The organism is Bradyrhizobium arachidis (genome assembly GCF_024758505.1).
Lineage (GTDB): Bacteria > Pseudomonadota > Alphaproteobacteria > Rhizobiales > Xanthobacteraceae > Bradyrhizobium > Bradyrhizobium manausense_C.
Genome location: NZ_CP077970.1, coordinates 4,047,109 through 4,103,469 on the forward strand (window position 1 = coordinate 4,047,109; position 56,361 = coordinate 4,103,469).

Below are 56,361 nucleotides of genomic sequence, written 5' to 3' on the forward strand. Positions count from 1 at the left end.
TTTCATGAGAACCCCTAGACCTGGATGAGCACGCTCTTCGAGCGGCGGTTGGCGTGATAGGCTTCGCGGCCGAGATCCTTGCCGATGCCGGAGTGCTTGTAGCCTCCGGTCGGCAGGATGTGATCGCGCGATCGGCCGTAACGATTGACCCAGACGGTGCCCGCGGGAAGGGCGCGCGTGATCCGCATCACGCGCGAGACGTCGCGGGTGAAAAGCCCGGCGGCAAGACCGTAGGTCGGGTGGTCGGCGAGCGCCAAGGCTTCTTCCTCGGTCCTGAATGTCTGAAGCGTCAGCACTGGCCCGAAGATCTCCTCGGTAATGGCGGGAGACGATTGATCCATCTTTGCAAGCAGGGTCGGCGTATAGAAATAACCCTTGCCCTCCATCGGCTCGCCGCCGGTCAGGCACTCGGCGCCCTTTGCGCGGGCCGCTCGCACGGTCGTGTGCATCCGCGACCGCTGCGTCTCGGAGATGATCGGCGAGTAGGTGGTTGCGGCGTCCCAGGTGGGGCCAGCACGGACCGCCTGCATGCGGGCGATGATGGCTTCGACCAGCGGCTCGACCGCGGAGAAATGGGCGATGAGCCGCGATCCGGCGACACAGGCCTGGCCGGCATTTGCGAGGATGCTGCCGGAAATCGCGGCAGCGGCCTGATCGATGTCGGCATCGGCGAAGACGATCTGCGGGCTCTTGCCGCCAAGCTCGAGCGTCATCGGCTTGATGCCCGTGCGCGCGATGTTGGCCATGATGGCAGCGCCCGCACTGGTCGATCCGGTGAAGCTCACTTTCGCGATGTCGGGATGCCCGGTGATGGCGGCGCCGGTCGTCGGCCCGTCGCCGATCACGATGTTGATGAGCCCGGCAGGCATGCCCGCCTTCACCGCCAATTGGGCGAGAAGGATGGACGAGAACGGGGTCATTTCGGACGGCTTCAGCACGACGGCGTTGCCCGCAGCGAGGGCCGGCCCGAGTTTCCATCCCGCCATGTTCACCGGAAAATTCCAGGGTGTGATGGCCCCGACGACCCCGTAAGGCTCGGTCATGATCATGCCGAGGTGCGCATCATCGGTGGGCACGAGGTCGCCGCCCTCCTTGTCGGCGAATTCGGCGAAGAAGCGGATCTGCTCCGCGGTGATCGCGATGTCTCCCGCAACGAGTTGACTGATCGGGCGCGTGGATGAAATCGCCTCGACCTTGGCGAGCGCCTGGGCTTCATGCTCGATGAGATCGGCCCAGCGCTTAAGGACGCTGGCTCGTTCGCGCGGTCGCACGCCACCCCAGTTGCTGGTCTTCAGAGCCTTCCTGGCGGTTTGAACGGCCTCGTCCACCGTCTCCGTCGAGGCGACCGGACACTTGGCGTAGAACGCGCCGTCCGAAGGCCGGTGCAGCGGAAGCAGACCGGGAGACTCCAGCAGCCGATCGCCGATGAAGTGGCCGATCGGCAGCGGAATCTGATCGGGATCGAAGCTCAGGCTCATGACACCGTGACGTAGATCTTGCGAACGGTCTCGATCGTCTTCCAAACGCCGGTGAAGCCGGGCTTCATGACGAAGCTGTCGCCGGCTCTGAACGTGATCGGATCGCCGCCATCCGGCGTAATCTCGATCATGCCGGCGAGGATATGACAGAACTCGAACGTTTCCCCTTTGATCGAGCGCGTCTCGCCCGGCGTGGCTTCCCACACGCCGGTGTGCACGAGCTCTCCTTTGGCCTCGTCCTGTGCCCAGGTCTTGAAGTGGGGCGCGCCGGCAATGAGCCGCTCCGGCATCGGGCTGGATTCCTTCGGGGCGAAAGTCGGGTGGGGGTCGATCCGTTTCAGCAGCAAGTTGAGCTCCTCTCAGTAACCACGGGTCCGATCGACGACCCCGACAAGGTCGAGGCCCGCTTCATATCGCTTGATGTTGTCGATGACCGCGCGAGCGGCAGTGTCCGCCTGGGTTACACTCGCCACATGCGGGGTCAGCAGCACTTTCGGGTGGGCCCACAGGGCATGATCGCCGGGCAGCGGCTCCGGTTCAGTCACGTCGATGACGGCACCGGCGAGCTGACCCGCATCGAGAGCCGTGAGGAGCGCATGGGAATCGAGCTGGGCGCCGCGCCCCGCGTGGACGAGGGCCGCGCCTTTCGGCAACTGCGCAAAAAGTTCGCGATTCAGGAGCCCGCGCGTGGCCTCGGTGAGGGGCAGCAGGCAGACGAGGATGTCAGTTTCGCCGAGCATCTGGCTGAGGCCGGCATCGCCGCTGTATGTTGCGACGCCTTCGATCGTCTTGCCCGACCGGCTCCAGCCGCCCAAGCGGAAGCCGAAAGGCCTCAGGCTCTCCAGCACGGCGCGGCCGAGTACGCCAAGTCCGAGGACCCCGACCTGTCGGTCGGTCGCCTGCTTCTGCGGCAGAGCCCGCCATTCGCGGCGCCGCTGCAAATCAAGATAGGTCGGGATGTTGCGGTGAAGCGCCAGCACCGCGAGGGTGACATATTCCTGCATCATCCGGATGATGCCGTCTTCCACCATCCGGACCACCTTGACCCCGGGCGGGATCGCTGCCAGCGGAAATTGATCGATGCCCGCCCCAACCGAGAACAGGATTTCAAGGTTACGGTATTGTTCGAGCGCCTCCGGGACGGACCAGGTGATGATATAACGTATATCGGCTGGAGAGACCGTGGCCGGAGCAATTGTGAAGGGCAGGCGAGGGAGCTCGCGCGCGAAGGCCTCACGGAAAACAGCCCCACGCTGTGCGTCGGAATTGAAGAGAAAGGTCATTGTCGAATTCGGACGCGCAGAGAATGGTAAACTTGCCGGATTGAACCATGCTATCGGACCCGCAATTTCAGTCGGTGCCGAATGCGGTTGCGATTTGGTGGAATGTTTCGTTGGACGGCTGTTCCAGAACGCAATCTGCGGCGGGGCTCGGTGTAAGCTGAGCCTGACCGAGCTCGGAGCCGCCGACTTCGACCGATGTCGAGCCGATCAGGGGGCGACATGAAATCCCGCACGACCAGTTCGCTGACGATCGACGCATTCGACGCGCGTGCGGTCGACATCGATACGGTGGAGCTCGATCAGCTTTATACGCTCTCGATCGGCGTCGGCTGGCCGCACCGTCCGGAGGACTGGCAGTTTCTGCGTGACACCGGCCACGGCATCGTCGTTCACGATGAAATCGGACGGGTACTGGGATCCGCCATGTGGTTCCCCCACGGGGCGGATTTTGCCACTGTCGGCATGGTCATCACCTCGCCGCGCCTTCAGGCACTTGGCACGGCTCAATGGCTCATGAAGCGCGTTCTATCCGCAGCCCGCGGACGCAATCTCCGCCTCAATGCCACGCATGCAGCGCGTAAGCTCTATCTTTCGCTCGGCTTCCGCCGCGAACGAACGGTGTTCCAGCGCCAAGCAGAGGTGCAGCGGTTCGGTGAGATGCCGCGCCTTCCCGAAGGAGTCGAGCTGCGGGAGCTGGATCGTAAGGACCTGCCGGCCATCGCTGAACTCGATGCACAGGCGTTTGGCGCCTCGCGCCTTGATCTGCTCGCGGCCCTCCTGGAGCAATCCACCGGGTTCGGGCTCTCTCGGCATGGTCGCCTCGAAGCGTTCGCGCTGTGCCGCCCGTTTGGGCGAGGGCACGTCGTGGGTCCTGTGGTCGCGTCAAACGACGAGGACGCGATCGTGGTGGCTGCGCCGCATGTCGAGGCCCATGAAGGACGATTCCTAAGGGTCGACACGCACCTCGCCGACGGTGAGTTCTGTGCCTTCCTCGCCCGATCCGGCCTTGCTTTTTTCGACACTGTCACAACGATGTCGCTCGGGGGTGAGTTTCGCGATCCGAATGAGTGCTCCGGAAAGCAACCCGTAACTTACGCGCTCGCAAGTCAAGCGCTCGGTTAAGCTCAAATCTTTGGACGCCCGCCATGCGGGCGTTTTGCAGTTGAAATTCCTTAGGCCGATCAAAGCCACAGCTGGAAAGGATCCACGCTAGTCCATTCCGGGCGGATCGAGTCAAGGAGTGCGTCGGATTCTGGCGCAAAGCGGACCTTCTTCGCTGAATGTCGCTCTTCCTTGCTTCAGTTGGCTCAAACTGGCCCATGATTCAAAGACTTAGCGAGAGGGGGCGGATTTCATTCTGACAAGTGGGCTGCTTTACGCGTCCTCATGCTCGCTTTCCCATCGATTGTTTCATCTCATAGCTTTCGCCGTGCGACCGGTTGAAGCGATGCCAATTGGCCCGCGCCAGGCCCAACGCTTGAAAGCCCAGGTCGCCCAGAACTGTGCTCGCCGCCACGATGCTTGCGTTGCCACCTCCGTAGAGCGCTGTAGGGCCTTGGGGTCGCGCCGTCCGGGAATTTTTTTTCTGACCTGGCCAAGGATTCCGGCGCCTCGTTCGTCTCAATCCGTGAATGCCCGGAAATCTCCTCCCGGGCACCCCCCGGGCCTATGGCTGGAGTTCCTATGGTAGTGATAAAGCGCATGCGCTCGCAGTCCTGGACGGGACCGTCGCAGGGACCGGGTAACGTTCCTGATGCTCAATCCCGTCGGCCTTGAGGAGAGGGCATGGGGGGCACCATTCAGCTTATGACCGCAGAGGTGACTGAGCCGCCGGATGGCGGCGCCACGGATGACGACCTCGTCAGTCTGGCCACGCAGGGCAACCGTGCCGCATTCGAAGCCTTGTTGCGGCGTCACTACGACCTCATGCACCGCGTTGCGTGGCGCATGACTGGCTCCCAGACCGACGCGCAGGACATTTGCCAGGATGTCTGCTGCGCGCTGGTGGAACGGATCGCTTCTTTCAGGGGGGAGGCGAAGTTCACAACCTGGCTGGTCGGCATCGTGCGTAACGCCTGCCATGACCACCATCGGCGCCATTCGACGTTGACGCGCCTGAAAGGCCATCTCGCCGTTCTTGCCGACATGGCGGCGCCGCCCGATGGCCGGGATCTCTTTCGCCGCAGCTGGCTCGCGAGCGAGCTGGCGCGGCTTTCGCCGCTGCTGCGGGAGACGGTCGTGCTTGTGGTCGGCGAAGGCATGACGCACGCGGAGGCGGCCACGGCGCTCGGCGTCTCCGAGTCGACCATTTCCGGCCGCATGCATGAGGTGAGGCGACAGGCAGGTCTTGCGAAGGACATTGGCGATGAGTTCTGATCACGACATCATGCGTTTGCCCGACCCTCCGCCGCCTGCGCCGGACGCGCGTGCCGCGGCCGTGCAACAGGCGCTGCTGCGCTTCGATCAAAAAAGCGCCGGCCAAAAAAATCCTGAGAACATCCAAGGAATGATGACTGACATCCGTCTCATCGAGCGAACCGCTGCGCCTTTGCGCCGGTCACGCGAGAGGATTGTCATGAATCGTACGCGATATCTCCTGGCCGCCAGCCTGGCCTGCCTTGTTGCCGGATCGGGCGCATATCTCCATCTCGTGCGGTCGCCGCAGTTGCAGAACGGCTTTGTGGCCGTCGAACAGAAGGTGGCGAGCAACGACGTCGCTCAAGCTCCTTCGACTGTGCAAGCAAAGGAGAAAGGCGAAAGCCAGGCGCAGTCGCAAACGCAAATCCAAACCGCCCCTCCGGTCGCAAAGCCCGACCAGGGATCGGCCACGCCGCCGCTTGCTGCGGCGCCGCCTCCCGCCAAGCTGCAGACGGAAGATCGGGTCGCCAGCATGTTTTCGCAGCCGTCTTCCTCGCCGGCGGCCGCCGGAAAGATACTGCCGCTCCCGTCCGGTCGTGGCCGATTTGCGGAGCCGACTGATCAGAGCCCCATGCGTGCGCCGCCGTCAGCACCCGCGCTGAAAATGGCGCAGGCCGAAGACTCGCGGGCTAACGCCCCGCGCGAGCACGCTCCTGGCGTGCCCGAGCCTGTCGGCCGCGACAAGTTTGCCAATGCACCGGAAAATGCCTTCAAGGTCGCGCGCGATGCGCCCGTCTCGACATTCTCCATCGATGTCGATACGGCGTCGTACGCGTTCGTCCGTGCACAGCTCAATCGCAATGTCCTACCGCCGCCCGCGTCCGTCCGGACCGAGGAGCTGATCAATTACTTTCCCTATGCCTATGAAGCGCCGGCATCGGCGAACGAACCGTTCCGGGCCAACGTCGCCGTGTTTCCGAACCCCTGGGCGGAAGGCCGCAAGCTCATTCGCGTCGGTGTCAAAGGCTATGCGCTGCAGCAGACAAACAGGCCGCGCGCAAATCTCGTGTTCCTGATCGATACGTCGGGCTCGATGCAGCCGCAAAACCGGTTGCCGCTCGTGAAGCAGTCGCTCGCCATGCTCGTTACACAGTTGCAGCCCGAGGACCGCATCGCGATCGTGACCTATGCGGGGAATGCTGGCACGGCGCTTGAACCCACTTCCGTGTCCGAGAAGGCGAAAATCCTGGCGACGATCGACCGGCTCGAGGCCGGCGGCAGCACGGCGGGCGCCGAGGGCATCCGGCAAGCCTATAGGCTTGCGGAGCAGAATTTTGACGCCGGCGGCGTCAACCGCGTCATCCTCGCTACCGACGGCGACTTCAATGTCGGGATCACGAACAAGGATGAATTGAAAGGTTTCGTCGAGCGTCAGCGCGAAAAGGGCGTTTTCCTGTCCGTGCTCGGCGTCGGTATGGGCAATTACAACGACGCGATGGCGCAGGCGCTTGCGCAGAACGGCAACGGCGTCGCCGCCTACATCGATACGATCAACGAAGCGCGCAAGGTGCTGGTCGAAGAGGCAAGTTCGACGCTGTTTCCGATCGGCAAGGATGTGAAGATCCAGGTCGAGTTCAATCCCGCGGCTGTCGCCGAGTATCGGCTCATCGGCTACGAGACGCGACTTCTCAATCGCGACGACTTCGCCAACGACAAGGTCGACGCCGGCGATGTCGGCTCGGGGCAAACCGTGACGGCGCTCTACGACATCGTGCCTGTCGGCGGACCTCGCGTGGTCGACGATCTCAGATACGGTGCGCAAGCCTCGGCGGGCGGCTCGCCGTCGCCGGCCGAATATGCCTTCGTCAAGATTCGCTACAAGCTGCCGCGGTCCAATCAAAGTGTGCTGACCAGCACACCCGTCGATCGCGCATCGGAGGTTGGCCGTTTCGAGGACGCCCCGCTCGATGCCCGCTTTGCAACAAGTGTGGCCGCGTTCGGCGAGATTCTACGTGGCGGAAAGCACACCGGCCGGTTCGGCTATGACGACGTGCTGCGTATCGCCTCGGCAGCGCGCGGCGACGATCCTTACGGCTATCGCTCCGAGTTCCTTCAGTTGGTGCGCGCGGCGAAAACTGCGAGTGCAATGCAGCCGCTGCGCCCGTGATCAATTTTCGATTTAGGCCAGCGCGCCCATTCTGGCATGGCCAGGAAGCGGAGGAAAAGTTGCCCCCGCTTCCGGCCCTGCGAACCCGGTGCGAAGCCATCAAAGCGGAAAATTCGTGCCGCCACTGGTTGGCCCAGGCGCCGCCAAACTAGGGCTGCGGCAATGTTCGTAGCGTACCCTGGAAATTGACCAGCGGGCCGCCATCGCCGGCGCGCGCTGCCACGATCCGGCCGATGAAAATGCCGTGGGTGCCGACCGCCTGATGCTGGTAAAGTTCGCACTCGACTGCGCCGATCGCGTCCCGCAGCACGGGCACGTCGAGCTGGCCCTGGTCCCATGGCGCCGTCACAAAGCGCTGGGCGCCCTTGACACCATCGCGGCCGGCGAACCGCATCGCAAGATCCTGCTGGCCGCTGCCGAGCAGGCTGACGGCGAAACTGCCATAGGCGAGAATCGCGTCATGGGTCTCGGAGCTCGCATTGATTCCGACCAGCAGACAGGGCGGCTCCATGCAGAGCGAGGTCACGGAGCTGACCGTCAGCCCGCGCCGGCCGGTATCCACGCCGGTCGCAACTATAGCGACGCCTCCGGCCAGATTGCCCATGGCGCGGCGAAACTCCGCCGCGTCGACCGATCGGCGATCGGCCGCCTGAGGAAACATTTGGCAAGCCACGGCCAACACCTCCGGATTTGCTGACGTCAGGCAGACACGGCTTCGCCCGCGACCTTGCCTTCGTTGCGGCCGCTGCGCAGTTCCTTCCGGATCGCCGGGATGATCTTGCTGCCCCACAGCTCGATCTGCTTGAGCATCGTGCGTTGATCGAAGTCGCCGAGCTGGGTCTGGACTGCGATATGAGACGGCTTGAGGATACTGATCTCCTCGAGCATGCGATCGATCACCTGATTGACGCTGCCGACCGGCAGGTTCTTGCGCATGGTCTCCAGGCTCATGTCGTTGGGCCCGGCCTCTTCTTTGATGAGGTAGCCGTCGTCGCTCTGGGCGCGGCGGAACTTCAGGCTTTCGGAGAGTCGACGCTGGAAGCGGGCATTGTCGAGATAGGAAGTGACCTCGCTCTCATTGTCGCTGGCATAGGCGCAGCGCAGGAAGCCGAAGCGGGTGTTGTCGATCGCACGGCCTTCCTTAGCGGCGATGCCTTCGAGCCGCTCGCGAAGCGCCTTGATGGCGTCGGTGCCGTTGAGGAGCGCGGTCACGAACAAATTGTGGTTGTCGCGGATCGCCCGACCAAGCGTCTCGGGATGCCCCGACGTCACCCAGATCGGCGGCATCGGCTTCTGCGTGGTGCGTACCGCAATCGCGGTCGGCGGGATGTTCAGATGCTTGCCGGCGTAAGAGAAGATCCGCTCCTGCATGCCCGCGTGCAGCACCTCGTAGAACTCCGCGAACAACGAATGCGAATCCTTCAGATCGACGCCGAAGCGGTCGAATTCGAATTGCTGGTAGCCCGAGCCGATGCCGAGATCGAGGCGGCCGTTCGAGACCGTATCGGCAAAGCCGATCTCGCCGAGCAGGCGCGCGGGATGATAGAGCGGCAGCACGCAAACCGCGGTGCCGAGCCGGATACGCTTGGTGAGGCCGGCGCAATGCGCCACCATCATCAGCGGTGACGGGCACAGGCTGTAATTGTTGAAATGGTGCTCGGCGTACCAGGCCGTATCGAAACCGGCGGCTTCCGCGGCAACGGTCTGCTCGACCGCGTTCTTGATCACCTGCTGCGAGGTCTGATGATAGCCGCGCTGCTGCGCCAGAATGAAAACGCCGAATTCCATGGGATGTAGTCCTCCGCCACGTCTGGCCGCGTTTGCGGCCGTGTTGAAGCAGAAGCTACGGTCTTGAGGTTTTTCGAACAATTAGCATAATCTGAGCATGTCTTTTGCAGAATCTGAAAAGATCAATGAATCGCCTCCAGGCCATGGAATTGTTCGTCAGCACCGTCCGCGAGGGCAGTTTCTCCGCCGCCGGCAGGCGCGCCGGACTGTCGCCCGCATCGGTGTCGCGTTACGTCGGCGAACTCGAGACGCAGCTTGGCGTGCAGCTGTTCAACCGCAGCACCCGCCATCTCGGCTTGACCGAGGCCGGCAAGATCTTCTTCCAGCGCACCGAGCAAGTGCTGCACGGCATCGAGGACGCCGAGGCCGCCGCGCTCGCGCTGCAGAGCGCACCCCGTGGAACGCTGCGGGTCCATTCGCGGACGCTGTTCGGCATCAAGGTGCTGTCGCCGCTAATGCCGCGATTTCAGGAACTCTACCCCGAGCTCAAGGTCGAGCTGCGCCTGTCGGAGCGGCGCGCGCTGCTGCGCGAGGATGAGTTCGACGTCGATTTCCAGATTGCGGCGCCGAAGGATCCGGGCCTGATGCAGCGGCGCCTGCTGAGGAGCGAGCGCATTCTCGTGGCTTCGCCGGATTACGTCGCGCGGATGCCAAGGTTGCGAGAGCCGGACGATCTGACCGGCCATAACTGCCTGACCTACTGGATGGGTCCCGACGACGTCGTCTGGAAGTTCATGCGCAAGAACAAGCTGCGTGAGATCGTGGTGCCGTCGTCGTTCAGCAGCAACAACGGCATCATCTTGTGCGACCTGGCGGCCAAGGGCCACGGAATCGCGCTGCTCGACGATTACACCGTGGCGGACGAGATCGGCAGCGGCCGGCTGGTTCGGCTGATGCCGGGATTCCGCGTCACCAATTCGAGCTTCGATGAGGGAATCTACGCGACCTTCCTGCAGCGTAGCTACCTGCCGGAAAAGATCAGGGTATTCGTCGCCTACATGGCGGAGAACGTGCCACGTCAGATCAAGAGGTCGAAATAGCCTGCAGCAAGGCCGTCAGCCTGTCGTGCAAAGCTGGGCCGACAATCCGGTAACGCCGAGACCCTCGATCGCGAACAGCGCGCCGGCCTCCGGGCTGTCGTCGGCAAGGTGTGTGCTGCGCGAGATCGAGGTCACGTAGAGCACATCAAGATTCGGGCCACCGAAACATGCGCTGGTCGGATGGCGCACCGGCAGCTCGATCTTGCGCGCAAGCCTGCCGTCCGGTGTGAACTGCGCGATCGCGCCGACGCGGACCAGAACGGACCACAGACAACCATCCGCATCGACCGTGGCGCCGTCGGGGCCGGAGCCGAACGGCGTCGTGTCGACGAAGACGCGCTTGTTTGTCAGCGGACCTTCCTGGCCGTAGTCATAGGCCCAAATGATGCTTCTCGCGCTGTCGGCGAGATAGAACGTCCGCCCGTCGGGACTGAAGCACGGGCCGTTGCTGACACCAAGATCGGTCTCGAGCAGTTCGACGGCATCGGGGCCGTTCAGGCGATAGAGGCCGCCGAGCGGCGGCTCGTCCTTGCCGCGGCCACCGTGCATGGTGCCGGCGACGAACCGTCCGTAAGGATCGACCTTGCCGTCGTTGAGACGGACCATGGGATGATCGAGGCCGATCGAGGAGCCCGGCGTCAGTTGCCTTGTGTCGAAATCGTAAGTCCCAAAGCCATGGCGCAGCGCGGCGATCGCGCCGGCGCCTTTCCGCAGCGCCATGGAGCCGATCGGGGCGGCGACCTCGAACGCTTCGAGGGCCGAGCTCGCGGGCGACCATCTGCGAATCAATCCCGCCAGGGAATCGATCCAGTAGAGCAACTGTGCGCGATGGTCCCACACCGGGCTTTCGCCGAGCTGGTCCTTTGTTGCGCCGACGCGCGTGATGTGAGGGGCGCTCATTTGGCGCCCCGCGCCGAGGGCCGGATCGGGCCGGCTTGACCGATCGGTCGATGAAAAACTACCTTCATTTTGAGATCATGATCCATGTTGGTTGATCGAGCGGTTTCCCCGGAGCAGATTGCGGGTTCGATGGTTGAATTATCGACGACAAAGGACGGCGTGGCCAACCAGGCGGAGGCGTCCGACCGCGTCCTGCAGATCCTGACGGAAGCCGGGCGGCTGTTCGCCACCAAGGGCTACGATGGAACATCCATGCGCGACATCGCCGTCGCTTGCGGGATCTCGAAATCGCTGCTGTACCATCATTTCTCCAACAAGGACGAGATCTACGCACGGGTCGCGGTCGGCTCCACGCTGGAACTCTATTTGTTCGTGCGTGATCGGATTCCCGACGGACCGCCGTCGCAGAAGATTCGTGCCTTCATGGTGGCCACCGCCGAATATTTCCGGCGCTATCGCTGGGCGTGGATCGCATCCACCACCGCGTTTTGGAATGATCCCGATCGGCACCGGCAGAAGGAACGGATGACGCGCCGCGATCGGTTCGAGAATTTTCTGCGCGGGCTGATTCAGGAAGCGGTCGATGCCGGCGAAATCCGGAAAGTGGATGTTCCCATGACCGGGCGTTTGATCCTGTCGTCGCTGAACTGGATGCATCGCTGGTACAATCCCAACAAGTCGGCAACGCCCGAGCAGATCGCCGACATCTTCTTCGACATGGTGTTCAACGGGCTTCGAAACGACGGTCCTGCGAACCCGCCGACCGCCGAGCCGTCGAAGTCGTCCCGGCGAAAGGCACGTTAGGCACTTCGGTCTCAGTCGAGCGCGATGTTTTGCGCCGTGATCACCGGTCCCCACAGGGCTGCGTCCTTGCTCAGCTGCGAGTCGAGCAGTTGCGGCGGCCCGAGGTCCGCCTGCAAGCAGTCGATCTCGAGCTGTTTGGCGATCTCGGGCTTTTTCATCGCGGCGTTGGCGGCGGCATTCAACCGATCAATTACCTCGCGCGGCGTGCCGGCGGGTGCGTGCAGCGCGGTCCAGAACGATGCCGACAACTCTGGATAGCCTGATTCGGCCAACGTGGGGACATCGGGCAGGTTCGGCAGGCGCTTGTCGGAGGAAACGGCAAGAAGGCGCAATTGACCGGCCTTGACGTGCTCGACGACGGCGGCAGGCGTTGCGAAGTTGAGGTCGCACTCGCCCGACAGCAGTTCCATGATCGACGCCGGATTGTTGCGATAAGCGACGTCAGTCACCGCAAAGCCCATTGATTTACCCATCATGATTCCGAACAGATGGGTCACGCTGCCGGGGCCGAGGGTGGCGTAGAACAGCGGCTTGTCGCGACCCTTGGCGTAGGCGACGAAGCTCTTCATGTCGGCCGCCGGCATCTTCGCGTTCACGGTCAGCGACAGCGGGCCGTTGCAGAGCATGGCCACGGAGGCGAAGTCCGTCAGCTTGTAGGGCAGATTCTTGCGCAGCAGCACGTTGAGCGAGATCGGGCCGGTGCCGCCGGCGAGCAGCACCGAACCGTCCTTGGTCGCGCGCGCCACATATTGCGATCCAACGATGCCGTTCGCGCCCGGCTTGTTATCGACCAGGACGGGCTGGTCGAGCACTTCCGACATCCCCTTGGCGATCGAGCGCATCAGACTGTCGATCGAGCCGCCGCTCGCATAGGGCACGATGATGAAGACGGTCTGCGAGGAGCGCGCGCTCACGATCGCAGGTGCAGCAAACGGCGCGACGACGGCGCCGGCCATGAGCGCCGTCATTTGACGTCGGCTGATCCTGGTCATGGCAGCTCCTCCCGGAATTTGTTTGTCGAGTTGGACGAAATCTATGTCCCGACCGATCGGTCAGTCAACCGGTCAAACGTCGCAGGTATTGCAAGACGGAGGGCTTGGTGCTATCAGCGCGTCGACTGACCGATCGGTCAGGTGGCATTGATGCCGCCGTCCGCGGTCGAGGAATCAAGATCAAGCAAGAGCCAGGAGGAAGCCATGTCCGATGACATCGTGACGCTCGAAGTATCCGACCACATCGCAATCGTGACGCTGAATCGTCCTCCCGTGAATGCGCTCAATCGCGCGATGCGCGATCGTATCGTCGCCGTCTTCGACGAGATCTCCGAGCGCAGCGATGTTCGCGTGGCGATCCTGACCGGTAACGGCAAGGTGTTCTGCAGCGGCGCTGACCTGAAGGACCGTCCGGACCCGTCGAAGGTCGGCGCGTTCCACGACCACAACCGGATCACCCGCGAGACCGGCAACTGCATCCGCGAATGCGCCAAGCCGGTGATCGCGGCGATCAACGGCGTCGCGCTCGGCGCGGGCCTCGGCCTGATGGCGTCCTGCGACATCTTCTACGCGTCCGAAGAAGCTGTGTTCGGTATGCCCGAGATCAATGTCGGGCTCGCCGGCGGTGCGGCGATGCTCAACACGCTGTTCGGCCGCTCAATGGTGCGCCGCATGTTCTTCACTGGCTATCGCGTGCCGGCCGCCGAGCTCTATCGCCTCGGCATCATCGAGGCCTGCACTACCCGTGAAAACCTGATGCCCGAAGCGATGAAGATCGCGCGCGAGATCGCCGCCAAGAGCCCGATCGCGATGGAGTATGCCAAGAATGCGGCCAACATGGTCGAGCTGATGCCGCCGCGCGATGCCTATCGCTTCGAGCAGAACATCACCATGGCGCTGTCGAAGACCGAGGATGCCAAGGAGGCGCGCATGGCGTTCCTGGAGAAGCGGGCGCCGGTGTTCAAGGGGCGCTGACGATGCGGCCGGGAGAGGGGCTCGACGCGCTGATGGCGCCGCGCTCGATCGCCATCATCGGTGCATCGCAGGATGCGACCAAGATCGGCGGCCGGCCGGTCGATCTGCTGCGCCGCTACGGCTATGCGGGCAAGATCTATCCCGTGAACCCCAAATCCGACGTGGTTCAGGGACTTCAGGCCTACGCGTCGGTGGGGGCGCTGCCTGAAGCGCCCGATCTCGCGATCATCGCTGTCGATGCCGAACGGGCGCCCGAGGCGATCGAGCAGTGTGCCGATCGCGGCGTGCGCAGCGTCGTCGTGTTCTCCTCCGGCTTTGCCGAGCTCGGCGAGCAGGGCCGCGCGATGCAGGATCGGCTGCAAACGGCCGCGCGTCGTACCGGCATGCGGCTGCTCGGGCCGAATTGCCTCGGTGCGGTCAGCATTCCCGAACGGGCCATTGCCACCTTCTCGATCGTGCTCGAGCACAGCATGCCGGCCGCGGGCTCTCTCGGTATCGTGTCGCAAAGCGGCAATCTCGGCAGCTACACCATGCGCATGGCGAGCGATCGCGGCGCCGGCATCAGCCGTTTCATGACAACCGGCAACGAGTGCGACATCGACATTGCCGACGGCATTGCGTGGCTCGCCCGCGATCCCGCGACCAAAGTCATCCTGTGCTGCTTTGAGGCCTGCCGTGATGCCGGCCGGCTCATCGCCGCGCTGACCGAGGCGCGCGATGCCGGAAAGCCGGTTGTCGCACTGAAGGTCGGCACATCGGAGGCAGGGCAGGCCGCGGCGGCGTCCCATACCGGGGCCATGGCGGGATCGGATGCGGTCTTTGATGCGTTGCTGGCGCGGTACGGCGCGGTACGGGTGCGCAGCATCGAGGAGCTGATCGATCTCGGTCATGCCGCCTCCATCCTGTTGCCGGACCGGTTGCCGAAGGGGCCACGCCTTGCGGTCGTGACGGCATCGGGTGGATTCGGCGTGTTGCTCGCCGATGCCGCACAGGCCGTCGGTCTGTCGCTGCCGGAACTGAGCGAAGCGACGCAGCGGGCGATCCTCGAGCTGGTGCCGTTTGCGTCCGCGCGCAATCCGGTCGACGCCACCGCGCAGATGTCCAGCCGGCCTGACATGCTGCAGAAGATCCTGTCGGCGGTCGTGGCCGACGACCGCACCGATGCGATCGTGCTGCCGCTGCCGTTCTCGCTGCACATGCCGCGACTCCGCTCTGTCTATATGGAGACGTTGCGGTACATCCGTGCGCAGTATCCCGATCGTCCCGTCATTCTGTGCGTGGAAGGCCCGCCGGATGCGCTCGCCGAATTGCACGCGATGGGCTATCCCACGATCGCGAGCTTTGATGGTTGCTGCGCCATTGTCGCAGCGCTGGCGCGCTTGCAGGCGTTGGCGACGGCGCCAAGGGATGCAGGCCAACCTGCCATCGCGAAGGCCGCGCCGCTGGTGGCTGACGCTTTCCGGCATGAGCTCGGTGCCAAGGCCGTGCTTGCCGAGGCCGGCATTCCCGTGCTGGCCGAGCAACTGGTGCTGGATGCCGACGCCGCGGCGCGTGCCGCGCGCGAGATCGGCTTTCCGGTGGTGTTGAAGATCGCATCGCCCGATCTGCCGCACAAGACGGAGGTCGGCGGCGTCGCCGTCGGCCTTCGCTCCGAGGAAGAGGTGCGACAGGCCCATGCACGGATGCTGGCGCGTGTCGCAGACAAGGCGCCGCGCGCGGCGATCGACGGCGTGATCGTCGCTCCGATGGCGCAAGGCATGTCCGAACTCATCCTCGGCGGCCGGATCGATCCGGTGTTCGGGCCGGTCGTAATGGTCGGTCTCGGCGGCATCTTTGCGGAGATCGTCCAGGACACCGCGGTGCAGATGGCACCCGTGAGCGAGACGCAGGCGATGGCAATGCTGAGATCGCTCAAGGCATTCGCGGTCCTCGACGGAGCCCGGGGGCGGCGTCGCACCGATCTCGAGGCCGCGGCGAAGGCGATTGCCGCGCTGTCGCGCTTCGCCGTCGCGCACGTGGATGAGGTGTCGGAAATCGACATCAACCCGCTGTTGCTCAAGGCGGAAGGTGAGGGCGCGGTCGCACTCGATGCGCTGCTGATTCCGCACGACAGCAAGGCAACTCGACACCACTGAGGACATCGATCAACAAGAACCGCGAAGTCGGCTCAAATGATTGCAGGGAGGATCTTATGATGAAACTCAATACCCGTCTTCTCAACATCGCCGTCATGCTAGGAGCCGTGCTGCTCCTGGCAACGCCGCTGCGCGCGCAAGGCGTGTCCGGCGACGTGATCAAGATCGGCATCATGAACGACCAGAACGGTCCTTATGCCGACAATTGCGGCCCCGGCGCGGTGGCCTCGGCGAAACTCGCGATCGCTGACTTCGGCGGTGCCGTCAACGGCAAGAAGATCGAGCTTGTCGTTGCCGACGACCAGAACAAGCCCGATGTCGGTGTCGCGGTCGCGCTGCGCTGGGTGGACAATGAGGGTGTCGACGCCATCGTCGGCTGTTCGGCCTCGTCGATCGCACTTGCCGTGCAAGACATCATGAAGGCGCGGAAGAAGCCCTATATGCTGGCGGGGACGGCGGGTTCGTTCTTCACCAACGACAAATGCTCGCCGATGACCACGCAATGGATGGTCGACACCTATGCGCAGCCGAAGGCCACGGTGAAGGCGATGCTGGCCGAGGGCGTGGACACCTGGTTCTTCCTCACTGTCGACTACGCCTTCGGCAAGGTCTGGCAGGCCGACACCACCAACTTCATCAACGCGGGCGGCGGCAAAGTTCTGGGCTCGGTGCTACATCCGCTCAATTCGTCGGACTTTTCCTCGTTCCTGCTGACGGCGCAGGCGAGCGGCGCGAAGGCGATCGCGCTCGCCAATTCCGGTGCCGACTTCGGCAATGCCATCAAGCAAGCCCAGGAATTCGGCCTGTCGCAGAAGCAAAAGCTGGTGCCGCTTGGTTTGATGATCAACCAGACGCACGGAATCGGGCTTCGCGATCTGCAGAACGTGCGCCTGACCACACCGTTCTACTGGGACCTGACGCCCGAGACGCGCGCCTTCGCCAAGCGATTCTCCGAAGCGTCCAACGGCCAGATCCTGAACGAGGCCAAGTCTGCCACCCACAGCGCGCTCACGCATTACCTCAAGGCCGTGGCGGCCGTCGGCACCGACGATGGTGAGGCCGTGGTGCGGCAAATGAAGAAGACGCCGATCAACGATTTCGAGATGAAGGATGTCAGCATCCGCGCCGATGGACAGGTGATGCGTCCACTTTACGTGGCTCGTATCAAGACACCGGCAGAGTCCAAATATCCCTTTGACTATTACGAGATCACGGGAACCATCGCCGCCGAGGACGCATGGCGACCGGCCTCGGAGAGTGCGTGCGACCTGCTCAAGTCGCAGTGATCGGAGGGAGCGGGGCGACGCCGGTCGACACACGGCCGGCGCCGGCCCGAGTTTCAGCTAACTTGGAAAATCGACATGACGGTCATTGAAACGGAGTCGCCCGAAGCAGCCACGGCCGGCGAGTTGTCGGGCGAGCCCTATCGGGTGGCGATGCGTCGTTGGCTGCGTGCCAATCTGCCTGCGAGCTTCCGCAGCGACAGCCCGGCTTTCTCATCGCCGGGCCTGACGCAATCGAAGGAATGGGAAGCGGCGATGTATCGCGCCGGCCTTGCCGGCATCACCTGGCCGAAGGCCTATGGCGGCCATGGCCGGACCTTGCGCGAGCACCTGATCGCGAACCAGGAGATCGGTGCGCTCGCGATGCCCGAGAGCGTCAATTCGATCGGCAAGGAGCTGGCAGGTCCGATCATTCTCGCTGTCGGCACCGAGGAGCAGAAGCACCGCTTCCTGCCGGCGATCCTCGAGATGCGCGATATCTGGTGCCAGGGCTTTTCCGAGCCCGAAGCCGGCTCGGATCTGGCTGGCCTGCGGACCCGCGCCGCGCGGGATGGCGACATTTGGCGGATCAACGGCCAGAAGATCTGGACCAGCGGGGCCTATCGTGCGCAGCGCTGCCTGGTGCTGGCGCGAACCGGTCCGCTGGAGGACCGGCATCGCGGCCTGGCGATGTTTGCCGTGCGGCTCGATGCCAAGGGCGTGCGGGTGCGGCCGATCAAATCGATCGATGGGCGCGAGAGCTTTTGCGAGGTCTTCTTCGACGACGTCGAGGTCCTGCAATCCGATGCGCTTGGCGCGCCCGATGAAGGCTGGAACGCCGCGATCCGCGTGCTCGAGATCGAGCGGGCGACCAACCGGATGTATCGGGCCTGGCGCTTCGAGAACGAGCTGCGTCATCTGATCTCGGCCTGCAAGAGCGATCCCGCGCTGGCGCAACTGGTCGCGAACCGTCATTACGAGGCCAGGATCGGCGAGGTCGTCGTCGATATCGAGGTGCTGAAGGCGCATGTCGAGACCGCGGTGGACGCGCTCGTCAATGGCGACAGGATCGGCGCGCGCGGCAGCCTTGCCAAGTTGCATTGGAGCGAGGCGCACCAGCGTTTCGCAGCGCTCACGCTCGAACTGCTGGCGCAGGCCTCGCTGCCGCAGCTTCCGGCTGTGCAGGTGGCACGCCGCCGCTTCGAGGCGATCTACCTGCAGGCGCGCGCCGAGACCATCTACGCCGGTACCACTGAAATTCAGCTCGGCATCATCGCCGACAGGATCCTGCAGCTTTCGAAAGGCAAGTGATGACGACATTGACCGGCGAAGGATTGCAGCCGAGCGAGTTCGCGGTCACCGCGGCGCGGGCGGTGGCGGATTGCGCGGCGCTCGGTCCGCGGGAGCAGGCGAAGCACCTCGCCAATGACGGATTGCTCGGCGTGATCGCCTCGCAGGACGTCGGCGGGCTGGACTTGCCGTTGGCCTTTGCGGTTCCGGTGGTCGCCGCCGCGGGTTCGGGCCTACTCGGCTTTCCCCTGATGGAGTCGCTGCTGCTGTCGCGCGCGCTGCAGGACACGTTGCCGCGCGCGGCGGAGGCGGTCGTGTCCGGCGAGATGCTGGCAACCGTCGCCTGGCAGGGCAGCGTCAGTGCCGAGCGTGAAGGTGAATCGGTGGTGCTCAATGGCTGGGTTGCGCGCGCGGCCTGCGCTCGCGACGCCGACTGCGTGCTGGTTCGGATCGGCTCGGGGGCGGCGGCGCTGGTTCCCACCGACAGTGAGGGGGTCGTTGTCGAGGACGCGGCAGGGCTGGATTTGACTGTCCCGGAGCACACCGTCCGCTTGCAGGGCGTCACCATACCCGCGGTCAGCGTGTTGCCTGACAGCACCTGGACTCTCCTGGGTTCGGACGCCAATGTGTTGCGTGCCGCGGCCATCCTCGGCTCCGCCGAGACCTGCCTCGCAATGGCGCAGGAGCACGCCTCGACGCGCCGGCAGTTCGGTCGCGCGCTGTCCTATAACCAGGCGCTGCGGCATTCGCTGGCGCGACAGAAGCTCGCCCTCGAAGGCATCAGGCATGCGATCACGCGCAGCGTCGGCGAGACGGCCGGCTCGATCGAGCGCGACGCGGTGTTTCTTGCCGCAGCCGCCTATGGCTGCGCGATCAGCGAAGGCGCGTTGCAGGTTCACGGCGGCATGGGATTCACCTGGGATGTGCCGGTGCACCGGCATTTGCGTCGCGTCCGCGCCTTGCAGGCGCAAGGCGACGCCAGCGGAAGCCTGGCCGCGCTCGGCCGCCGCACCATCGCCGCGATAGCTCCGGCGTCCGATGTCGCCGTGTCAGGATAGAGAGGAGGAAAACCGCAATGACTGATGCCAAGGACAAGCCGCTCGCAGGCCGTGTTGCGCTGGTGACCGGCGCCGGGAATGGAATCGGACGCGCGACCGCACTGCTGCTCGCTTCGCGCGGCGCCATCGTCGGTGTCAACGATCTCAAGCCCGAGTTCGTCGCCGGAACCGTCGATGCGATCAAGGCGGCCGGCGGCGAGGCCGTCGCGATCACGCAGGATGTCGCCAGCCGCGACGGCATGCGGTCGGCGGTGCTCGGTTTCGCGGAGCGGCAGGGCCGGCTCGATATCCTCGTCAACAACGCGGCCTGGGTCCGCTACCAGTCGGTGCCCGACATCGCGCCCGAAACCGTGGACCGCATGCTCAATATCGGATTCAAGGCGATCATATGGGGCATCCAGGCGGCGGCCGAGGCGATGGATGCCGAGCGCGGCGGCGCGATCGTCAATGTCGCGTCGGTGGCCGGTTTGATCTCGGCGAAGAACAGCATCGTCTATAGCGGCATCAAGGCCGGTGTGATGGGCATTACGCGCGCCGCGGCAGCCGAACTCGGCGAGCGCAAGATTCGCGTGAACGCGGTGGCGCCATCGGCCATTCCGACCGAAGGGACGATGCGCAACCGCAATGCCGAACTCGACGCACGCCGGATCGAGCGCACGCCGCTCGGGCGGCTCGGCACGGTAGACGATATCGCGAAGGCGATTGCGTTCCTCGCCGGCGACGACAGCGGTTTTATATCGGCGCAGGTGCTGACGGTCGACGGCGGGATCGCTCTCACCAACATCGCCTAAGTGCCTCGCGAGGACGGATTGTGACGCGCGCGGAACGGGAAGCTGAACTGAACGGACGTGTCGTCCTCATCACCGGGGCGGCTGCCGGGATCGGTTGGGCGGCCGCCCGGCGCTTTGCGGCTCAGGGCGCCCGGGTGCTGATCGCCGATATCGATGCCGACAAGGCGGCAGGCCGGGCCAGTGCGCTTGGTGCAGCGCATGCTTCCTTCGCTGTCGACATGGCGCAGCCGGAGCAGGTGGCCGAGATGGTGCGGACCTGCGTCAGCCGTCTCGGTGGTCTCGACGTGCTCGTCAACAATGCCGGCCGGACCGACACGGATGGGCTCGGTGTGGTGGATCAGCCCGTGTCCACCTTCGAAAACCTCGTGGCGGTCAATTTGCGCGGCAGCCTCGTCGCCGCTGAGCAGGCGGCCGCGGTGATGCGGCGCTCTCGTGGAGGTGCCATCGTCAACATCGCGTCCGGGGCGGCCTTGCGGCCGGTGCCGTTTCGAAATGGCTACAGCGCCTCCAAGGCGGGCGTGCTAGCGATGACGCGGCATCATGCCTGCGCCTGGGCGCGCGATGGAATCAGGGTCAACGCAGTCGCGCCCGGCTATACGCGCACCGAGCTCGTCGAAGCCTTGATCGCGCGCGGCCGCATCGATCCGGTTGCCGTGGCCCGACGCATCCCACTCGGTCGCATGGCGGCACCCGAGGAAATCGCCGCCGCCATCACATTTCTGGCGTCGCCTCGGGTATCGTCCATCACCGGCTCCACGTTTTTGGTCGATGGTGGATCGCTACTCGGCGGCCCTGGGCCCGCGGGAGAGACCAACAGCCGCGCGGCGCCACCCGGGCGGCAGACCTACGTTGTGATCGGCGCGTTAAATTCGCTCGGTTGGGCGATGACCCGGACATTCGTCGCGGACGATGTCACGGTCGTCGCGCTCGATGCCGACGGCAGGCAATTGGCGGCGCTTGCCGCCGAGGTGAGCGGATGCCACGCGCTTCCGGTCGATATTTCGGACGAGCCCGCCATGGCAGAGGCGATCGCCGGCATCTCGCGCCGCTTCGGTCGGATCGATGGTGTTGTGAATGCGATAGGTGCAGACGCCGTGATCACGGGCAATCCCGCCGATCTCGGCGGAGACGCACTGGCGGTCCATCTGACGGGAGCGCTCTGCGTCGCGAAAGCGGTCGGGCCCATCCTGCAGCAACAGGGCTTTGGCACGCTGCTCAATTTGACATCGATCGGCGGGGACGTCGCCTTTGGCGACCACGTCGAGGCCGCAGCCAGCGCGGGGGCGGTCGCGATGCTCACGCGCACATTGGCATGCGAATGGAGCGGGCACGGCATTCGCGTCAATGCGATCGCCGCGGGACCGATCGAGGGAGCGGCCTCGAGCGCGGTTCGCCGATTGCCGGTGGGGCGCGCAATATCGGCGCAGGATATTGCCGAAACCGCGGCATTCCTGCTCAGCCCCGATGCCGGCTATGTCACCGGCAGCGTGATCGCAGTCGATGGTGGGCTCAGCGTCTATGCAGGTCCCGATCGTGCCGTTGCAGGATACCCGGCATGACTCTCACTCCCGAAGAGCAAACTCTCAAGGAAGCCTTCATTCGCGCTCGCGGCTACTGGCGTCCATGGACGGAGGGATTGCTGCGGATCGATCCGGCGTTTCTTGCCACCTACGCCCGCTATGGCGGCTATCCCGCCGAAACGGGCCCGCTGTCGCGCAAGATGTGCGAGTTGATCTATGTCGCGCTCGACGGATCGGCGACGCATCTGTTCCGCTCGGGACTCGCGCTGCACATGCAGCTGGCGCTCGAGCAGGGGGCAACCGCGCAGGAGATCGTCGACGTGCTGCGGCTCGCCACCGCGCAAGGGCTCGACGGCTGCAATCTCGGCGTCGGCATTCTCGCTGAGGAGCTTGCGCTGGCCGGAGTGGACTTGGAGCCGCCGGCGCTGTCACGCGAACAAACTGCACTTCGTGACGCCTATATCGCGCGCTTCGGAGATTGGCCGGACTTCTGCGATCTCTGGCTGCGCGCCGATCCCGGTTATTTCGCCGTGATGCTCGATCTGCTGACGGTGGGCGACAAGTCCGGCGGTCTCGATCAGCGGTCGCGCTGCCTGATCTCGCTGGCCCTGAACGGATGTTTCACCGCGCTCAATCCGCACGGCCTGCGCCTGCAGATCAGGCGGGCTTTGCGGCTTGGGATTGACAAGCGCGAAATCCTTCAGGTGCTGCAGATGACGGCGCATCTGGGCGTGCATGCCTGCGCGATCGGCGTGCCGCTTCTGATGGAAGCGATCGATCCGGCGGCAGACAAGTCGCCTGCAGCCGGCGCGTCGGGGTAGCGGGAGGTCGACGACGATGACGAGGCCGACCATTCGGGACCAACGCGCTTTCGCGTCGGGTGCATTGTTTCTCGCCTTTGCGATCTTCTTCTTCGTGACGGCACTGAACTATCCGGCCGGCACCGCGGCGCGGATGGGGCCGGGCTACTTCCCACGCCTGCTGGCGATTGCGTTGGCCGCCATCGGGCTCGCCGTGATGCTGGGTGCCGTGAGGCGGACGGCGCAGCGGCAGGCGTCGCAGAGTTGGGACATCAATGGCCTCGCCTGGGTCACGGGCTCGGTGGTCCTGTTTGCCTGTCTGCTGTTTCCGCTCGGCCTGGTCGGCGCGCTGTTCGTGCTGATCGTGGTGTCGAGCAGGGCAAGTCCCGAGTTCACCTGGACAGGCGCGCTGGCGAACGCGGCGGTTCTGATCGCGCTGTGCCTGTTGGTGTTCGTCTATGGCCTCGGCCTGAAGCTTCCGGTGTGGCCGGCGCTGCTTGATTGAAGGCCCGTGACGATGGATCTGTTTCACAATCTGGCGATCGGATTTTCCACCGCCGCCCAGCCGGCCAATCTACTCTACGCTTTCCTGGGCTGCCTGCTGGGCACCCTGATCGGCGTGCTCCCGGGGCTTGGCCCGCTGGCTACCATCGCAATGCTGCTGCCGATCACCTACGCGCTGCAGCCGGACTCGGCGCTGATCATGCTCGCCGGCATCTATTACGGCGCGCAGTATGGCGGATCGACCACGGCCATCGTGGTCAATCTGCCCGGCGAGTCCTCCTCCGTCGTCACCACGATCGACGGCTACCAGATGGCAAAGCAGGGTCGGGCAGGTGTTGCGCTGTCGACGGCCGCGATCGGATCGTTCTTCGCCGGTTGTGTCGCGACGCTGGCGCTGGCGGCGCTGGCCGGGCCGCTGACGGCGACGGCGTTGCTGTTCGGACCGAAGGAATTCTTTGCCCTGATGATCCTCGGCCTCATCCTCGCCTCGGTGCTATCCAGCGGGCCCTTCATCGAAGGCATCGGCATGGTCGTGGTCGGCATGCTCCTGAGCCTCGTCGGCACCGACCTCAGCACCGGAACGCAGCGCTTCGCTTTCGGCATCCCGCAACTGTTCGACGGCCTGGATTTCGTCCCGCTGGCGATGGGCATCTTTGGCTTTGCCGAGATCGTCAAGAATCTCGAGCAGGACGACAAGCTGTCGCTGGTGACGCAGAAGATCGCCAATCTGTTTCCGACGCGCGAGGATTTCCGCCGCATGATCCCGGCGATGCTGCGCGGAACCACGCTCGGCACGCTGCTCGGCGTGCTGCCGGGCGGCGGCGCGGTGCTGTCGTCCTTTGCGTCCTACACGCTGGAGAAGAAGCTGTCGAAGCATCCGGAGCAGTTCGGCAAGGGCGCGATCGAAGGCGTTGCCGGCCCGGAATCGGCCAACAATGCGGGCGCCCAGACGTCGTTCATTCCGCTGCTGACGCTCGGCGTGCCCTCCAATGTGGTGATGGCGCTGATGGTCGGCGCGATGAACATTCACAATATCCAGCCGGGTCCGGAGGTCATGACCAAGAATCCGACGCTGTTCTGGGGGCTGATTGCCTCGATGTGGGTCGGCAATCTGATGCTGCTGATCCTCAATCTGCCGCTGGTCGGATTGTGGGTAAAACTTCTCACCATTCCCTATCGTTATTTGTTTCCTGCAATCATGGTGTTCTGCTCGATCGGCGTCTATTCGATCAACGGCGGGACCTTCGAGGTGTATGAGGCGGCGGTCTTCTGCGTGTTCGGCTATGTGCTGATCAAGCTGCAACTGCCGGCCGCGCCGCTGCTGCTGGGCCTGGTGCTCGGGCCCGCGATCGAAGAGAATTTTCGCCGTGCGATGGTGCTGTCGCGCGGTGACGTCAGCGTGTTCCTGACCTCACCGTTGTCGGCCACGCTGCTCGCCGCAGCCGGCATTGCCGTGATCCTGATTATGCTGCCGACGATCCGATCGCGGCGAGAGGAGGCGTTGCAGGAGTAAAGGCCGCGAGCCCGCGCAGCATCAAACGTCTGTGCCGTTCGGTTGACCGCCGGTGTCGCCGGCTTTGACCGTCCTGGCAGCCTGGCGCAAAACGCTTAGGTAGCGGCTGGCGTTCTGCTTGATCCGCTCGGCGACGCCGCCAAGGCCGAGAGCGACGGGTTGATTCTGAATTGTGATCGGAAGCAGCACGCAGATCGTCGCACCGCCGAGCATCGGGACGTTTTCCGCCGAGCAATGTCCTTTGCCCCGGATCTCGCGAATCTTCCGGATCATGTCCAGAGGCTTGACCCTGTCTGCTGCGTTCGGCGTGGCGATATTCGCGCGACGCACGATGGTGTCGACCTTCTCGTCGGACATCGTCGACATCAACAGCCAGCCAAGGGCGGATTGCGTCAGCGGCCGCAGCGTGCCTTCGTCGACGTGGAAGCGCAGCGGGTGGATCGACTGGATGATCTTGACGTATTGCAGATACACATCGTTGGTCGTGCCGATCGAAACGGCTTCGCCCGTCGCGGCATGAACGTCGTGCATCGCCTCGAGCACGCGGCTGTCGCCGAACAGGGTCGTCGGAATCCAGTCGCCCAGCGACGTCACCTTCGGCGTCGGGAAATAGACCCGCGTTCTGCGGTCGAAATTCAGGTAGCCGAGGCCGACCAGCGTCTTGAGCAGGACCGTGGTGCTGGAGGCCGGATAGCCGAGCGCGGCGCCGATTTCGGACATCGCGCGCGGCTGCCGTTCGCGCATGAAGAATTCGAGGATCTCGATCGCGCGAAGTGCGGATTTGACTGTGGATCCGGCCGCCGAAATCGAGGCAGATGTCGTCAGCTGCGATCGCAATTGGCCCTCCCTTTGCCGTCTCCTGGCCGCAGCAAATTCACGGATGTGAAATTCGGCTTCACGTATGAAGTTTTGTTGGTTGCGTCCACTGCACATGAGATGCTCGCCCTCGTCAAGGGAGAGGCCGGTGCGCAATGCGGATCGCGCCTGCCTGAGAGGGGCTCTGAGATGACCATACCTCAAGGGAAGATCGCCGAGTTGCTCGACAGGGAAGCGATCCGCGACTGCATCTATCGCTATTGCCGTGGGGTCGATCGGGCCGACGAAGCCGTGCTCCGCAGTGCCTACTGGCCTGACGCTACCGACCAGCACGGGCCGTATTCGGGGCCAGTGGAAGGCTTTTTCGAATGGGCAAAGGGGATCTTTGAGAGCGGCGCGCGCAACGTTCATACGGTCGGCAATATCCTGATCGAATTCACCGGGCCCGAGGAAGCTGTCGTCGAAACCTATTTCGTCGCGTTGCAGCGCGGGCCGGCGAGGGACGGCAGTGTTCGGCAGTACCTGATCGCGGGCCGCTATTGCGACGTCTTTCAGAAGCGCGACGGCGAATGGCGCGTTGCGCGTCGCATCGTCGCCTACGACTGGGTGGACGAGCAGGTCGCTGCGGCCGAGTCAGAGACGATCCGCTTCGGCCCGCGGCTGCCGTTGGGCGCGCGATATCCCGATGATCCCATCTACGAACTTCTTCGCCGGAACTAGCGGAAGCGCTCTTCAACAAATCTAGCCACGAGGAAACGCCCGACATGAACAACGCTGATGCGAAGGGATCACGGCTGGACGTCGTCATCGTCGGCGCCGGCTTCGGCGGCCTCTATGCCGTCTACAAGTTTCGCGAATTGGGCCTCAAGATCGCGGCCTTCGAGGCCGGGGCCGATGTCGGCGGTGTCTGGTACTGGAATCGTTATCCCGGCGCGCGCGTCGACCTGCCGAGCATCGACTACAGCTATTCCTTTTCATCCGAGATCGAGCAGGAATGGACCTGGTCGGAAGAGTTCGCCTCGCAGCCGGAGCTCCTGGCTTACTTCAACTTCGTCGCCGACCGCCTCGACCTGCGCAAGCACTACCAGTTCAACACGCGCATCGTGAGCGCCGTCTGGGATGAGGCGCGGAAGCTCTGGAAGGTTACGACGGATCGCGGCGAGACGGTCGAGGCGACATATTGCGTGATGGCGACCGGCCCGCTCTCGGTGCCAAGGGATCCGGACATCCCCGGCATCGAGCGCTACACGGGCGAACTGCTGCGGGCAGGCCGATGGCCGCATCATCCCGTCAGCTTCAAGGACAAGCGCGTCGGGGTGATCGGTACCGGATCGACCGGCATCCAGATCGTGCAGGAGGTAGGCCGGCAGGCCGGCGAGCTCTTCGTGTTCCAGCGCACGCCGAGCTTCACGATGCCGATGCGCAACCAGAAGCTCGATCCCGACTACGTCGCGGAGGTCAAGCGCAACTACACCGGCATTCGGGAGGCGGCGCGCAACAGCCCGAATGGCGGCGTGCGGCCATGGACAACGCGCGCCTTCTTCAGCGTGACGCCGTCACGCCGCCGCGAATTGCTGGAAGATGCCTGGAAGTCCGGTGGGCTGGCGATGCTCGGCACCTTCACCGATCTCTTGAGCAACGAGGAGGCCAACGAGCACGTGGCCGAGTTCGTGCGCGACAAGATCAACGGCGTCGTCGCCGACCCCGTCACGGCGGACAGGCTGAAGCCGCGCGGCTACCCGATCTTTGCCCGACGTCCATGCCTGGACACCGGCTATTATGAGACGTTCAACCAGCCGAAGGTCCATCTGATCGATTGCGTCACTGATCCGATCGTCGAGATCACGGCGCAGGGCGTGCGCACGCAGAGCTGCGAGACCGCGCTCGACATGCTGATCTTCGCGACGGGCTATGACGGACTGACGGGAGCGTTGACGGCCTTCGACGTCGCCGGCCGCAACGGCCGCACGGTCAATGAGAAATGGAAGGCGGGAGCAAGGTCGTATCTCGGCCTCATGATGGAAGGGTTTCCGAACCTCTTCATGACCACCGGGCCCAACGGCCCCGCCGCGCTCGCCAACATCGTCAGGATCAGCGAAAACGATGTCGACTGGATCGCGCGCGCGATCACCCACATGGCCGACCATGGCCTCGACAGCATCGAGCCGACCAGGAAGGCGGAAGACGATTGGATGGAGCTCGTGTTCCAGCTCGCCCAGCGCTCGCTGTTGTCCAAGGCGAAGACCTGGTACGTCGGCACCAACGTCAAGGACAAGGCGCAGGGATTGACGCTCTTCACCGGCGGTTTTCCGAAATACCGGGAGTACTGTGCCGCCGCGATCCAGGCCGGGTACCGCGACTTCGTGTTCGAGCGCGGGCGAACGACGGTCGCAGCCTGACAGTCGCAACCGAGGAGACTGCATGCGCGCCATATTCAGGTTGTTCCCGCCTTAGATCACCAGCCGGCCCCGACGCTCGGCAACGCCAATTGCCACCTCCACGCCGGCGTTAAACTCCAACCGATCGGCCTCGATGCCGTCGCTAAAGATGACCCCGTTCTCGGGCATCAGCGAGCGCACGCGTAAAGCTTCCTCGGCGGTGAGGCGGCCGCAGACGAGGTTCGTTTGCGAGTAGCGGCTGGGGAAGGGCTCGCGGACGGCGAAGCGGAGCTCTGTCGCATCCCAGGGCAGGGCGTCGTAACCCGAGACCGGCGGGCCGCCAAACGCGCCCGCGATGGCGAGCGAGCCGGTGACGATGCTCTTGAACCAGGCGGTCGAGCCGAGGCCGGTCGAGACGATCAGCCCGCTCGACGATTGCCGCTCGGTCTGCCCGGCGGCGGCGATCTCGTAAGAAGCCGAGGTGTGGGTACGCGCGCCGATGAAGAGGTCGTTGACGGCGTAGAGCACCTGACCGTTGGTCAGCGCAGCCTTGGCCATGGTCACGGTTTTGAAGTCACGCTTCTCTGCGGCGACGTCTTCAAGCAGCGAGCCAAGATCGCGTGGGACGAAGGGCAGGAGGACGCCGTCGTAACGCGCGGCGTCCGGGTTGAGCCCGATCAGCGGCTGGCCCTCGAGATATTTCATGGTGTTGGCGACCACACCGTCCTGTCCGAGCGCGACCACGATGTCGGAGGGGCCGAAGATGAAGTTCGGCAGAAAACTCCGCTCGATGATCTGGTAACGGCCCCAGCGCTCGAGCGCGGCGACGGCAAGGCTGCGCTCGGCGAGGTAAACATCGTGCTCGCGCTGATAATCAGAGAAGTCAGCGCCGAGATGCTCGACATAGAAACGGGCCTGCGACGCCGTCAGATATCTTGCGATCAGCTCTTCGAGCCGCGTCTTGCGTGTGACCAGCACGACCTTGCGGTCATTGGCGGCGGGCATTGGCAGTCTCCGCAATCTTCGGCTTCTCCATGAGCTGGCTGAGCAGGTCCGGGGAGACGTTAAGCTGGCCGATCTTCTCGGCCTTCTCCGCGATGCCGCTGAAGGCCTGCGCGATGAGCTGGCCCGGCTGCATGCCGGCGGCCGCCAGCGCCTGGATGACGCGGGTGTCGACGCCCTCAAAAATCTTCATCAGCGCGCCGACACGGTAGGCCTCGGCGTCCGCCAGCGTCCGGGTGTTCTCGGCGTTGAGGCCGACAAAGTCCTTGCGCTTTCCTTCCAGGGCGATGTCGGCGACCATGCCGGCCTGGCGCAGCTCGTTGCGCTTGACGGCGACGCTGGCTTCGGCGTCCATCTGGGTCTCGCGGATCGAGCGCTTCTTCTGCTCGACCGCGATCTCGGTGTCGAGCTCGCTCTCGCGGATGGCGCGCTCCTGCTCGACCGCAAAATTGCGACGGGCGAAGATCGCTTCGTCGGCGTTCTTCAGGATCGCCTCACGCGCTTCCGCTTCCAGCGCCTTCGCGGTATCGGGCGTCGGCTTGATGCCGCGGATGGAGACGCCGAGGATTTCCAGGCCCAGGGAGGCGATGTCGGCGCGCCCCCGCAGGCCGCTCGCGATGATCCCGGCGATGCGGTCGGAGGCCTGCAGCGCGTCCTTCAGCGTCAATTCCTTGATCGCGGCCTGCGCGAGCACCTCCACCGTGCCGAGGATGCGCTGCGGCAGCTTTTCCGGATCGTCGCTCTCATAAGTCTTGCCGTCGGATTTCAGCGTGAAGTCCAGCATCGACGCGGCCTTCTTCGGCTCGCTGACGCGGTAGGTGACGTGGCCCTGCACGGTGAGGGTCTGAAAGTCCCGCGCTATCTGCTGGAAGATGAAGGAGGCGTCGCGGCTGCCGATCGGCACGGCCACCAGCGTCGTGACCGGCGCGTAGTAGAGCGCGGAGAGGCCGGCGCCTTCGGCCACGATCGCGCCGGCGCGGTATTTCAAGAGATAGGTGGTGGGCTGCGCCTTGATGAAGCGGAAGCCGAACATGACATTCTCCAATAAGTTGGTCTGGACAACTAAGTAAGTTGCACAGTACAACTAAGTCGGTTATTGTCAAGCGCAGCGAACGTGAGGGACGGGCGGTGGCGCAGAACCAGATGCAAGACAATGAAAAGGCGGGGAAATTCGACTTTCCCCGGCCGTTGACGACAGTCGATGTCGTCATCTTCACGATCCGTGGCGAGGCGCTGCAGGTTCTCCTGGTGCAGCGGCCGGCGGCTGAGGGCGAGCCGTTCCCGCAGACATGGGCGCTGCCGGGCGGCTTCGTCGATGTCGCAAAGGACCGCGATCTCGAAGCCTGCGCCGGGCGCAAGCTGAAGGACAAGACCGGGGTCACCAGTCCCTATCTCGAGCAGCTCGGAAGCTGGGGCAATGCTGTGCGCGACCCGCGCGGCTGGTCGGCAACCCACGCCTATTTCGCGCTGATGGCAGATGTCCCGGGTGCGGCCTCGCTCGCCACGGACGCGCAATGGTTTCCGATCGTCGGCGGCAAGATCAGGCAAAAGCTCGCCTTCGATCACGGCGAGATCCTGTCCGCCGCGATCCAGCGCCTGCGCAGCAAGGTCGAATACACCTCGCTGCCGGCCTATCTGATGCCGGCGGAGTTCACGCTGCCGGATCTGCAGCGCGTCTACGAGATCGTGCTCGATCGTTCCCTGGAGAAGAGCGCGTTCCGCACGCGGATCCTGGCGGCCGATCTGATCGAGCCGATCGCAAAGATGCGCCGCGGCCCCAACCGTCCGGCGCAGCTCTATCGCCTGAAGAAGGGCAAGGAGCCGGTGTATTTCGTGCGGACGTTCAATCCGCCGGAGTAAGCGGGTTGGCTTCGCGTGCCGTCAACCGGCGGCACTGGCGAAGACGCGCTGGCGCGGCGCCTCCGGCGCATCGACCTCAAAGCCCTCACAGACAATGTGGCCGTCGACCAGCTGGAATTCGAGCCTGTCATATTGCGGCATGGTCTCGCCGGGCTTTGGCGGCAGCAGTTTCACGGAACCCTGGATGCACAGCACCGCCTGTCCGGCGCCATGCGTCCGCGCATTCCACATTCGCACGCCAGTTTCCTTCCAGCGTCGGCGGATCAGTTCTTCACGTTCGGAAAGGCCGCTCGGCTGGGCGACGGGCGTTGTGGCTTCGGCGACGCTGACGGGCTCGACGACGTCGGCTGCAACGACGGCGAACTCGACAATGTCGGCTTCAGCGGGCTGGGTCGCAATGGTCTCGGGCTCAACGGCGAAGAGCGCAACAGCGTCGGCCTCAACTGAGGCGACCTGAACGACGTCGTCCTCAACGATCTCAGGCGCAACAGCAACGACCTCGGTGATCTCCCGTTCAGCGGCGCCGGCGTTAGTGCAGTCGATTTCCATCGCATCGGTCAGGACGATGATGGTCTCGGCGATCTCGCTCGCTACGGGCGTTTGCTCAACCGGGGTAGGGTCAGCACCCTCGAGTTCAAGGATCTCGGTCTCAGCCGCCATTGCGGGGACAACGCCGGTCTCAACGGTATCCGTCGCAGCCCGCTCGGTGGCCTCGGCCTCGACGAACTCCATCTCAGCCTCGGTTGGCCGAGCGGCGCTGCTTTCAAAGTCTTTCGTGGCAACCGGTTCGATCGAATCAGCGGCAACCGGCTCCACCTCAGCCGCAGCAAACTCGATGGTATCGGCCTCGACGACATCAGTCTCGACCGCACGGCTCACAACGCAGTCGTGCTCGCCGCCATCCCTCGCGACGGCATCAACCGCGACCGCGTCGGTCGTGGCGAGATGGATCTCGGTGGTTTCGGCCGGAGCCGGAGCAGGGTCGAGGCTGGTGCTGGCAACGTCGGGAGTAGCAGCTACCTCGGGAGTAGCAGCTATCAACTCGCTCGTGACGACAGGTTCTGTTTTCGTTCGACCTCGAAGCAGCGACCTGAACTTTGCGACTGCAAACTCCACGGCGGGAATCTGGCGCAACGCCGTCACCAGTCGCGTCAGAACCGGGACTTGTTTAGGTGCGTACTCAGCGTGAGACATCAGTGATTCCCAGATAGCGAAGAGTTGCCCGGCGCCCGCGGCGCTGTCAAATCGGGAGTGGCCGAGATGCGGCTGCTTCGTCGCGTGGCGGTTCCAGGTTGCATGCCGCTGTCAATGTCCTATCGCGCGTTCGCCTGGGATGGCGGCATGCCGTCTACGCAATGCGGGGCACACGCGAAATGGTGTATCGAAGGAAGCAGCGGTCAAGTCGGGGTTAACGCGGAATCGGTCGCTTGAAATTCGATAAGAAACTGTTCGGCGTCCTCGCGGTTCTCGCCATCACCCAACTCATCGGTTGGGGCACGATAGGCCTTCCGGCCATCGTCAGCCGCGAGATTGCGGCCGACCTGCAGATGAGCCTGTCGGCGGTGTTCGCGGGCACCTCGGTCCTGTACGTGGCGATGGGTTTGTGCGCGCCCTGGCTCGCGAAGGCGTACACGCGACACGGCGCGCGGCGCGTCATGATGGCCGGCACGATCGTTGCCGCGCCGGGCTTCGTTCTCCTGTCCTTCGCCCGCGAGCCGATGCTCTATTTCGCCGCCTGGGCGGTCCTCGGCATTGCCGGCAGCGCCACGCTCTCGACCGGTGCCTACATCATGCTGAACGAGGTCGCCGGCCGTCAGGCCAAGAGCGCCATTGGCGCGCTCATGCTGGTGACCGGTCTCTCCGGCAGCATCTTCTGGCCGACCACCTCGTTTCTGAACGATCTCGTCGGCTGGCGCGGCACCGCTCTCGTCTATGCCGCTGTCCTGATCCTCATCAGTCTTCCCTTGTACGCATTCGCCGCTCCGCGTCGGAGCAGGGTGGTGCGTGAGGAGGCGGCGCAGGGGAAGGCCGCCGGAGCGTCTCGGATTCCCAGGAGCACCTTCAGCCTGGTGGTCTCCGCGCTCGTCCTCAATGCGTTCGTCCAGTTTGGCCTCGGTGCCATCCTCATCGAGCTCTTGAGGGCGGAAGGGCTCTCTGCAGGAGAGGCCGTCGCCTTCGGCTCGATGCTCGGCGTGATCCAGATCAGTGCTCGCGGCATCGACTTTCTTGGCCGCGGCCGGTGGGACGGCATCACCACGGGGATGGTTGCGGGCACCGCGCTTCCCGTCGCGATGCTGATCCTGATGGCAAGTGACGGCTCGCGCTGGGCGGTCGCGGTCTTCATCCTGCTCTACGGCGCGGGCAGCGGCGCGCTCGCTGTCGCCCGCGCGACGATCCCGCTGGTCTTCTACGACCAGGCCGAATTCGCCAGGGCGATGTCGATGATCGCCTTGCCGCTCAATCTGGCCTCCGCCATCTCGCCGCCGCTCCTTGCCGGCCTGCTCACCCATACCGGCAGCCGCGGCGTTCTGGCGCTCGCCGTGCTGTGCTCATGCGCGTCGCTGGCGATTTTGGTGCTGCTGGGGCGCAGGCGTCCGGCGGTTGCGCCGGCGGCGGCGGTGTGACGCATCTTTGCGCGTTGCAAAAAGACCGGCCCCTCATGCCCGCCCGGCATTCGCATCGCGCAATCGATGGCGTATCCTGCGCTGACACGTAACGCCGAGGCTCCATGACTTCTCCAGCCGTCGATCCCATCACCCGCTCCGTGGTTCAGCACCGGCTGAGTTCGATCGTCACGGAAATGGGGGAGGCGATGCTGCGCACCTCCTATTCGCAGATCCTCAACTCCAGCCGCGATTTCTCGCTGGCGCTGTGCGACGTCGATGCGCGGCTGATCGCGCAGGCTGACCACATCCCGGTCCATGTCGGCGCGCTGCCCTGGGCGACGCGCGCGGTCGAAGAGCGTTTCAAGGAGGTCGTGCCCGGCGACGTCATCCTGATGAACGATCCCTATCACGGCGGCAGCCATCTGCCTGACGTGACCGTGTTCGTGCCGATCTTCGCCGGCGGCAAGCGGCTGTTCTGGAGCATCGTGCGTGCCCACCAGAGCGACATCGGCGGCGCCACCCATGGCGCCTACAATCCTGACGCGACCGAGATCTGGCAGGAGGGCATCCGCATCCCGCCGATCAAGCTCTATGAGGCCGGGCGCGTGCGCGACGACATCTTGGACATGCTGGCGCTCAACACGCGCAACGCACACGATTTTCGCGGCGACCTCGCTGCGATGATCGGGGCGGCGCATCTCGGCGAGCGGCGGATGGCAAAACTCTTTGCCGAGATGGGCGCTGACGTCGTCGAGGCCGCGGTCGAGGCGGTGCTGGATGCCGCCGAACAGCAGGCCCGCGCCGTCGTTGCGACCTGGAAGGACGGCACGTTTTACGGCGAAGCGTTCCTCGATGACGATGGCCGCGACCGCAAGAATATCCGCATCAGTGCCAAGGTGACCAAGCGCGGCAGCGACATCGAGGTCGATCTCTCTGACTCCGATCCGCAGGCCCAGAGTTTCGTCAACTCCTCTCACGCCAACATGCATGCGGCCGTGGTGATGGCCTTTGCCTATCTGATCGATCCCGACACACCCAAAAACTCGGGCGCGCTGCGGCCGCTGAAGGTTGTGGCAAAGCAGGGCACGATCGTTTGGGCCGATCCGGGCCTGCCGGTGACGCTCTGCACCAGCCATCCCTCCAACGAAATCGTCGAGGCCGTGATCAAGGCGCTCGCCGGCTCCTGCCCGGATCGCGTGATGGCCGGCTGGGGCCGCCGCTTCCGGATCGCGGTGAAGGGCGAGAACCCGCGCACCGGCCGCGGCTTCATCTGGCATCTCTTTCACGCCCGTCCCGGCGGCGGCGCTTCGCCCGGCGGCGACGGCTGGTCGTCGATCGGCGAGTGGCACTCGGTCGGCGGCCTGAAGTTCGGCAGCATCGAGGTGGCCGAGGCGCGCTTTCCGCTCCACTTCCGCCGCCACGAGTTTCTGGAAAACTCCGGCGGCGACGGCCAGTATCGCGGCGGCCTTGGCGTTGCGCTCGACCTTGTGTTCGAGACCGAGAAGCCGGCGCTCGGCAACACCGCGGGCGAGGGGACGCATCACGGCTCAGCCGGCATGCTCGGCGGCAAGGATTCGAAGCCGCACCATTATCGCCTGATCTCGCAAGGCAAGGCGCCGCGCGAACTGCGCACCAAGGAGACCGGCATCGTGATCATGCCGGGCGATTGCCTGGAGGTGCGCTCCGCCGGTGGCGGCGGTTTTGGACCGCCGGAGAAGCGCGCACCGGCCGCGCGCGAGCGCGATCGGCTTCAGGGCCTGGTGACTGATGACGTGAAGGGACTATCGCGTTGAGCAAGCTGATTATCGGCGTCGACGTCGGCGGCACCTTTACCGATCTCGTTGCCATCGACGCGGCCGGCACCACGACTTTTGCAAAGTCGCCGTCCACCCCGCAGGACCAGTCGATCGGCGTGATGGCGGGGCTGGACGAGCTCGCGCGCCGGCTCGGTCTTGCCACCGCCGACATGCTGGCGCAGACCCAGCGTCTGGTGCACGGCACCACGGTTGCGACCAATGCGCTGCTGGAGCGAAAAGGCGCAAGAGTCGCGCTGCTCACCACCGAAGGCCATCGCGACGTGCTGGAGATGCGCGAGGGCCTCAAGCCCAACCGTTACGATCTGCGCTCGCCGCCGCCCGAGCCGCTGGTGCCGCGCGAGTTGCGTTTTGGCGTGCGCGAACGCTTGAAGCCGAATGGCGAGGTGACGACACCGCTCGATGAACGGTCACTAAGCGACGCGATCGCCGCGATCCGCAGCGCCGACGTCACGTCCGTGGCGATCTGCTTCCTGCACTCCTACCGCAATCCTGCGCATGAGATCGCCGCTGCGGAGCGGATCGCGCGCGAATTGCCCGACGTCAGCGTGTCGCGCTCGAGCGATGTGCTGCCGCAGATCAAGGAATATGAGCGCGTTTCGACCACGGTCGTGAACGCCTATGTCGGCCCGATCGTCCGCCGCTATCTGACCCGTCTCGAAGAGCGGCTGCGTGAGGCAGGATTCAAGGGATCGCTCTTCATCATCCTCTCCCATGGCGGCATGGCGCCGGTCGAGGAAGCCGCGCGGCTGGCGGCGGCGACGGTGCTGTCGGGCCCGGCGGGCGGCATGGCAGGTTGCCGGCGCTGCGGCGAGATGTTGTCGCTTCCAGATCTCGTCGCCTTCGACATGGGCGGTACCTCGACCGACATCTCCCTGATCACGGATGGTGCGATGTCGCTGTCCGCCGACGGTGGGCTTGCCGGCCAGCGCATCGCGCTGCGCTCGCTCGATATCGCCAGCATTGCCGCCGGCGGCGGCTCGATCGCCTCGGTCGATACCGGCGGCATTTTTCGTGTCGGCCCGGAAAGCGCGGGCGCGATGCCGGGGCCGGCGAGCTACGGCAATGGCGGGCAATCCGCGACCGTGACCGATGCCAACGTCATCCTTGGCTATCTCGACGCAAAAGCCTTCATGGGCGGCCGCCGTCCGCTCGACACGCTTGCTGCGGAAGCTGCGGTCGACCGCGTCGCGGCGACGCTCGGCATCGATCGCACGCAGGCGGCGACCGGCATCTTCCGCCTGGTCAATCTGAAGATGGCCGACGGCATTCGTCTGATGACCTTGCGCCGCGGCGTTGATCCCCGGCGCTTCGCGCTGCTGAGTTTTGGCGGCGCCGCGGGCCTGCATGCCGCCGAGGTCGCGCGCGAGCTCGACATCATCAGAGTTGTCGTGCCGACCACGGCCTCGGTGCTGTCGGCCTGGGGCATGCTGACGAGCGACGTGCGCTATGAAGCGAGCCGCACCCATTTCGAGACCGGCGCGCGCACCACGGCGTCAGAGATCCGCGACATCTTTGCCGGCCTCGAGACACGCACGGTGGAAAGGCTGAAGAGCTGGTTCGATGGCCCCATCGCCATCGAGCGCTCCGCCGAGATGCGCTATGGCGAGCAGATCTTTGAGATCGACGTTCCCCTGGGCGACGTCGATCTCAACTCGGAAAAACTGATCGCCGAGATCGAGGACCGCTTCCATATCAGGCACGAAGAACTCTACACCTATTCCTCGCGGGACCAGGAGGTCGTGTTCGTCAACGCCCGCGTCGCGGCGATCGGCAAGGTGTTGGCAGGTGAGGTGAGGGAGAAGCAGGCCGGCTCTGCGGCGCCGAGCGGGCCGCGTTCGAAGCGGCAGGTGTTTCTTGGCGCCTGGCAGGACGTCGCGGTCTACGCGCTCGACGACCTCCAGCCCGGGCAAAAGCTGGAAGGTCCCGCCATCATCGAGGCCGAGACCACCACTGTCGTGATCAACGCCGGCGACAATCTGACCGTGAATGGCCTCGGCTGGCTGGATATTCGCGTGGCGCGGAAATAGGGCCTCGCGTGCGGGGAGGCGGATGGCCGCATGACGCCAGTGCAGGACTCGCCGGCCCAAAATAGTGTATCCGCAGGAAGCGCGGCGGCGGATCTGCCCCGCCGCGCCAATATCAGTTCCCGGAGGAAACCTTCATGTCGGCCCTGCCGCTCTCAGGCATCAAGATCCTTGATCTCACGCGCGTCCTTGCCGGGCCCTTGTCGGCCCAGATGCTGGGCGATCTCGGCGCGGAGGTGATCAAGATCGAGCGGCCCGGCACCGGCGACGACGCGCGCGCCTTCGGCCCGCCTTACCTGACCGACCCCGATGGCAAGGAGAACAACAACAACTCCTTCTATCTCTGCGCCAACCGCAACAAGAAGTCGGTCACGGTCAACATTGCGAAGCCCGAGGGGCAGGAGATCGTCCGCGAGCTCGCCAAGGGCGTCGATGTCTTCATGGAGAACTACAAGGTCGGCGATCTCAAGCGCTACGGCCTCGACTACGAGACCATCAAGAAGATCAACCCCGGCATCATCTATTGCTCCGTGACAGGCTTCGGTCAGACCGGCCCGTACGCGCCGCGCGCCGGCTATGACGCCATCCTGCAGGCGATGGGCGGCCTGATGAGTGTCACCGGGCATATGGACGGCGAGCCGGGCGAGGGCCCGATGAAGGTCGGCCCCTCCATCGTCGATTACATGACCGGCATGAATACCTCGATCGGGATTCTCTCGGCCCTCTACCATCGCGACGCTAACAATGGTGAAGGACAGCATCTCGACGTCTGCCTGTTCGACACCGTGATTGCCTCGCTCAGCCACTGGCTCCAGATCTACCTCGTCAACGGCACGACCCCGCCGCGGCGCGGCACCTGGGGCAATGGCGGCATGCCGGCCGGCGTGTTCCGCTGCACCGACGGCGAGCTGATGCTGGTGGTCGGCAATGACGGCCAGTTCCAGCGCACCTGTGCGGTGCTCGGCGAGCCCGAGCTCGCGAGCGACAAGCGCTTCCTCAAGAACAACGACCGCGTCGTGCACGGCAAGGAGATCATGGCGATCTTCGCCGGGTTGTTCCTCAAAAAACCGGTGGCCTACTGGCTGGAGGAGCTCGAGAAGGCCGGCGTTCCCTCGGGGCCGATCAACGATTTCGGGCAGGTGTTCAGCGATCCCCACGTCCAGTCGCGCGGCATGCGGGTGAAGACCAGGCACAAGTTCGAGCCGGAGCTGTCGCTGATCCGCAACGCGCTGACCTTCTCGGGGACGCCAGTCACCGAATATCGCGCCCCGCCGCTGCTCGGCGAGCACACCCAGGAGGTGCTCGGCGCCGGCCTCGGCTATGACGCCGACAAGATCGAGACGCTGAAGAAGCAGGGTATTATCTAACACTCTTTCTTACCCTCTCCCCTTGCGGGAGAGGGTGGCTTCGCGAAAGCGAAGCCGGGTGAGGGGTCTGTCTCCGCGGATAGAGACCCCTCATCCGGCGCTTCGCGCCACCTTCTCCCGCAAGGGGAGAAGAAAGAGCGGCGCTCGCGGCAAGTGACATTGGGACCCTCTCATGACCGGCAAAACCATCATCACCTGCGCCATCACGGGCAACCTCACAAAGCCCGAGCAGTCGCCGTATCTCCCGATCACGCCGGAACAGATCGCGACATCCGCGCTCGAGGCGGCGGAGGCGGGCGCCGCGATCGCCCATATTCACGTCCGCGATCCCGCGACCGGCCGTCCCTCGATGGCGATCGATCTCTATCGCGACGTGATGGAGCGCATCCGCGCCCGCAACACTTCGCTCGTCATCAACCTCACGACCGGACCCGGCGGCCGCTTCGTGCCGTCGGTCGAAGACCCCCGCGTCGCCGGCCCGGGCACCACGCTGATGCAGCCGGAGAAGCGCGTCGAGCATATCGAGCTGCTAAAGCCCGACATCTGCACGCTCGACCTCAACACCATGAATTCCGGCGGCGAGGTCGTGATCAACACCCCGCGCAACGTCCGCATCATGGCCGAGCGGATGAAGGCAGCCGGCGTGCTGCCGGAGATCGAGCTGTTCGACAGTGGCGACTGCCACCTTGCGCGCGATCTCTTCAATGACGGCACGCTGAAGGGGCCCGGCCTGTTCTCGCTGGTGCTCGGCGTCAAATACGGGTTCAGCGCGACATCCGAGACGATGTTCTACGCCCGCAGCCTGTTGCCGCCGGGCGCGATCTGGTCCGGCTTCGGCATCGGCCGGGCCGAGTTCCCGATGGTGGCGCAGGCCTTCCTGCTCGGCGGCCACGTTCGCGTCGGCATGGAGGACAATCTCTATATGTCCAAGGGTGTGCTGGCGAAGACCAATGCGGAACTGGTCGCGCATGCGGCCGGTATTTTGAAGAGTCTGGGCGCCAGCGTCGCTTCGGCCGCCGACGCACGCGCGATGCTTAAGCTTGTGTAAAGTTTGCCAGCGACACCTCGTCCGTAGTCGCCCCATCTTTCACATTGCGCGCGACTCTGGTTCGATCTTCTCATCTGGCGCATCAGCGTTCGGGGGAAGAAGCGAATGTCCTACACGATCGGATTTCAGGCGAAGGACCAGAAGGCGGTTTTGGCGACCGAGGCCGCGACAGCCAATCAGGCCGTCGCCATCGTTGCCGCGCTGCAAAAGAGTGCCAACGAAATCGAATTCATCCGCTCGCCCCAGGAAGGCGACATGGGCATCGAAATGCTGATGCTGCTGGCAAAGGAAGAAGCTGAGGAGATGCCCAAATCCTGGTGATTTAGGCTATGTCTCGGATGTGACCCGGCCAGGGCCAACCGAGGCAGGATATGAACGACAGGACGCCCGGGGCGGACCCGCGCCTATCGGTGGTGATGACCGCTTTCGGCGATCTCAGGTTCATCGTATCAGCGGTCCGAAGCATCCTGGACCAGACGTACAAAGACTTCGAGCTGATCGTCGTCGATGACGGCAGCGGTGAGGACGAGACATTTGCAAGGCTCGGCGCGCTCGACGCGCGGATACGGGTCATCACCTCCAGGCAGAACATCGGAACCTACGCCGCGGCCAATCTCGGAATTGCCAACGCGCGGGGTGAGATCATCGCGCGCATCGACGCCGATGATCTGGCCGAACCGACGCGCCTGGCGCGCCTCGTGCAAGAGCTCGACAGGGATCAGGATCTCGGGCTGATCGGCACGTGGGCGAGGCACATCTCCGAGACGGGGGAAGGCCATCACTTCTGGACGACGCCGGTGACGGACACCGAGGTGCGGTGGACCATCCTGTTCGCGAACCCGTTCTGTCACTCCTCGGCCGCCTTTCGCCGCACGGCCTTCGATAGCGTCGGTGGCTACAACGCAACGATGCGGCAATCCGGCGACTACGAACTGTGGTGGAAGCTGATCGATGTCTGCCGCGCCGCGAATATCCCGGAGCCGCTGGTTCAGTACCGGCAGAATTCGCGGGGGCTGACGGCCGGCAATCCTTCGAACTGGCGCGAGCGGACCGATCCTTTCCGGCGCCAGTCCTGGGAGCGCCTGGGCGTCGGCTACGAGCCGCAGCTCGTTCCGCACATGGCGGAATTCATGCTGGGGCAGCAGATCGCGGATTGGCGGGCGCGGCCGCGCACCTATCGCGTCATGCTCCAGCTTCTCACGCGCTTCCTCGCCCAACCGCGGCGCGGCACTGATCAGGCCGTAGCGCGAAAGCTCGCATCGACCATCGTGGGACGCATCCTCGATGATCGCAGCCTCGCGCCGGTCGATCGTATCAGGCTCTGGCCGCTCTGCGCGAAGCTCGACTGGACAGCAACGATCGCCGCCGTCACGCGGTTGAAGCGTCGATAGGTCGCGCGCCTATCTGTCGATGAACCGGGCGCGCTTTTGCATGTCCTGATACATCTCGCAGGTCGAGCAGGGGATGTCGTTGCGCGGGCCGCGTTGTCCCGTCAGCATCTGCCGGGCGTACTGCATCTTCTCGTGGTTGACACCAGCCGCGAGCCCGTCGGTGAAGGCGTTGCCGCCAAAATCACCCCAAAAATTCCGGCAGCAGCCGAGCATCTTGCCGTCCCAATTGATCTGCGGATCGTCCCAGAGCTGGTGACAGAGACTGCTCAGATATTTGTGGCCGTTCTTCTGTTCGTACTCCGCGCGCGAGATCGGCGCGTCTCCAAGTTGCGCACGAACGAAGTTTTCGTCGCGAATGGGCGACAGCTTCGGGTCCCAGTTCATCTTCGCGTTGAATCCCATGCCAAGCTCGGCCGCCATCGCGCGCGCCACGGGAAGCTCGTGCTCATTGTGACCGAACACGATGAACTGCCAGACCAGGCGCGGCAGCTCCGAGCCGTACTGGCGCTTGAAGGCATTGATCGCGCGAATGTTGGAGATCACGGCATCGAAGTCACCCCTGACGCGATAGATGCGGTAGGTCTCGGCACTTGCGCCGTCGATCGAGCACCGCATGATCTGGACCTCGTAGCGGACCAGCGCCTCGAGCATGTCCTCCCGGGCATTGTTGAGATTGACCGAATTCTCGATCGTGACCGCGATGTGCTTGCGATGCGCATATTCGAGAATGTCGACGAGCTGCGGGTTGAGAAAAATCTCGCCATAGTTCGAGATTTCGATCCGCTCGATTTCAGGGTTGCGATCGACGAGTTGCCTAAAATCCTCGAACTTCAGAAAACCACTTCCGATCGCCGGCTGGATCGCCCCTGTCGTCGTTGGACAGGAGGGGCACCGCAACTGACAGAATGAGGAGGCTTCCAGCCGGATGCGCCGAGGCGCTATCGGTGGCGGCGAGGGCGCGCCGTAGGCCATCGGGTGCGTGCCTTTCAATTGCGATGTTGTCGCGAAGGATCGCGACGCCAACGAGTCTAGCCGGTCTCGCCCGGCAGGCAATCACATTTCGGGATGCCCGGCCGGCAATATCCCTGGAGCGCTGGTCGCGTCAACGCGCTTCCCGCGCGACGAGCTTGGGAGGCGTCTTGCTAGCCGCCGTCTTTCCCGCCGTCAGCGCCATCGTGGACACGCTCACCACGCGCTCGATGATGTCTTCGACGTCGTCGAGATCGCATTTGCCTTCCGACAGTTTGATCAGTCGCTCGCTCTCGCGGATGGTGTGGTGCGCCATCGCGAGCGCAAAGTTCAGGCCCCAATAGATCTCGACGTCGCTGCGATCGGGCAGGGACCTTCGCATTGCGGCGGCGAACTTCCGCAAATGGTCGATCTCGCGATTCTTGATGCGGCGGATCGGCGGCACCGATTCGATCGAGGCGCGGATCATGAAGCGCGCCGCGGTCGAGCGCTGGTTCGCAGGGCCCAGGCAGCCGCGCAGGGGCGGGCCGACCAGCGCGCGAACAATCTCGTCGATCGGGGCGCGGCCGCCGCCGTCTTCCTCTGCTGCCTTCAACGCCCGCAGACGTTCGCGGTTGGTCGCGATCGAGCGGGTGACGAACAGTTCTGCGATCAATTCGTCCTTCGAGCCAAAATGGTAATTCACCGCCGCGAGGTTGACGTTGGCCTCGGCAACGATGTCGCGCAGCGTCACGTCGCCAAAACCGCGATCGGCGTAGAGCCGTTCGGCGGCGGCGAGAATGGCAGATCTGGTCTGATCACTGGCCATGGGTGCCTCGGCGGGGGGAGTTGCAATTCAAACAGTTGTATGAAACTATCGTTTGAAGGTCGGGAAAAGTCAATCCGCAACAGAGAACCAGTCGCAACTGCGGCACGGTTCCCGTGGGCCCGCCGCAGGCAACCCGCTTGCGGGCCGCGCGAGGCGGGAGGACAGTCCGGCGTAAAAGATTGTTCGGCTAAGAAACGAGGAGCGTCCCATGGACTTCGATATGTCGCCAAAGCAGAAGGAATGGCTCGACCGCGTGCAGTCCTTCATGACCAAGCACGTCCGCCCGGCGGTTCCGATCTACAACCAGCAGGACCAGAGCGGCGAGCGCTGGAAGGTGATCCCGATCCTCGAGGACCTCAAGAAGAAGGCGAAGGCCGAAGGCCTCTGGAATATGTTCATGCCGCCGAACGAGCATGAGGATGATGAATTCCGTGGTGCGGGATTGACCAATCTCGAATACGCGCTGCTGTCGGAGCAGATGGGCCACATCGCCTGGGCCTCGGAAGTCTTCAACTGTTCCGCACCCGACACCGGCAACATGGAAGTGTTCATGCGCTACGGCACCAAGGAGCAGAAGCGCAAATGGCTGCGTCCGCTGATGGACGGCGAGATCCGCTCCGCCTTCCTGATGACGGAACCGGCGGTGGCTTCGTCTGACGCCACCAACATCGAGACCCGCATCGAGCGCGACGGCGATCACTACGTCATCAACGGCCGCAAATGGTGGTCGTCCGGCGTCGGCGATCCCCGCTGCAAGATCGCGATCCTGATGGGCAAGACCGATTTCAACGCCGCAAAGCATCAGCAGCAGTCGCAGATCCTGGTTCCGCTCGACACCCCCGGCATCAAGGTCGAGAAGATGCTGCCGGTGTTCGGCTTCGACGACGCGCCGCACGGCCACGCCCAGGTGCTGCTCGAAAACGTGCGGGTGCCGAAGGAGAATATCCTGTTAGGGGAGGGCCGCGGCTTCGAGATCGCGCAGGGCCGCCTCGGTCCGGGCCGCATCCACCACTGCATGCGCACGATCGGCAAGGCCGAAGAAGCGCTGGAGAAGATGGTTCGTCGGCTGTCGTCGCGCACCGCCTTCGGCAAGAAGATCGTCGAGCACAGCGTGTGGGAGCAGCGCATCGGCGAAGCCCGCACCAACATCGAGATGACGCGCCTTCTGTGCCTCAAGGCCGCCGACATGATGGACAAGGTCGGCAACAAGACCGCACAGGCCGAAATCGCCATGATCAAGGTCGCAGCGCCCAACATGGCGCTGAAGATCATCGACGAGGCGATCCAGGCCTATGGCGGTGCCGGCGTTTCCGACGAAGCTGGTCTTGCCAAGGACTATGCCGGCATCCGCACGCTGCGTCTCGCCGACGGTCCGGACGAGGTGCATAATCGCGCCATTGCCAGACTTGAAATCCGGAAGTATGCAAACTCTCCCAAGCACTAAAAGGGAGAGCCTGATGGCGCTCCCGTAAGAAAAGACCTGATGCGATCCCGATCGGCGCGACCGCTTGACGCAAGTGCGCGGGCGGTTACCGATTAGGATCGTGCAGGACTAGAGAGGGAGCGTCACCGTGGCTGACGGCGTCAGGAAAGACGAAGAGTTTTCGGGCACAAAACCGGTCGAGGAGCGGCATCGCTTCGACGAGTTGCGGCTCGAAGGCTGGATGCGCGAGAACGTCGAAGGCTTTGAGGGGCCGCTGGTTGTCCTGCAATTCAAGGGCGGCCAGTCCAACCCGACCTATCGGCTCAACACGCCGAATCGCTCCTACGTGATGCGCCGAAAGCCCTTTGGCAAACTGCTGCCCTCGGCGCATGCGGTCGATCGCGAATATCGCGTCATCGCAGCCCTTGGAAAACAGGGCTTTCCGGTCGCAAAGGCGTACGCGCTCTGCCAGGACGACGGGATCATTGGCGCTGCCTTCTACATCATGTCGATGGAAGAGGGCCGGGTGTTCTGGGATCCGACGCTGCCGAGCCAGACGGGCGATGCGCGGCGAAAGATCTTCACCAGCAAGATCGAGACGCTCGCCAATCTCCACATGTTCGATCCGACCGCGATCGGCCTCGGCGAGTTCGGCAAGCCGGGCAATTATTTTGCTCGCCAGATCGATCGCTGGACCAAGCAGTATCGCGCGTCCGAGACCCAGCACATTCCTGAGTTCGAGAAGGTCGCCGAATGGCTGCCGCGCACGGTGCCGGAACAGGCGCGCATCTCGATCGTCCATGGCGATTATCGCCTCGACAACATGATTTTCCACGCGACGGAACCGCGCGTGCAGGCCGTGCTGGACTGGGAGCTGTCGACGCTCGGCGATCCCATGGCCGACTTCACCTATCTGTTGATGCAGTGGATCATGCCGGGCCTCGATGGCGCCGACCTCAAGGCGCTCAACATCCCGAGCCTGGAGGAGGCGGCGCAGATCTATTGCAACGTCACCAAGATGAGCGTCCCCGACCTCAACTGGTATTTTTCCTACAATCTCTTCCGCCTTGCCGGCATCACGCAAGGTATCGCCGGCCGCGTCCGCGACGGCACCGCCGCCAACGCCAAGGCCATGGAGTCGGCCAAGCGCACCGTGCCGCTGTCGTTGGCGTCGTGGGAATACGCACAGAAGGCAGGCGCGGTTTGAGGGAGCGAGCGCGGTTCGATCTAGCCGCGCCTTTGTGATTGTGGCTCTCGCTTTCCTCGTACTCTGCGTCATTGCCCGCGAAGGCGGGCAATCTAGTATTCCAGAGACGGGGATGGGATACGGACAAGCCGCGGCGTACTGGATGCCCCGCCTTCGCGGGGCATGACGGAGTGGAGGCGCCAGACGCGCCGATCGAGAGAAACGCGTCGCCATGTCAGCCGAGCGCAATCTTCAGACCTTGCTCCGACAGATGAACCCCGAGATGCGGGACGGCATCTTCGTATTCTCCACGCTTCCCGCAGACAGCAAAATCCCCGACGCGATCGCGCCGCTGCTGACCTTCAGTGAGCGCGAAGGCACAACACTCGTCATGCGCCGCGAGGACGCCGACAGCATCGGGCAAACCTGGCAATTCGCATCACGCCTGATCACGCTGAACGTTCATTCCTCACTCGAGGCGGTCGGCTTCCTCGCGGCGATCGCAACGCGCCTTGCGGATGCCGGCATCAGCATCAACGCGGTGTCGGCGTTCTATCATGATCATCTGTTCGTGCCCGCCGACAGGGCCAATGAGGCTCTTGCGCTTTTGCAAGGCATGTCAGGCCCGCGATCAGGATAATTTCGCAGCCCGGGTGAGCCAACGGGTCGGCGCGAAGCGTCGCCCGATGACAGGCTCCGCGATACCGGGACGGCCGTCCCGCATGTCGCTTCGCTCATGCGGGCTACGCTTGCTCAACGCTCCATCGCCGACAAATCCCTCGGCAGCATGTTCTTGAACAGCGCCAGCACCCGCCGCGCCTCTGCGGGCGGTAGCGTGATTGCGTGACGGACCGCGGCCGCGATCAAGACCATCGTCAACTCGGCGAAATTGGTGAGCGCCGCGGCCGGCGTCTTCGGCGCGACACGTTGCAGGGACTCGCGGAGCAGGCCGGCGAGATAGGCGACGTCGTCCTGATCGATCTTCTGCAAGGCGCGGTCGGCCTGCGTGGCCTGCCAGATGTGGTGCATGGTCGGATGCTCCCGGAACATCCTCACATAGCCGTCGGTGATCCGGCACAGGGCAGGGTGAAGGTCCGACAATTTCTTCATGTCGGCGAGGTCGCGCCGCACGCAGTCGTGCCCGACCGAATTGTAGCGCTCGGCGAGCGTTCCGATGATCGCGCTCTTGTCGGGAAAATATTGATAGAGCGAGCCGAACGCGATGCCGGTGCGCTCGACGATATCGCTCATCCGGAAGGCGTCGCTGCCCTTTTCGGTGATCACCTCAGCCGCGCAGGCGAGGATCCGGTCAAATCGCTCGCGGCTGCGCTCTTGGGCGGGAACGAGCGGCGTCCGGCCCGCAGGGGCGGCCTCCTTGTCCATGCGTCGTCTGGCCAACGGTTCCTTGCTCCAAAATGAGTTGACGACAGGAATAAGAGAGTTTATCGCATTTATCAAATGCGAGAAGTTATCGTATTTTGGAGATGCCTTTTATGCGCCAGCTCCTCACGACCGGCCTGCTCTGGTTTTCGGCGATCGGCTGCGGCCTCATCGCCGGGCTCTATTTCGCCTTCTCGACTTTCATCATGACCGCGCTCGGCCGCATCGATCAGGCCGCCGGCATCGCGGCGATGAACAGCATTAATGTCGAGATCGTGCGCTCGCTGTTCATGCCCTTCTTTCTCGGCACGACAGTGTCGTGCGCCGCGCTCGCGGTGATGGGCCTGTTGCGCCTGAGCGAGCCGGGCGGTGCCGCGATGATCGTGGGCGGCGGTGCCTACGTGATCGGAATGTTTGTGGTAACCGTGGTGTTCAATGTGCCGCTGAACAACGCGCTCGCCGCGGTCCGGCCGTCGAGTCCCGAGGCGGCGTCATTGTGGGCCGTCTATCTCAAGGACTGGACGTTCTGGAACCACGTGCGCACGGTCGCCTCGCTCGGCGCCTCCGCGCTCTTCATCGCGGCGCTCGCGGGCAGCTAGTTCGCTTCGTAGCCCGGATGAGCGTAGCGATATCCGGGTCAAGTGTCCCCGCATGTCGCTTCGCTCATGCGGGCTACGCAGCTTTGGCTATGAGCCCGTCGCCGCGCAATGCGCAATCAACCCCGCGACGAACTCGCCACACTTCAGCAGTTCCGACATCTCGACGAACTCGTCCGGCGTATGCGCCTGCGCGATCGAGCCGGGGCCGATGACCACCGACGGCACGCCGGCCATGCTGACGAACAGGCTCGCCTCGGTGCCGAAGGCGACTTTTGCGTGGTCGTTGCGTCCCGCGAGCTTTTTCGCGAGCGTGACGATGGCGTCGTCGGCCGGTGTGTCGAGGGCGGGATAGTCGAGGATCTCCTCGAAATCGATGCCGCAATCCGGATGTCGTGCTTTCATCGCAGGCTCGATCTCGGCCTTCGCCCAGGAGACGATGGCATCCGTCACCTCCCGCGATTCCGTGATGCCGATACCGCGGCATTCGAACTCGACGGTGCAGGTATCAGGCACGATGTTGAGCGCGGCGCCGCCATGCACGATCGAGGTGAGCAGAGTCGAGTGCGGAACGTCGTAGAGGCTGTTCGGCTGCGTCTCTGCGGCCAGCGCGTCGGCGCGGCGGCGGATCTCCGTGATCAGCTCGGCGGCATATTCGATGGCGTTGACGCCGTCGGGGGCGATCGAGGAGTGTTTTGCAAGGCCCTTGAACGTCGCGCGCACGCCGTGCTTGCCCTTGTGGCCGATGATCACCTTCATCTCGGTCGGCTCGCCGACGAAGCAGCCGAGCGGCTTCACCTTCTTGCGGTCGACCTCGCGCAGCATCGGACGCACGCCGACGCAGCCGATCTCCTCGTCGTAGGAGATCGCCAGATGAATCGGCGTCTTGAGTTTTGCCTCGACCATGTCAGGCACCATGGCGAGGCACACCGCGACAAAACCCTTCATGTCAGTCGTGCCGCGCCCGTAGAGCTTGCCGTCGCGCTCGACCAGCTTGAAGGGATCATGCGTCCAGTCCTGTCCCACGACCGGAACGACGTCGGTATGCCCCGAGAGCACAAGGCCCGGCCGGTTCGCCGGCCCGATGGTAACCCAGAGCGAGGCCTTCTGCCCGGTCTCGTCGACGATCCGCTCGCCCTTGATGCCGAGGGAAGCGAGATAGCTCTCGACATAGGCGATCAAGGGCAAGTTGGACCGATCACTGATCGTGTCGAAGGCAACGAGGTCGGTGAGCAGCTTGCGGATACAGTCGGGTCTTGGGTTTGGCAGTCTTGGGCTTGGCATCAGTTTACTCGATAGGTTTGGAGAAGGGGCTTTCCGGCTGTTCGGTCCGGATGAAGTTGGCGAGTGAACGCGCGGCTGGCGTCAATGACCCGCGCGCGGGAACGGCAACGGCGGTCTCGAGCGACATCCTGAGATCCAGCGGGCGGAACACCATGGACTTTTCGGGACGCAGTTCGAGCGGGAAAGGATTGAGGATCGCAACGCCAAGACCGGCGCGGACCATCTCGACCACGAAGGTCGAGGTCGACGCTTCCGCGACGATCGTGGGTTCCGACCTGACCGCGGCAAAAGCGGCGTCGAGCTTGTTGCGCAGTGGAAAGCGGCGGCTCAGCGCGATCATGCGCTCGCCGACGAGATCGCCGATCGCAAGCTCGGGGCGCGCGGCGAGCCGGTGCCGCCGCGGCAGGAGCACGTGCGGGCGTGCGCGCCTGAAGATTTCCAGTCGCACGCCGTCGTGCGACGTGGCCTGGTCCACCAGCGCGAGTTCGGCGCTGCCGTCGGCAACGGCGCCAAGGCAATCCATCGACTTGCCGACTTCCACGTGAACGTGCGTGCCCGGCTCGCGCGCGATGAAGCGTGCCAGGAGAGGTGCGAGGAAAAGATTGGCGAGCGTCGGTGGCGCGGCAACGCGGATCGCGGTGGCACCATCGCTGCGCGGCGCTGCAAGCTGATCGAGCAGATCGAACACGACGGCGGCACGCGCTTCCAGCGCAAGTGCCTCCGCTGTTGGCGCGAGGCGTCCGTTGCGGCGCGCGAACAGCGGCTGTCCGAGCCGGGCTTCCAGGCTCGCGATCGCGCGCGACACCGACGGCTGCGAGGTGCCGAGTTGACGCGCCGCTTGCGTCGTCTTGCCCGTCGCAATCATCGCCCGCAGCGCTTCGATCTCGCGCAGCGAGGGACGAAGCTTGGCGCCATCGGCGATCTCAGCGGTGTTGGTTTTTCTATTCATTCATCGCATAGAAATTTGAAAAGGAAATAAATATTTGCATAGGCTGATCCTGCGTGCAAGCTTTTTGCCGCACGAAGAACCGAGGCCGCGCGGCGCGGCTGCGGGAATTGCCAGGAAACGGGGGACAGCGTGAGCGCAATTGCGGAACGTGGGATGACGAATGAACGACAGTCGGTGGGCCGCGCGGCCGTGGCCGCGACCGTCGGCAACATGCTCGAATGGTACGACTTCACGATCTACGCCGCGTTCGCGGTGCCGATCTCGAAGGCGTTCTTTCCCGCCGACAGCGAGGTGGTGTCGCTGCTGCTCGGCTTCGTGACTTTCGGCATCGGCTTCGTTGCGCGCCCCTTCGGCGCGATGGTGCTCGGCAGTTTCGCCGATCGCCGCGGTCGCCGCGACGCGCTGAGCCTGACCATCCTGCTGATGGCGCTCGGCACCGGGATCATCGCGCTGTGTCCGGGCTATGATCGCATCGGGCTTGCGGCGCCGGTCATCATTCTGCTCGCCCGCATCATCCAGGGCTTTTCGGCGGGTGGCGAGATCGGTGGCGCGGTCTCGACGCTGGTCGAGCATGCACCTCCCGCACGCCGCGGCTTCTATGCGTCATTCCAGCAGATGTCGCAAGGCGGCTCGACCATGCTGTCCGGCCTCGTTGCACTCACCATTTCGTTGGCACTGCCGGCTTCCGCCGTTACCGAATGGGGCTGGCGTCTTGCCTTCGTCGTCGGGCTCCTGATCGCACCGGTCGGCCTCTACATCCGTCGCGAGCTCGAAGACGCGCCGCTGTTCAAGGCGTCCGATCATGCAACGGAAGCGCCGATCCGCTCCGTACTACGCGACCATTGGCGCACGGTGCTGACCGGCATGCTGGTGGTCATGCTGTGGACGGTCGCGCAATATATCGTGAATTATTTCCCGACTTTTGCGGCGCGCGAGCTGAAAGTGCCGCTGTCGCAGTCTTATCTTGGTCCGCTTACGGTCGGCACGGTTCTCCTGTTCTGTCCACTGGTCGGTGCGCTGGCCGATCGCTTCCGGCGTCAGCGCGTGATGCTCGTCGGCGCCGCCGGGCTTGCGATCGTTGCCTATCCGGCCTTCGCTTACCTGATTGCGTCGCCGACGCCGGAACGCCTGATATCGAGCCAGATCGCAGTCGCGGTCTTCATGCTGATCTATACGGCGCCGGCATCGGCCGTGCTGGCTGAGCTGTTCCCGACGAAGGTGCGTGCCACCGGCATTTCGCTCACCTACAGCCTCGGCGTTGCAATCTTCGGCGGCTTCACGCCGGCGATCATCACCGCGTTGATCAACTGGACTGGATGGCCGATTGCGGTGGCGTTCTATCTGGCGGGCGCGGCGTTGATCAGCCTGCTGACGGTGCTGACGCTTCGGGACCGGACCGGCGAGGCGTTGTCGTAAGCCGCCCGGTCACGCGTCGGCGAAGCGCGGGTCCGGAGTGCCGCGTTTCGCCCCGCGCCGCCAGGGTGGGTCCCGGCTCAGCGGCGCGTCATTTCATGCCGCACCGCATCCGGGACACGCGGGCTGTCACACCGGCTTACCCGTATAGGGCATCGATGCCGTCAGGCCGCCGTCGACCGGGAAGGCCTGACCATTCACATACGACGCTTCGTCGCTCGCCAGGAACAGTCCCATCGCGGCGAGCTCGTGCGGCTGGCCGGGGCGCTTCAGCGGGTTGAGCTGGCCGATCTTGTCTGATGTGCCGCGCTCCTTGGCGCGATCGAAGATCGGTTTGGTCATGCCGGTCTCGATCAGGCCGGGGCACACCGCGTTGATGCGCACGCCGGTGCCGGTGAGCGAGTAGGCGGTGGTCTGCACCAGGCTGATCACGCCGGCCTTGCTGGCGGCATAGGGATGACCGCTGGCGCCCGCCTTGAGGCCCGCGACCGACGCGGTCAGAACGATCGAGCCATATTGCTGCTTCACCATGTGCGGCATCGCGTGCTTCACGGCGAGGAACGGTCCGATCAGATTGACGCGCAAAACTTCCTGCCACTGCTCGACCGTCTGCTCGCCGAGCGGCACGAGTCCGCCCGAGACGCCTGCGTTGGCCCAGATCACGTCGAGCCGACCATGGGCCTTCACCGCGCGGTCGATGACGGCAATGACGTCCTTCTCGGAGCCCGCATCGGCCATCATCGCTTCGGCGATGCCGCCGGCTTTCTTCACCTCGTCGACGGTCTCCTTCACCGCTTCGGTGCGATCGACCGCGATCAGCTTTGCGCCTTCTTTGGTGAACAGGAGCGCCGCCGCACGGCCGATGCCGCTGCCTGCGCCAGTGATGATGACGGATTTGCCCTGCAGGCGGCCCATGCGTTGCTCCCTTTGGCTCACGCGCGACGCTTGCCGCGCGACGGAATTTCAAACAAGATTTCAAACACGCTAGTCACTTGAGACGCGTTCGCTACTGACGTACAGCGACATCAAACGGGATGGAAGGGTTTCGATGAAGTCCGATCAAGACAAGCCCAAGGTCGTCACGACGCGGTGGTGGTGGGTCCGTCACGCGCCGGTGCGCAATGACGGCGGCAACATCTACGGTCAGGCCGACCTCGCCTGCGACACCAGCGACACCTACGTGTTCAACGCGGTCGCGAAAGTTCTGCCGCGCGATGCGGTGTGGTACTCTAGCAATCTGATGCGTACGCATCAGACCGCGGAAGCGATCTGGGCGGCCGGTTTTCCAAAGCCCGCAACGATGAAATGGGAAGCTGATCTCGCCGAACAGCATCTCGGCCAATGGCAGGGCACGAGCCGCGCCGCGTTCCTCGCCAGCCGTCCGCCGGGCAGTAGCTGGTTCGCCGACATCAACGTTCCAGCGCCTGGCGGCGAAAGCTTCATGGATCTCTATAACCGCACCCGCCGCACCATCGAGCGGATCAACGTCGAGGCCGCCGGGCAGGACGTGATCGCGGTCGCGCATGGCGGCACGATCAAGGCGGCGCTCGGGCTCGCGCTCGATGGTCAGCCGGAGCGGGGCCTGTCCTTCGACATCGACAATTGCTCGGTGACGCGGCTCGACTATTTTGCAACTCCCGAGCGCAAGGTCTGGCGCCTGCCGATGGTCAATCAGCAGCCGTGGATCGCCGACGACGCGCACGCAGCGATGCATCAGCCGGCGGGGCCGGAAGTCAAGAAACTCGCCTGAGCCTTTGTCCGATCACTTGGGCGCGGCGCAGGCTTCAAACAAATTGAACTCGTACTCTGGGAGAGACACATGACCTTGTTCGACATGAAGGGAAAAGTCGCCGTCATCACCGGCTCGACGCGCGGCATCGGGCTTGCGATCGCCGAGCGCATGGCCGAGCACGGCGCCAAGGTGGTGATCTCCTCGCGCAAGGCTGACGTCTGCGACCAGGTCGCCAAGGACATCAACGACAAGTTCGGCAAGGGCACCGCGGTCGCCATCGCCGCCAACATCTCCTCGAAGGAGAATCTGCAGAACCTGATCGACGAGAGCAATCGCGCCTTCGGCAAGATCGACGTGCTGGTCTGCAACGCCGCGTCGAACCCGTATTACGGTCCGCTCGCCGGCATCTCCGATGATCAGTTCCGAAAGATCCTCGACAACAACATCGTCGCCAACAACTGGCTGATCTCGATGGTGGTGCCGCAGATGATCGAGCGCAAGGACGGCTCGATCATCATCGTGTCCTCGATCGGCGGGTTGAAGGGCTCGACCATCCTCGGCGCCTACGCCATCTCGAAGGCCGCCGACATGCAGCTCGCACGCAACCTCGCCTGCGAATACGGCAAGCACAACATCCGCGTGAACTGCATCGCGCCCGGCCTGATCAAGACCGACTTTGCCAAGGCGCTGTGGGATAATCCGGAGAACCTGAAGGCCTCGACCTCGCGCTCGCCGCTCTTGCGCATCGGCATCCCCGACGAGATCGCGGGCGCAGCCGTGTTCCTGGGCTCCAAGGCCGGCGACTTCATGACGGGACAGACCATGGTCATCGACGGCGGCGCGACGATCAGCTGACGCGATAGAGCGGGGCACGCAAGCAGCCCAACACACATCTGTCATCGCCCGCGAAGGCGGGCGATCCAGTATCCCAGAGGCGGGAGTTGTGTGAACGAACTGGCGCCGCGAAGTACTGGATGCCCCGGTCAAGCCGGGGCATGACAGTGAGAGTGGGGAAGCAGCGTTGCTACTACGCGAAGGACATCACTCCACCGCCGCGTAAACCAGATCCCGCACCAGCGTCCGCGTGTAGTCGCGCTGGCCGGGGCCCTGGCTCATGAACACAGCGAAAAGGTCCTCCTTCGGATCGATCCAGAAGAAGGTGCCGGCGATGCCGCTCCAGAAATACTGGCCGACGCTGCCCGGGAACGGCGCGATGCCGGCCTCGCGGCGCACAGCGAAGCCGAGACCAAAGCCGTGGCCGGGTGCGAGCAGCGTGCCGTTGGTCGGCACGTCCGGCCCGAGGTGATCGGACGCCATCAGCTCCAGCGTCTTGCGGCCGATGATCCTGTTGCCGTCGAGCGTGCCGCCATTGCGCAACATCAGCGCGAAGCGCGCGTAGTCCATCGTGGTGGTGACGAGACCGCCGCCGCCGGACTCCATCACCGGCTTCTCCAGCATGTTGAAGAGAGCGACCTTGTCGCCGGTCCATGGATCGGTCGGGAAGGCCTCCGCAAGGCGGCCGGCATTGGCCTCACTGGTCGAGAAGCCGGTGTCGGCCATCTGCAGCGGCGCAAGGATGCGCTGGTTGAGGAACGTGCCGAGCGATTGGCCGCTGATGATCTCGATGATGCGGCCAAGGATGTCGGTCGAGCGGCTGTAATTGAACTCCGCGCCGGGATGGCAGACGAGGGGAAAGCTCGCGACCAGCGCCGCGTGCTCGGCATTGGTGATCTTGCGGCTGCGCACCCGCGATTCCTGATAGAGCTTGTGCACGGGGCCGTCGCCCTGGTGCTCATAGGTCAGGCCCGAGGTGTGGCGCAGCAGGTCCTGCACCGTCATCGGCCGCTTGGGTGGAACCAGCTCCAGCTTGCCGTTCGCCACGATGCCGACCTTCTGCTCCGCGAATTCCGGGATGAACTTTGATACGGGGTCGCCGAGCAGGAGGTGGCCGTCCTCGACCAGCATCATGATGCCGACCGAGACGATCGGCTTGGTCATGGAGAAGGCCCGGAAGATCGAATCATGCGCCATCGGTACGCTGGCCGCCGGGTTCTGCCTGCCGAGCGCCTCGAACCAGCCGACCTGGCCGCGGCGGGCCACCAGCACGGTCACGCCGGGGACGGTTCCCTTGTCGATCTCGCGCTTGAAGGTATCAGACATCACCTGCAGGCGGGCAGGGGACAAACCGAGCGTTTCGGGCTTGGCCTGCGGCAAAGGCGGGGTCTGCGGGGCGGTGACGGGCTTTACGGCGGCTTGGGGGGGCATGGTCTCTCCCGGGTTGTTCTTGTTGTTGAAGATGAACTGTGGCCCAGAAGTCGCGGCCTGAACAAGCCGTCTGCTCGCGCTTCTCCCTTGCAATCCGGCCGCCCCCTGTGCTTGAAAGCGGCCCTGAGCCGCGGCGACGCAGGTTCGTAGGAGTGTAGCTCAATTGGTAGAGCACCGGTCTCCAAAACCGGGGGTCGCAGGTTCGAGCCCTGCCACTCCTGCCAGCGAACGCTGCCAGTAACCCCTTGATCCCGAACCTTTCCGAAGCGGCATCGAGCATCCCTGCGTATCGGCAGCAGCCGCCGATACCTTGACCTTTGGCCGCATCCGCAGTAGATACCCGCCACCTGCAGCCGGCCCGTTAAACGCGGATCTCCGGCGCGGCTTTGAAATCCCCGAACAATCGAGCCCGGTTTCCGGCTCATCCTTCTGATTGAGGGCTGGGCCCAAGGCGGCTGTTCGGATCCCCGATAATCTTTAGCCGTCTCGCGACGGACGTTGGACACCGAACGATGGCGATCAGCCCGTTTAAATTCTTGCAGGAAGTGCGCTCGGAGACCGCCAAGGTTACCTGGCCGACCCGTCGTGAGACCACGATCACCACCATCATGGTGTTCGTCATGGTCGCGCTGGCGTCGATCTTCTTCTTCGCCGCCGACCAGATCATCCGCTACCTCGTCACCCTCCTTTTGGGCGTTCACTGATGGCAACAGCTACAGCACAACTGTCCGACAAGCGCTGGTATATCGTCCACGCCTACTCGAACTTCGAGAAGAAGGTCGCCGAATCGATCCGCGAGCAGGCGAAGCAGCGCGGGCTCGAGGAACTGTTCGAGCAGGTCTTGGTGCCGACCGAGAAGGTCACGGAAGTGCGCCGCGGCCGCAAGATCGACGCCGAGCGAAAGTTCTTCCCGGGCTATGTGCTGGTGAAGATGAAGCTGACCGACGAGGCGTTCCATCTCATCAAGAACACGCCGAAGGTGACCGGCTTCCTCGGCGCCGAAAACAAGCCGATGCCGATCTCGGAGAACGAGGCGATGCGCATCCTGCACCAGGTGCAGGAGGGCGTTGAGCGGCCGAAGGCGTCGGTGTCGTTCGAGATCGGCGAGAACGTGCGCGTGGCCGACGGCCCGTTCGCGTCGTTCTCCGGTGTGGTCGAGGAAATCGACGAGGCGCGTTCGCGCCTGAAGGTCGCGGTGTCGATCTTCGGCCGTGCAACGCCGGTCGAACTGGAATTCGGTCAGGTCGAGAAGGTCTGACCGCAATAGCGCGGAGCGCGTCTCTGCGTTGAACCAAAAGCGCGGAGCGCGTCTCTGCGTTGAATAAGGCCGTGGGAGGAAGAGGGCGGTTGCCAGCCGCGCTCGATCCCAACCACGGAACCTGAAACCGC

General features: G+C 64.3%; 53 protein-coding genes and 1 tRNA gene (1 of these 54 only partly in view). 35 read left to right on the forward strand and 19 right to left on the reverse strand.

The window, feature by feature from the left end:
* From KUF59_RS18430 to KUF59_RS18445, 4 genes are all read right to left on the reverse strand, one after another.
* On the reverse strand, window positions 1-6 hold the start of the coding sequence (locus KUF59_RS18430) for a tartrate dehydrogenase (protein ID WP_212456633.1). It extends 1,038 nt beyond the left edge of the window; the window shows 6 of its 1,044 coding nt (coding positions 1-6); its start codon is at window positions 4-6; its stop codon lies off the left edge, out of view.
* 8 nt (window positions 7-14) lie between these two features.
* Window positions 15-1,478: an aldehyde dehydrogenase family protein gene (locus tag KUF59_RS18435; RefSeq protein WP_212456632.1), complete on the reverse strand. Its 1,464-nt coding sequence runs from the start codon at window positions 1,476-1,478 to the stop codon at window positions 15-17.
* Entirely contained in the window at window positions 1,475-1,768 is a 294-nt protein-coding gene (locus tag KUF59_RS18440) for a cupin domain-containing protein (protein WP_212456989.1), read from the reverse strand. Before KUF59_RS18440 ends, KUF59_RS18435 begins: the two co-directional genes overlap by 4 nt.
* Before the next feature lie 69 nt (window positions 1,769-1,837).
* Window positions 1,838-2,761 (reverse strand): 2-hydroxyacid dehydrogenase, encoded by a 924-nt coding sequence (locus tag KUF59_RS18445; RefSeq protein WP_212456631.1) that lies wholly within the window; start codon window positions 2,759-2,761, stop codon window positions 1,838-1,840.
* Between the two features lie 219 nt (window positions 2,762-2,980).
* On the opposite strand from KUF59_RS18445, the gene KUF59_RS18450 reads away from it, so the two are divergent.
* The 3 genes from KUF59_RS18450 to KUF59_RS18460 all read left to right on the forward strand — a co-directional run bounded on the left by KUF59_RS18450 (window position 2,981) and on the right by KUF59_RS18460 (window position 7,286).
* Complete coding sequence (locus KUF59_RS18450; protein ID WP_212456988.1) at window positions 2,981-3,883, forward strand: GNAT family N-acetyltransferase; 903 nt, start codon at window positions 2,981-2,983, stop codon at window positions 3,881-3,883.
* Window positions 3,884-4,546: 663 nt separating this feature from the next.
* Window positions 4,547-5,137: an RNA polymerase sigma factor gene (locus tag KUF59_RS18455; RefSeq protein WP_212456630.1), complete on the forward strand. Its 591-nt coding sequence runs from the start codon at window positions 4,547-4,549 to the stop codon at window positions 5,135-5,137.
* A 199-nt stretch (window positions 5,138-5,336) separates the two neighbouring features.
* On the forward strand, window positions 5,337-7,286 hold the full coding sequence (locus KUF59_RS18460) for a vWA domain-containing protein (RefSeq protein ID WP_249140115.1): 1,950 nt from the start codon (window positions 5,337-5,339) through the stop codon (window positions 7,284-7,286).
* A 148-nt stretch (window positions 7,287-7,434) separates the two neighbouring features.
* Here the strand turns inward: KUF59_RS18460 and KUF59_RS18465 are convergent, their stop codons facing one another.
* Entirely contained in the window at window positions 7,435-7,947 is a 513-nt protein-coding gene (locus KUF59_RS18465; protein ID WP_212456628.1) for a flavin reductase family protein, read from the reverse strand.
* Window positions 7,948-7,985: 38 nt separating this feature from the next.
* Complete coding sequence (locus KUF59_RS18470) at window positions 7,986-9,074, reverse strand: LLM class flavin-dependent oxidoreductase (protein WP_212456627.1); 1,089 nt, start codon at window positions 9,072-9,074, stop codon at window positions 7,986-7,988.
* A 125-nt stretch (window positions 9,075-9,199) separates the two neighbouring features.
* Between KUF59_RS18470 and KUF59_RS18475 the strand changes: the two genes are divergently transcribed.
* Window positions 9,200-10,114, forward strand: a complete 915-nt coding sequence (locus tag KUF59_RS18475; protein ID WP_212456626.1) for a LysR family transcriptional regulator — start codon at window positions 9,200-9,202, stop codon at window positions 10,112-10,114.
* A gap of 15 nt (window positions 10,115-10,129) precedes the next feature.
* Here the strand turns inward: KUF59_RS18475 and KUF59_RS18480 are convergent, their stop codons facing one another.
* Window positions 10,130-11,014 (reverse strand): SMP-30/gluconolactonase/LRE family protein, encoded by an 885-nt coding sequence (locus tag KUF59_RS18480; protein ID WP_212456625.1) that lies wholly within the window; start codon window positions 11,012-11,014, stop codon window positions 10,130-10,132.
* A gap of 129 nt (window positions 11,015-11,143) precedes the next feature.
* On the opposite strand from KUF59_RS18480, the gene KUF59_RS18485 reads away from it, so the two are divergent.
* The gene (locus KUF59_RS18485) at window positions 11,144-11,818 is read left to right on the forward strand and encodes a TetR/AcrR family transcriptional regulator (RefSeq protein ID WP_212456624.1); all 675 of its coding nucleotides are present in this window, start codon (window positions 11,144-11,146) and stop codon (window positions 11,816-11,818) included.
* A gap of 11 nt (window positions 11,819-11,829) precedes the next feature.
* Here the strand turns inward: KUF59_RS18485 and KUF59_RS18490 are convergent, their stop codons facing one another.
* Window positions 11,830-12,810 carry a tripartite tricarboxylate transporter substrate binding protein gene (locus tag KUF59_RS18490; RefSeq protein WP_212456623.1) on the reverse strand — a complete coding sequence of 327 codons (981 nt, stop codon included), beginning with the start codon at window positions 12,808-12,810 and terminating at the stop codon, window positions 11,830-11,832.
* Between the two features lie 204 nt (window positions 12,811-13,014).
* Between KUF59_RS18490 and KUF59_RS18495 the strand changes: the two genes are divergently transcribed.
* The 10 genes from KUF59_RS18495 to KUF59_RS18545 all read left to right on the forward strand — a co-directional run bounded on the left by KUF59_RS18495 (window position 13,015) and on the right by KUF59_RS18545 (window position 24,658).
* A complete protein-coding gene (locus KUF59_RS18495; protein ID WP_212456622.1) occupies window positions 13,015-13,785 on the forward strand; it encodes an enoyl-CoA hydratase/isomerase family protein in 771 nt (256 codons plus the stop codon).
* A gap of 2 nt (window positions 13,786-13,787) precedes the next feature.
* Complete coding sequence (locus KUF59_RS18500; protein ID WP_212456621.1) at window positions 13,788-15,920, forward strand: acetate--CoA ligase family protein; 2,133 nt, start codon at window positions 13,788-13,790, stop codon at window positions 15,918-15,920.
* Between the two features lie 56 nt (window positions 15,921-15,976).
* Entirely contained in the window at window positions 15,977-17,206 is a 1,230-nt protein-coding gene (locus KUF59_RS18505) for an ABC transporter substrate-binding protein (protein ID WP_249140114.1), read from the forward strand.
* A 75-nt stretch (window positions 17,207-17,281) separates the two neighbouring features.
* Window positions 17,282-18,493, forward strand: a complete 1,212-nt coding sequence (locus KUF59_RS18510; protein ID WP_212456620.1) for an acyl-CoA dehydrogenase — start codon at window positions 17,282-17,284, stop codon at window positions 18,491-18,493.
* Entirely contained in the window at window positions 18,493-19,530 is a 1,038-nt protein-coding gene (locus KUF59_RS44070) for an acyl-CoA dehydrogenase family protein (RefSeq protein ID WP_212456619.1), read from the forward strand. The genes KUF59_RS18510 and KUF59_RS44070 overlap by 1 nt, the downstream gene beginning before the upstream one ends.
* A gap of 17 nt (window positions 19,531-19,547) precedes the next feature.
* The gene (locus tag KUF59_RS18525; protein ID WP_212456618.1) at window positions 19,548-20,321 is read left to right on the forward strand and encodes an SDR family NAD(P)-dependent oxidoreductase; all 774 of its coding nucleotides are present in this window, start codon (window positions 19,548-19,550) and stop codon (window positions 20,319-20,321) included.
* Window positions 20,322-20,341: 20 nt separating this feature from the next.
* The gene (locus tag KUF59_RS18530) at window positions 20,342-21,880 is read left to right on the forward strand and encodes an SDR family oxidoreductase (protein WP_212456617.1); all 1,539 of its coding nucleotides are present in this window, start codon (window positions 20,342-20,344) and stop codon (window positions 21,878-21,880) included.
* Complete coding sequence (locus KUF59_RS18535) at window positions 21,877-22,662, forward strand: carboxymuconolactone decarboxylase family protein (protein ID WP_212456616.1); 786 nt, start codon at window positions 21,877-21,879, stop codon at window positions 22,660-22,662. Before KUF59_RS18530 ends, KUF59_RS18535 begins: the two co-directional genes overlap by 4 nt.
* Before the next feature lie 16 nt (window positions 22,663-22,678).
* On the forward strand, window positions 22,679-23,146 hold the full coding sequence (locus KUF59_RS18540) for a tripartite tricarboxylate transporter TctB family protein (RefSeq protein WP_212456615.1): 468 nt from the start codon (window positions 22,679-22,681) through the stop codon (window positions 23,144-23,146).
* 12 nt (window positions 23,147-23,158) lie between these two features.
* Window positions 23,159-24,658 (forward strand): tripartite tricarboxylate transporter permease, encoded by a 1,500-nt coding sequence (locus tag KUF59_RS18545; protein ID WP_212456614.1) that lies wholly within the window; start codon window positions 23,159-23,161, stop codon window positions 24,656-24,658.
* A 21-nt stretch (window positions 24,659-24,679) separates the two neighbouring features.
* Here the strand turns inward: KUF59_RS18545 and KUF59_RS18550 are convergent, their stop codons facing one another.
* Complete coding sequence (locus KUF59_RS18550; RefSeq protein ID WP_212456613.1) at window positions 24,680-25,495, reverse strand: IclR family transcriptional regulator; 816 nt, start codon at window positions 25,493-25,495, stop codon at window positions 24,680-24,682.
* Window positions 25,496-25,663: 168 nt separating this feature from the next.
* On the opposite strand from KUF59_RS18550, the gene KUF59_RS18555 reads away from it, so the two are divergent.
* A complete protein-coding gene (locus KUF59_RS18555; RefSeq protein WP_249140127.1) occupies window positions 25,664-26,194 on the forward strand; it encodes a nuclear transport factor 2 family protein in 531 nt (176 codons plus the stop codon).
* 44 nt (window positions 26,195-26,238) lie between these two features.
* Window positions 26,239-27,873: a flavin-containing monooxygenase gene (locus KUF59_RS18560; protein WP_212456612.1), complete on the forward strand. Its 1,635-nt coding sequence runs from the start codon at window positions 26,239-26,241 to the stop codon at window positions 27,871-27,873.
* A gap of 51 nt (window positions 27,874-27,924) precedes the next feature.
* On the opposite strand, the gene KUF59_RS18565 is transcribed toward KUF59_RS18560, so the two are convergent.
* Together KUF59_RS18565 and KUF59_RS18570 are read right to left on the reverse strand one after the other, a co-directional pair.
* Window positions 27,925-28,857, reverse strand: coding sequence for a diacylglycerol kinase catalytic domain-containing protein (locus KUF59_RS18565; protein WP_212456611.1), 933 nt, complete (start codon window positions 28,855-28,857; stop codon window positions 27,925-27,927).
* Window positions 28,841-29,887, reverse strand: a complete 1,047-nt coding sequence (locus KUF59_RS18570; RefSeq protein ID WP_212456610.1) for an SPFH domain-containing protein — start codon at window positions 29,885-29,887, stop codon at window positions 28,841-28,843. The genes KUF59_RS18565 and KUF59_RS18570 overlap by 17 nt, the downstream gene beginning before the upstream one ends.
* A 110-nt stretch (window positions 29,888-29,997) precedes the next feature.
* On the opposite strand from KUF59_RS18570, the gene KUF59_RS18575 reads away from it, so the two are divergent.
* Window positions 29,998-30,714, forward strand: a complete 717-nt coding sequence (locus tag KUF59_RS18575) for an NUDIX hydrolase (protein WP_212456609.1) — start codon at window positions 29,998-30,000, stop codon at window positions 30,712-30,714.
* A 21-nt stretch (window positions 30,715-30,735) separates the two neighbouring features.
* Here KUF59_RS18575 and KUF59_RS18580 read toward each other — a convergent pair whose 3' ends face one another.
* Window positions 30,736-31,593, reverse strand: coding sequence for a hypothetical protein (locus KUF59_RS18580; protein WP_258769836.1), 858 nt, complete (start codon window positions 31,591-31,593; stop codon window positions 30,736-30,738).
* A 539-nt stretch (window positions 31,594-32,132) separates the two neighbouring features.
* On the opposite strand from KUF59_RS18580, the gene KUF59_RS18585 reads away from it, so the two are divergent.
* The 7 genes from KUF59_RS18585 to KUF59_RS18615 all read left to right on the forward strand — a co-directional run bounded on the left by KUF59_RS18585 (window position 32,133) and on the right by KUF59_RS18615 (window position 40,967).
* The gene (locus KUF59_RS18585) at window positions 32,133-33,338 is read left to right on the forward strand and encodes an MFS transporter (protein WP_212456985.1); all 1,206 of its coding nucleotides are present in this window, start codon (window positions 32,133-32,135) and stop codon (window positions 33,336-33,338) included.
* A 104-nt stretch (window positions 33,339-33,442) separates the two neighbouring features.
* Window positions 33,443-35,113, forward strand: coding sequence for a hydantoinase B/oxoprolinase family protein (locus tag KUF59_RS18590; protein WP_212456607.1), 1,671 nt, complete (start codon window positions 33,443-33,445; stop codon window positions 35,111-35,113).
* The gene (locus KUF59_RS18595; protein WP_258769837.1) at window positions 35,110-37,164 is read left to right on the forward strand and encodes a hydantoinase/oxoprolinase family protein; all 2,055 of its coding nucleotides are present in this window, start codon (window positions 35,110-35,112) and stop codon (window positions 37,162-37,164) included. The genes KUF59_RS18590 and KUF59_RS18595 overlap by 4 nt, the downstream gene beginning before the upstream one ends.
* Window positions 37,165-37,298: 134 nt before the next feature.
* Window positions 37,299-38,528: a CaiB/BaiF CoA transferase family protein gene (locus tag KUF59_RS18600; RefSeq protein WP_212456605.1), complete on the forward strand. Its 1,230-nt coding sequence runs from the start codon at window positions 37,299-37,301 to the stop codon at window positions 38,526-38,528.
* 172 nt (window positions 38,529-38,700) lie between these two features.
* Window positions 38,701-39,576, forward strand: coding sequence for a beta-keto acid cleavage family enzyme (locus KUF59_RS18605; RefSeq protein WP_212456604.1), 876 nt, complete (start codon window positions 38,701-38,703; stop codon window positions 39,574-39,576).
* A 105-nt stretch (window positions 39,577-39,681) separates the two neighbouring features.
* Entirely contained in the window at window positions 39,682-39,897 is a 216-nt protein-coding gene (locus KUF59_RS18610) for a hypothetical protein (protein ID WP_212456603.1), read from the forward strand.
* Between the two features lie 50 nt (window positions 39,898-39,947).
* Entirely contained in the window at window positions 39,948-40,967 is a 1,020-nt protein-coding gene (locus KUF59_RS18615) for a glycosyltransferase family 2 protein (RefSeq protein ID WP_212456602.1), read from the forward strand.
* Window positions 40,968-40,976: 9 nt separating this feature from the next.
* Here KUF59_RS18615 and KUF59_RS18620 read toward each other — a convergent pair whose 3' ends face one another.
* Both KUF59_RS18620 and KUF59_RS18625 read right to left on the reverse strand, forming a co-directional pair.
* Window positions 40,977-41,939, reverse strand: a complete 963-nt coding sequence (locus KUF59_RS18620) for a radical SAM protein (protein WP_212456601.1) — start codon at window positions 41,937-41,939, stop codon at window positions 40,977-40,979.
* A gap of 130 nt (window positions 41,940-42,069) precedes the next feature.
* Window positions 42,070-42,744: a TetR/AcrR family transcriptional regulator gene (locus tag KUF59_RS18625; RefSeq protein ID WP_212456600.1), complete on the reverse strand. Its 675-nt coding sequence runs from the start codon at window positions 42,742-42,744 to the stop codon at window positions 42,070-42,072.
* Between the two features lie 208 nt (window positions 42,745-42,952).
* On the opposite strand from KUF59_RS18625, the gene KUF59_RS18630 reads away from it, so the two are divergent.
* The 3 genes from KUF59_RS18630 to KUF59_RS18640 all read left to right on the forward strand — a co-directional run bounded on the left by KUF59_RS18630 (window position 42,953) and on the right by KUF59_RS18640 (window position 45,993).
* A complete protein-coding gene (locus KUF59_RS18630) occupies window positions 42,953-44,188 on the forward strand; it encodes an acyl-CoA dehydrogenase family protein (RefSeq protein ID WP_212456599.1) in 1,236 nt (411 codons plus the stop codon).
* A 127-nt stretch (window positions 44,189-44,315) separates the two neighbouring features.
* Window positions 44,316-45,374, forward strand: coding sequence for a phosphotransferase family protein (locus KUF59_RS18635; RefSeq protein ID WP_212456598.1), 1,059 nt, complete (start codon window positions 44,316-44,318; stop codon window positions 45,372-45,374).
* A 211-nt stretch (window positions 45,375-45,585) separates the two neighbouring features.
* Window positions 45,586-45,993 (forward strand): ACT domain-containing protein, encoded by a 408-nt coding sequence (locus KUF59_RS18640; protein WP_212456597.1) that lies wholly within the window; start codon window positions 45,586-45,588, stop codon window positions 45,991-45,993.
* Between the two features lie 113 nt (window positions 45,994-46,106).
* Here KUF59_RS18640 and KUF59_RS18645 read toward each other — a convergent pair whose 3' ends face one another.
* The gene (locus KUF59_RS18645; protein ID WP_249140112.1) at window positions 46,107-46,751 is read right to left on the reverse strand and encodes a TetR/AcrR family transcriptional regulator; all 645 of its coding nucleotides are present in this window, start codon (window positions 46,749-46,751) and stop codon (window positions 46,107-46,109) included.
* A 95-nt stretch (window positions 46,752-46,846) separates the two neighbouring features.
* Here KUF59_RS18645 and KUF59_RS18650 point away from each other — a divergent pair, with 95 nt between their 5' ends.
* Window positions 46,847-47,332 (forward strand): anthrone oxygenase family protein, encoded by a 486-nt coding sequence (locus tag KUF59_RS18650; protein ID WP_258769839.1) that lies wholly within the window; start codon window positions 46,847-46,849, stop codon window positions 47,330-47,332.
* Window positions 47,333-47,419: 87 nt separating this feature from the next.
* Here KUF59_RS18650 and argE read toward each other — a convergent pair whose 3' ends face one another.
* A complete protein-coding gene (gene argE / locus KUF59_RS18655; RefSeq protein ID WP_212456983.1) occupies window positions 47,420-48,598 on the reverse strand; it encodes an acetylornithine deacetylase in 1,179 nt (392 codons plus the stop codon).
* 19 nt (window positions 48,599-48,617) lie between these two features.
* Window positions 48,618-49,562, reverse strand: a complete 945-nt coding sequence (locus KUF59_RS18660) for a LysR family transcriptional regulator (protein ID WP_212456595.1) — start codon at window positions 49,560-49,562, stop codon at window positions 48,618-48,620.
* A 153-nt stretch (window positions 49,563-49,715) separates the two neighbouring features.
* Between KUF59_RS18660 and KUF59_RS18665 the strand changes: the two genes are divergently transcribed.
* Window positions 49,716-50,978: an MFS transporter gene (locus KUF59_RS18665; RefSeq protein ID WP_212456594.1), complete on the forward strand. Its 1,263-nt coding sequence runs from the start codon at window positions 49,716-49,718 to the stop codon at window positions 50,976-50,978.
* Between the two features lie 126 nt (window positions 50,979-51,104).
* Here the strand turns inward: KUF59_RS18665 and KUF59_RS18670 are convergent, their stop codons facing one another.
* Window positions 51,105-51,890: an SDR family NAD(P)-dependent oxidoreductase gene (locus KUF59_RS18670; protein ID WP_212456593.1), complete on the reverse strand. Its 786-nt coding sequence runs from the start codon at window positions 51,888-51,890 to the stop codon at window positions 51,105-51,107.
* A gap of 133 nt (window positions 51,891-52,023) precedes the next feature.
* Between KUF59_RS18670 and KUF59_RS18675 the strand changes: the two genes are divergently transcribed.
* Both KUF59_RS18675 and KUF59_RS18680 read left to right on the forward strand, forming a co-directional pair.
* The gene (locus tag KUF59_RS18675; RefSeq protein ID WP_212456592.1) at window positions 52,024-52,725 is read left to right on the forward strand and encodes a histidine phosphatase family protein; all 702 of its coding nucleotides are present in this window, start codon (window positions 52,024-52,026) and stop codon (window positions 52,723-52,725) included.
* A gap of 69 nt (window positions 52,726-52,794) precedes the next feature.
* Entirely contained in the window at window positions 52,795-53,562 is a 768-nt protein-coding gene (locus tag KUF59_RS18680; RefSeq protein ID WP_212456591.1) for an SDR family NAD(P)-dependent oxidoreductase, read from the forward strand.
* Window positions 53,563-53,748: 186 nt separating this feature from the next.
* Here the strand turns inward: KUF59_RS18680 and KUF59_RS18685 are convergent, their stop codons facing one another.
* Complete coding sequence (locus KUF59_RS18685) at window positions 53,749-54,972, reverse strand: serine hydrolase domain-containing protein (RefSeq protein ID WP_212456590.1); 1,224 nt, start codon at window positions 54,970-54,972, stop codon at window positions 53,749-53,751.
* A 148-nt stretch (window positions 54,973-55,120) separates the two neighbouring features.
* Between KUF59_RS18685 and KUF59_RS18690 the strand changes: the two genes are divergently transcribed.
* The 3 genes from KUF59_RS18690 (at window position 55,121) to nusG (ending at window position 56,230) form a co-directional block, all read left to right on the forward strand.
* Window positions 55,121-55,196, forward strand: a tRNA-Trp gene (locus KUF59_RS18690).
* A gap of 288 nt (window positions 55,197-55,484) precedes the next feature.
* Window positions 55,485-55,676: a preprotein translocase subunit SecE gene (gene secE, locus KUF59_RS18695; protein ID WP_140976499.1), complete on the forward strand. Its 192-nt coding sequence runs from the start codon at window positions 55,485-55,487 to the stop codon at window positions 55,674-55,676.
* Window positions 55,676-56,230, forward strand: a complete 555-nt coding sequence (nusG, locus tag KUF59_RS18700; RefSeq protein ID WP_212456589.1) for a transcription termination/antitermination protein NusG — start codon at window positions 55,676-55,678, stop codon at window positions 56,228-56,230. Before secE ends, nusG begins: the two co-directional genes overlap by 1 nt.
* The last annotated feature ends 131 nt before the right edge of the window (window positions 56,231-56,361 follow it).

Bases quoted from the DNA above. Each gene is read 5' to 3' on its own strand.
- KUF59_RS18435 (WP_212456632.1), bottom strand. From the start codon at position 1,478: ATGAGCCTGAGCTTCGATCCCGATCAGATTCCGCTGCCGATCGGCCAC.
- KUF59_RS18440 (WP_212456989.1), bottom strand. From the start codon at position 1,768: ATGCCGGAGCGGCTCATTGCCGGCGCGCCCCACTTCAAGACCTGGGCA.
- KUF59_RS18445 (WP_212456631.1), bottom strand. From the start codon at position 2,761: ATGACCTTTCTCTTCAATTCCGACGCACAGCGTGGGGCTGTTTTCCGT.
- KUF59_RS18450 (WP_212456988.1), top strand. From the start codon at position 2,981: ATGAAATCCCGCACGACCAGTTCGCTGACGATCGACGCATTCGACGCG.
- KUF59_RS18455 (WP_212456630.1), top strand. From the start codon at position 4,547: ATGGGGGGCACCATTCAGCTTATGACCGCAGAGGTGACTGAGCCGCCG.
- KUF59_RS18460 (WP_249140115.1), top strand. From the start codon at position 5,337: ATGAATCGTACGCGATATCTCCTGGCCGCCAGCCTGGCCTGCCTTGTT.
- KUF59_RS18465 (WP_212456628.1), bottom strand. From the start codon at position 7,947: ATGTTTCCTCAGGCGGCCGATCGCCGATCGGTCGACGCGGCGGAGTTT.
- KUF59_RS18470 (WP_212456627.1), bottom strand. From the start codon at position 9,074: ATGGAATTCGGCGTTTTCATTCTGGCGCAGCAGCGCGGCTATCATCAG.
- KUF59_RS18475 (WP_212456626.1), top strand. From the start codon at position 9,200: ATGAATCGCCTCCAGGCCATGGAATTGTTCGTCAGCACCGTCCGCGAG.
- KUF59_RS18480 (WP_212456625.1), bottom strand. From the start codon at position 11,014: ATGAGCGCCCCTCACATCACGCGCGTCGGCGCAACAAAGGACCAGCTC.
- KUF59_RS18485 (WP_212456624.1), top strand. From the start codon at position 11,144: ATGGTTGAATTATCGACGACAAAGGACGGCGTGGCCAACCAGGCGGAG.
- KUF59_RS18490 (WP_212456623.1), bottom strand. From the start codon at position 12,810: ATGACCAGGATCAGCCGACGTCAAATGACGGCGCTCATGGCCGGCGCC.
- KUF59_RS18495 (WP_212456622.1), top strand. From the start codon at position 13,015: ATGTCCGATGACATCGTGACGCTCGAAGTATCCGACCACATCGCAATC.
- KUF59_RS18500 (WP_212456621.1), top strand. From the start codon at position 13,788: ATGCGGCCGGGAGAGGGGCTCGACGCGCTGATGGCGCCGCGCTCGATC.
- KUF59_RS18505 (WP_249140114.1), top strand. From the start codon at position 15,977: ATGATGAAACTCAATACCCGTCTTCTCAACATCGCCGTCATGCTAGGA.
- KUF59_RS18510 (WP_212456620.1), top strand. From the start codon at position 17,282: ATGACGGTCATTGAAACGGAGTCGCCCGAAGCAGCCACGGCCGGCGAG.
- KUF59_RS44070 (WP_212456619.1), top strand. From the start codon at position 18,493: ATGACGACATTGACCGGCGAAGGATTGCAGCCGAGCGAGTTCGCGGTC.
- KUF59_RS18525 (WP_212456618.1), top strand. From the start codon at position 19,548: ATGACTGATGCCAAGGACAAGCCGCTCGCAGGCCGTGTTGCGCTGGTG.
- KUF59_RS18535 (WP_212456616.1), top strand. From the start codon at position 21,877: ATGACTCTCACTCCCGAAGAGCAAACTCTCAAGGAAGCCTTCATTCGC.
- KUF59_RS18540 (WP_212456615.1), top strand. From the start codon at position 22,679: ATGACGAGGCCGACCATTCGGGACCAACGCGCTTTCGCGTCGGGTGCA.
- KUF59_RS18545 (WP_212456614.1), top strand. From the start codon at position 23,159: ATGGATCTGTTTCACAATCTGGCGATCGGATTTTCCACCGCCGCCCAG.
- KUF59_RS18555 (WP_249140127.1), top strand. From the start codon at position 25,664: ATGACCATACCTCAAGGGAAGATCGCCGAGTTGCTCGACAGGGAAGCG.
- KUF59_RS18560 (WP_212456612.1), top strand. From the start codon at position 26,239: ATGAACAACGCTGATGCGAAGGGATCACGGCTGGACGTCGTCATCGTC.
- KUF59_RS18565 (WP_212456611.1), bottom strand. From the start codon at position 28,857: ATGCCCGCCGCCAATGACCGCAAGGTCGTGCTGGTCACACGCAAGACG.
- KUF59_RS18570 (WP_212456610.1), bottom strand. From the start codon at position 29,887: ATGTTCGGCTTCCGCTTCATCAAGGCGCAGCCCACCACCTATCTCTTG.
- KUF59_RS18575 (WP_212456609.1), top strand. From the start codon at position 29,998: ATGCAAGACAATGAAAAGGCGGGGAAATTCGACTTTCCCCGGCCGTTG.
- KUF59_RS18590 (WP_212456607.1), top strand. From the start codon at position 33,443: ATGACTTCTCCAGCCGTCGATCCCATCACCCGCTCCGTGGTTCAGCAC.
- KUF59_RS18600 (WP_212456605.1), top strand. From the start codon at position 37,299: ATGTCGGCCCTGCCGCTCTCAGGCATCAAGATCCTTGATCTCACGCGC.
- KUF59_RS18605 (WP_212456604.1), top strand. From the start codon at position 38,701: ATGACCGGCAAAACCATCATCACCTGCGCCATCACGGGCAACCTCACA.
- KUF59_RS18610 (WP_212456603.1), top strand. From the start codon at position 39,682: ATGTCCTACACGATCGGATTTCAGGCGAAGGACCAGAAGGCGGTTTTG.
- KUF59_RS18615 (WP_212456602.1), top strand. From the start codon at position 39,948: ATGAACGACAGGACGCCCGGGGCGGACCCGCGCCTATCGGTGGTGATG.
- KUF59_RS18620 (WP_212456601.1), bottom strand. From the start codon at position 41,939: ATGGCCTACGGCGCGCCCTCGCCGCCACCGATAGCGCCTCGGCGCATC.
- KUF59_RS18625 (WP_212456600.1), bottom strand. From the start codon at position 42,744: ATGGCCAGTGATCAGACCAGATCTGCCATTCTCGCCGCCGCCGAACGG.
- KUF59_RS18630 (WP_212456599.1), top strand. From the start codon at position 42,953: ATGGACTTCGATATGTCGCCAAAGCAGAAGGAATGGCTCGACCGCGTG.
- KUF59_RS18640 (WP_212456597.1), top strand. From the start codon at position 45,586: ATGTCAGCCGAGCGCAATCTTCAGACCTTGCTCCGACAGATGAACCCC.
- KUF59_RS18650 (WP_258769839.1), top strand. From the start codon at position 46,847: ATGCGCCAGCTCCTCACGACCGGCCTGCTCTGGTTTTCGGCGATCGGC.
- KUF59_RS18660 (WP_212456595.1), bottom strand. From the start codon at position 49,562: ATGAATAGAAAAACCAACACCGCTGAGATCGCCGATGGCGCCAAGCTT.
- KUF59_RS18665 (WP_212456594.1), top strand. From the start codon at position 49,716: ATGACGAATGAACGACAGTCGGTGGGCCGCGCGGCCGTGGCCGCGACC.
- KUF59_RS18670 (WP_212456593.1), bottom strand. From the start codon at position 51,890: ATGGGCCGCCTGCAGGGCAAATCCGTCATCATCACTGGCGCAGGCAGC.
- KUF59_RS18675 (WP_212456592.1), top strand. From the start codon at position 52,024: ATGAAGTCCGATCAAGACAAGCCCAAGGTCGTCACGACGCGGTGGTGG.
- KUF59_RS18680 (WP_212456591.1), top strand. From the start codon at position 52,795: ATGACCTTGTTCGACATGAAGGGAAAAGTCGCCGTCATCACCGGCTCG.
- KUF59_RS18685 (WP_212456590.1), bottom strand. From the start codon at position 54,972: ATGCCCCCCCAAGCCGCCGTAAAGCCCGTCACCGCCCCGCAGACCCCG.
- secE (WP_140976499.1), top strand. From the start codon at position 55,485: ATGGCGATCAGCCCGTTTAAATTCTTGCAGGAAGTGCGCTCGGAGACC.
- nusG (WP_212456589.1), top strand. From the start codon at position 55,676: ATGGCAACAGCTACAGCACAACTGTCCGACAAGCGCTGGTATATCGTC.